The organism is uncultured Agitococcus sp. (assembly GCF_937920075.1).
In the GTDB taxonomy this organism is placed as follows: Bacteria; Pseudomonadota; Gammaproteobacteria; order Pseudomonadales; family Moraxellaceae; genus Agitococcus.
On the sequence record NZ_CALETI010000172.1, the window covers coordinates 1 to 57,671 of the forward strand.

The 57,671-nt window shown below is 41.7% G+C and carries 56 protein-coding genes and 1 tRNA gene (1 of these 57 running past the window's edge); 38 read left to right on the forward strand and 19 right to left on the reverse strand.

Annotated features, from left to right (window positions below):
• From Q0212_RS06305 to nuoN, 15 genes are all read left to right on the forward strand, one after another.
• Nucleotides 1–454: hypothetical protein (locus Q0212_RS06305; RefSeq protein ID WP_297923684.1), on the forward strand; the 454-nt coding region annotated here is incomplete at its 5' end.
• 304 nt (nt 455–758) lie between these two features.
• Nucleotides 759–1,460, forward strand: a complete 702-nt coding sequence (locus Q0212_RS06310) for an START domain-containing protein (RefSeq protein ID WP_297923686.1) — start codon at nt 759–761, stop codon at nt 1,458–1,460.
• A 236-nt stretch (nt 1,461–1,696) separates the two neighbouring features.
• Nucleotides 1,697–2,116: an NADH-quinone oxidoreductase subunit A gene (locus Q0212_RS06315; protein WP_297923688.1), complete on the forward strand. Its 420-nt coding sequence runs from the start codon at nt 1,697–1,699 to the stop codon at nt 2,114–2,116.
• An 11-nt stretch (nt 2,117–2,127) separates the two neighbouring features.
• Nucleotides 2,128–2,799 carry an NADH-quinone oxidoreductase subunit B family protein gene (locus Q0212_RS06320; protein WP_297923691.1) on the forward strand — a complete coding sequence of 224 codons (672 nt, stop codon included), beginning with the start codon at nt 2,128–2,130 and terminating at the stop codon, nt 2,797–2,799.
• A gap of 163 nt (nt 2,800–2,962) precedes the next feature.
• Nucleotides 2,963–4,726, forward strand: coding sequence for an NADH-quinone oxidoreductase subunit C/D (nuoC, locus tag Q0212_RS06325; protein WP_297923693.1), 1,764 nt, complete (start codon nt 2,963–2,965; stop codon nt 4,724–4,726).
• 98 nt (nt 4,727–4,824) lie between these two features.
• The gene (nuoE, locus tag Q0212_RS06330) at nt 4,825–5,334 is read left to right on the forward strand and encodes an NADH-quinone oxidoreductase subunit NuoE (RefSeq protein WP_107864353.1); all 510 of its coding nucleotides are present in this window, start codon (nt 4,825–4,827) and stop codon (nt 5,332–5,334) included.
• Complete coding sequence (nuoF, locus tag Q0212_RS06335) at nt 5,331–6,626, forward strand: NADH-quinone oxidoreductase subunit NuoF (RefSeq protein WP_297923696.1); 1,296 nt, start codon at nt 5,331–5,333, stop codon at nt 6,624–6,626. Before nuoE ends, nuoF begins: the two co-directional genes overlap by 4 nt.
• A gap of 6 nt (nt 6,627–6,632) precedes the next feature.
• Entirely contained in the window at nt 6,633–9,356 is a 2,724-nt protein-coding gene (gene nuoG, locus Q0212_RS06340; RefSeq protein ID WP_297923698.1) for an NADH-quinone oxidoreductase subunit NuoG, read from the forward strand.
• Complete coding sequence (gene nuoH / locus Q0212_RS06345) at nt 9,356–10,357, forward strand: NADH-quinone oxidoreductase subunit NuoH (protein WP_297923700.1); 1,002 nt, start codon at nt 9,356–9,358, stop codon at nt 10,355–10,357. The genes nuoG and nuoH overlap by 1 nt, the downstream gene beginning before the upstream one ends.
• Nucleotides 10,354–10,896: an NADH-quinone oxidoreductase subunit NuoI gene (nuoI, locus tag Q0212_RS06350; protein ID WP_297923702.1), complete on the forward strand. Its 543-nt coding sequence runs from the start codon at nt 10,354–10,356 to the stop codon at nt 10,894–10,896. Before nuoH ends, nuoI begins: the two co-directional genes overlap by 4 nt.
• A 19-nt stretch (nt 10,897–10,915) precedes the next feature.
• Nucleotides 10,916–11,404 (forward strand): NADH-quinone oxidoreductase subunit J, encoded by a 489-nt coding sequence (gene nuoJ / locus Q0212_RS06355; RefSeq protein WP_297923796.1) that lies wholly within the window; start codon nt 10,916–10,918, stop codon nt 11,402–11,404.
• Between the two features lie 55 nt (nt 11,405–11,459).
• Nucleotides 11,460–11,768, forward strand: coding sequence for an NADH-quinone oxidoreductase subunit NuoK (nuoK, locus tag Q0212_RS06360; RefSeq protein WP_297923704.1), 309 nt, complete (start codon nt 11,460–11,462; stop codon nt 11,766–11,768).
• On the forward strand, nt 11,765–13,630 hold the full coding sequence (gene nuoL / locus Q0212_RS06365) for an NADH-quinone oxidoreductase subunit L (RefSeq protein ID WP_297923706.1): 1,866 nt from the start codon (nt 11,765–11,767) through the stop codon (nt 13,628–13,630). Before nuoK ends, nuoL begins: the two co-directional genes overlap by 4 nt.
• 9 nt (nt 13,631–13,639) lie before the next feature.
• Nucleotides 13,640–15,205 (forward strand): NADH-quinone oxidoreductase subunit M, encoded by a 1,566-nt coding sequence (gene nuoM / locus Q0212_RS06370; RefSeq protein ID WP_297923708.1) that lies wholly within the window; start codon nt 13,640–13,642, stop codon nt 15,203–15,205.
• Between the two features lie 7 nt (nt 15,206–15,212).
• Nucleotides 15,213–16,679 carry an NADH-quinone oxidoreductase subunit NuoN gene (nuoN, locus tag Q0212_RS06375; RefSeq protein ID WP_297923710.1) on the forward strand — a complete coding sequence of 489 codons (1,467 nt, stop codon included), beginning with the start codon at nt 15,213–15,215 and terminating at the stop codon, nt 16,677–16,679.
• A gap of 47 nt (nt 16,680–16,726) precedes the next feature.
• On the opposite strand, the gene Q0212_RS06380 is transcribed toward nuoN, so the two are convergent.
• From Q0212_RS06380 to Q0212_RS06395, 4 genes are all read right to left on the reverse strand, one after another.
• Nucleotides 16,727–17,200 (reverse strand): nuclear transport factor 2 family protein, encoded by a 474-nt coding sequence (locus tag Q0212_RS06380; protein ID WP_297923712.1) that lies wholly within the window; start codon nt 17,198–17,200, stop codon nt 16,727–16,729.
• A gap of 122 nt (nt 17,201–17,322) precedes the next feature.
• The gene (locus tag Q0212_RS06385; RefSeq protein ID WP_297923714.1) at nt 17,323–17,967 is read right to left on the reverse strand and encodes a pyridoxamine 5'-phosphate oxidase family protein; all 645 of its coding nucleotides are present in this window, start codon (nt 17,965–17,967) and stop codon (nt 17,323–17,325) included.
• Between the two features lie 72 nt (nt 17,968–18,039).
• Nucleotides 18,040–18,294, reverse strand: coding sequence for a glutaredoxin 3 (gene grxC, locus Q0212_RS06390; RefSeq protein ID WP_297923715.1), 255 nt, complete (start codon nt 18,292–18,294; stop codon nt 18,040–18,042).
• 79 nt (nt 18,295–18,373) lie between these two features.
• Complete coding sequence (locus Q0212_RS06395; protein WP_297923716.1) at nt 18,374–18,913, reverse strand: carboxymuconolactone decarboxylase family protein; 540 nt, start codon at nt 18,911–18,913, stop codon at nt 18,374–18,376.
• Nucleotides 18,914–19,049: 136 nt separating this feature from the next.
• Between Q0212_RS06395 and Q0212_RS06400 the strand changes: the two genes are divergently transcribed.
• Nucleotides 19,050–19,949: a LysR family transcriptional regulator gene (locus tag Q0212_RS06400; RefSeq protein WP_297923718.1), complete on the forward strand. Its 900-nt coding sequence runs from the start codon at nt 19,050–19,052 to the stop codon at nt 19,947–19,949.
• A gap of 271 nt (nt 19,950–20,220) precedes the next feature.
• Nucleotides 20,221–21,249 (forward strand): hypothetical protein, encoded by a 1,029-nt coding sequence (locus tag Q0212_RS06405; protein ID WP_297923720.1) that lies wholly within the window; start codon nt 20,221–20,223, stop codon nt 21,247–21,249.
• A gap of 8 nt (nt 21,250–21,257) precedes the next feature.
• Here Q0212_RS06405 and Q0212_RS06410 read toward each other — a convergent pair whose 3' ends face one another.
• Nucleotides 21,258–22,055, reverse strand: a complete 798-nt coding sequence (locus tag Q0212_RS06410; RefSeq protein WP_297923722.1) for a cobalamin-binding protein — start codon at nt 22,053–22,055, stop codon at nt 21,258–21,260.
• A 225-nt stretch (nt 22,056–22,280) separates the two neighbouring features.
• Here Q0212_RS06410 and Q0212_RS06415 point away from each other — a divergent pair, with 225 nt between their 5' ends.
• The 4 genes from Q0212_RS06415 (at nt 22,281) to Q0212_RS06430 (ending at nt 25,447) form a co-directional block, all read left to right on the forward strand.
• A complete protein-coding gene (locus Q0212_RS06415; protein ID WP_297923724.1) occupies nt 22,281–22,478 on the forward strand; it encodes a PspC domain-containing protein in 198 nt (65 codons plus the stop codon).
• 4 nt (nt 22,479–22,482) lie between these two features.
• On the forward strand, nt 22,483–23,406 hold the full coding sequence (locus Q0212_RS06420; RefSeq protein WP_297923726.1) for a DUF1853 family protein: 924 nt from the start codon (nt 22,483–22,485) through the stop codon (nt 23,404–23,406).
• Between the two features lie 250 nt (nt 23,407–23,656).
• A complete protein-coding gene (locus Q0212_RS06425; protein WP_297923728.1) occupies nt 23,657–24,265 on the forward strand; it encodes a hypothetical protein in 609 nt (202 codons plus the stop codon).
• 18 nt (nt 24,266–24,283) lie between these two features.
• Nucleotides 24,284–25,447: a hypothetical protein gene (locus Q0212_RS06430; RefSeq protein ID WP_297923730.1), complete on the forward strand. Its 1,164-nt coding sequence runs from the start codon at nt 24,284–24,286 to the stop codon at nt 25,445–25,447.
• 33 nt (nt 25,448–25,480) lie between these two features.
• On the opposite strand, the gene hisF is transcribed toward Q0212_RS06430, so the two are convergent.
• From hisF to hisB, 4 genes are all read right to left on the reverse strand, one after another.
• Nucleotides 25,481–26,245, reverse strand: a complete 765-nt coding sequence (hisF, locus tag Q0212_RS06435; RefSeq protein WP_297923798.1) for an imidazole glycerol phosphate synthase subunit HisF — start codon at nt 26,243–26,245, stop codon at nt 25,481–25,483.
• Between the two features lie 52 nt (nt 26,246–26,297).
• Nucleotides 26,298–27,029, reverse strand: a complete 732-nt coding sequence (gene hisA, locus Q0212_RS06440; RefSeq protein WP_297923733.1) for a 1-(5-phosphoribosyl)-5-[(5-phosphoribosylamino)methylideneamino]imidazole-4-carboxamide isomerase — start codon at nt 27,027–27,029, stop codon at nt 26,298–26,300.
• Nucleotides 27,030–27,138: 109 nt separating this feature from the next.
• Complete coding sequence (hisH, locus tag Q0212_RS06445) at nt 27,139–27,771, reverse strand: imidazole glycerol phosphate synthase subunit HisH (protein ID WP_107866025.1); 633 nt, start codon at nt 27,769–27,771, stop codon at nt 27,139–27,141.
• Nucleotides 27,771–28,364, reverse strand: coding sequence for an imidazoleglycerol-phosphate dehydratase HisB (gene hisB, locus Q0212_RS06450; RefSeq protein WP_297923737.1), 594 nt, complete (start codon nt 28,362–28,364; stop codon nt 27,771–27,773). The genes hisH and hisB overlap by 1 nt, the downstream gene beginning before the upstream one ends.
• Nucleotides 28,365–28,579: 215 nt before the next feature.
• Between hisB and Q0212_RS06455 the strand changes: the two genes are divergently transcribed.
• Nucleotides 28,580–28,969: a GNAT family N-acetyltransferase gene (locus Q0212_RS06455; protein WP_297923740.1), complete on the forward strand. Its 390-nt coding sequence runs from the start codon at nt 28,580–28,582 to the stop codon at nt 28,967–28,969.
• Between the two features lie 99 nt (nt 28,970–29,068).
• Nucleotides 29,069–29,144: transfer RNA gene (locus Q0212_RS06460), tRNA-Phe, on the forward strand.
• An 87-nt stretch (nt 29,145–29,231) separates the two neighbouring features.
• Here Q0212_RS06460 and Q0212_RS06465 read toward each other — a convergent pair.
• The gene (locus tag Q0212_RS06465) at nt 29,232–30,119 is read right to left on the reverse strand and encodes a sterol desaturase family protein (protein ID WP_297923742.1); all 888 of its coding nucleotides are present in this window, start codon (nt 30,117–30,119) and stop codon (nt 29,232–29,234) included.
• A gap of 133 nt (nt 30,120–30,252) precedes the next feature.
• On the opposite strand from Q0212_RS06465, the gene Q0212_RS06470 reads away from it, so the two are divergent.
• Complete coding sequence (locus Q0212_RS06470; RefSeq protein ID WP_297923744.1) at nt 30,253–31,260, forward strand: AraC family transcriptional regulator; 1,008 nt, start codon at nt 30,253–30,255, stop codon at nt 31,258–31,260.
• 6 nt (nt 31,261–31,266) lie between these two features.
• Here Q0212_RS06470 and Q0212_RS06475 read toward each other — a convergent pair whose 3' ends face one another.
• Both Q0212_RS06475 and dcm read right to left on the reverse strand, forming a co-directional pair.
• Nucleotides 31,267–31,770 carry a hypothetical protein gene (locus Q0212_RS06475; RefSeq protein ID WP_297923746.1) on the reverse strand — a complete coding sequence of 168 codons (504 nt, stop codon included), beginning with the start codon at nt 31,768–31,770 and terminating at the stop codon, nt 31,267–31,269.
• Nucleotides 31,767–33,032 (reverse strand): DNA (cytosine-5-)-methyltransferase, encoded by a 1,266-nt coding sequence (gene dcm / locus Q0212_RS06480; RefSeq protein ID WP_297923748.1) that lies wholly within the window; start codon nt 33,030–33,032, stop codon nt 31,767–31,769. The genes Q0212_RS06475 and dcm overlap by 4 nt, the downstream gene beginning before the upstream one ends.
• 166 nt (nt 33,033–33,198) lie before the next feature.
• Here dcm and Q0212_RS06485 point away from each other — a divergent pair, with 166 nt between their 5' ends.
• On the forward strand, nt 33,199–33,972 hold the full coding sequence (locus tag Q0212_RS06485; protein ID WP_297923750.1) for an LlaMI family restriction endonuclease: 774 nt from the start codon (nt 33,199–33,201) through the stop codon (nt 33,970–33,972).
• A gap of 77 nt (nt 33,973–34,049) precedes the next feature.
• Here the strand turns inward: Q0212_RS06485 and Q0212_RS06490 are convergent, their stop codons facing one another.
• Nucleotides 34,050–35,588 (reverse strand): sigma 54-interacting transcriptional regulator, encoded by a 1,539-nt coding sequence (locus Q0212_RS06490; RefSeq protein WP_297923752.1) that lies wholly within the window; start codon nt 35,586–35,588, stop codon nt 34,050–34,052.
• A gap of 247 nt (nt 35,589–35,835) precedes the next feature.
• On the opposite strand from Q0212_RS06490, the gene Q0212_RS06495 reads away from it, so the two are divergent.
• The 4 genes from Q0212_RS06495 (at nt 35,836) to Q0212_RS06510 (ending at nt 41,533) form a co-directional block, all read left to right on the forward strand.
• Nucleotides 35,836–37,827, forward strand: coding sequence for a VIT and VWA domain-containing protein (locus Q0212_RS06495; protein ID WP_297923754.1), 1,992 nt, complete (start codon nt 35,836–35,838; stop codon nt 37,825–37,827).
• Between the two features lie 144 nt (nt 37,828–37,971).
• Nucleotides 37,972–38,256: a YiaA/YiaB family inner membrane protein gene (locus Q0212_RS06500; protein ID WP_297923756.1), complete on the forward strand. Its 285-nt coding sequence runs from the start codon at nt 37,972–37,974 to the stop codon at nt 38,254–38,256.
• A gap of 67 nt (nt 38,257–38,323) precedes the next feature.
• Nucleotides 38,324–39,667: a tRNA 5-hydroxyuridine modification protein YegQ gene (gene yegQ / locus Q0212_RS06505; RefSeq protein ID WP_297923758.1), complete on the forward strand. Its 1,344-nt coding sequence runs from the start codon at nt 38,324–38,326 to the stop codon at nt 39,665–39,667.
• Nucleotides 39,668–39,808: 141 nt separating this feature from the next.
• Nucleotides 39,809–41,533, forward strand: coding sequence for a hypothetical protein (locus Q0212_RS06510; RefSeq protein WP_297923760.1), 1,725 nt, complete (start codon nt 39,809–39,811; stop codon nt 41,531–41,533).
• A 7-nt stretch (nt 41,534–41,540) separates the two neighbouring features.
• Here the strand turns inward: Q0212_RS06510 and Q0212_RS06515 are convergent, their stop codons facing one another.
• Complete coding sequence (locus Q0212_RS06515; protein ID WP_297923762.1) at nt 41,541–42,455, reverse strand: LysR family transcriptional regulator; 915 nt, start codon at nt 42,453–42,455, stop codon at nt 41,541–41,543.
• Between the two features lie 90 nt (nt 42,456–42,545).
• On the opposite strand from Q0212_RS06515, the gene Q0212_RS06520 reads away from it, so the two are divergent.
• From Q0212_RS06520 to Q0212_RS06550, 7 genes are read left to right on the forward strand one after another with little or no spacing between them, the layout of a single operon-like run.
• Complete coding sequence (locus Q0212_RS06520; RefSeq protein WP_297923764.1) at nt 42,546–43,775, forward strand: acyl-CoA dehydrogenase family protein; 1,230 nt, start codon at nt 42,546–42,548, stop codon at nt 43,773–43,775.
• Between the two features lie 5 nt (nt 43,776–43,780).
• Entirely contained in the window at nt 43,781–44,851 is a 1,071-nt protein-coding gene (locus Q0212_RS06525) for a phosphotransferase family protein (RefSeq protein ID WP_297923766.1), read from the forward strand.
• Nucleotides 44,852–44,866: 15 nt separating this feature from the next.
• Nucleotides 44,867–45,568 carry a histidine phosphatase family protein gene (locus Q0212_RS06530; protein WP_297923768.1) on the forward strand — a complete coding sequence of 234 codons (702 nt, stop codon included), beginning with the start codon at nt 44,867–44,869 and terminating at the stop codon, nt 45,566–45,568.
• Nucleotides 45,569–45,622: 54 nt separating this feature from the next.
• Nucleotides 45,623–46,393, forward strand: a complete 771-nt coding sequence (locus Q0212_RS06535; protein WP_297923770.1) for an SDR family oxidoreductase — start codon at nt 45,623–45,625, stop codon at nt 46,391–46,393.
• Between the two features lie 2 nt (nt 46,394–46,395).
• A complete protein-coding gene (locus Q0212_RS06540) occupies nt 46,396–47,238 on the forward strand; it encodes an SDR family NAD(P)-dependent oxidoreductase (protein WP_297923773.1) in 843 nt (280 codons plus the stop codon).
• 1 nt (nt 47,239) lies between these two features.
• Nucleotides 47,240–48,040 (forward strand): alpha/beta hydrolase, encoded by an 801-nt coding sequence (locus Q0212_RS06545; RefSeq protein WP_297923775.1) that lies wholly within the window; start codon nt 47,240–47,242, stop codon nt 48,038–48,040.
• A complete protein-coding gene (locus Q0212_RS06550; RefSeq protein ID WP_297923777.1) occupies nt 48,040–49,017 on the forward strand; it encodes an NADPH:quinone oxidoreductase family protein in 978 nt (325 codons plus the stop codon). Before Q0212_RS06545 ends, Q0212_RS06550 begins: the two co-directional genes overlap by 1 nt.
• 56 nt (nt 49,018–49,073) lie before the next feature.
• On the opposite strand, the gene Q0212_RS06555 is transcribed toward Q0212_RS06550, so the two are convergent.
• Entirely contained in the window at nt 49,074–49,319 is a 246-nt protein-coding gene (locus Q0212_RS06555; RefSeq protein ID WP_297923779.1) for a DUF2061 domain-containing protein, read from the reverse strand.
• Between the two features lie 222 nt (nt 49,320–49,541).
• Between Q0212_RS06555 and Q0212_RS06560 the strand changes: the two genes are divergently transcribed.
• Nucleotides 49,542–52,790 carry a CHASE domain-containing protein gene (locus Q0212_RS06560; protein WP_297923781.1) on the forward strand — a complete coding sequence of 1,083 codons (3,249 nt, stop codon included), beginning with the start codon at nt 49,542–49,544 and terminating at the stop codon, nt 52,788–52,790.
• On the opposite strand, the gene ygiD is transcribed toward Q0212_RS06560, so the two are convergent.
• Complete coding sequence (gene ygiD / locus Q0212_RS06565) at nt 52,758–53,537, reverse strand: 4,5-DOPA dioxygenase extradiol (RefSeq protein ID WP_297923783.1); 780 nt, start codon at nt 53,535–53,537, stop codon at nt 52,758–52,760. The genes Q0212_RS06560 and ygiD overlap by 33 nt on opposite strands.
• 242 nt (nt 53,538–53,779) lie before the next feature.
• Between ygiD and Q0212_RS06570 the strand changes: the two genes are divergently transcribed.
• Nucleotides 53,780–56,932 carry a beta-galactosidase gene (locus tag Q0212_RS06570; protein WP_297923785.1) on the forward strand — a complete coding sequence of 1,051 codons (3,153 nt, stop codon included), beginning with the start codon at nt 53,780–53,782 and terminating at the stop codon, nt 56,930–56,932.
• A gap of 40 nt (nt 56,933–56,972) precedes the next feature.
• Here Q0212_RS06570 and Q0212_RS06575 read toward each other — a convergent pair whose 3' ends face one another.
• From Q0212_RS06575 to Q0212_RS06585, 3 genes are all read right to left on the reverse strand, one after another.
• The gene (locus Q0212_RS06575; RefSeq protein WP_297923787.1) at nt 56,973–57,374 is read right to left on the reverse strand and encodes a PIN domain-containing protein; all 402 of its coding nucleotides are present in this window, start codon (nt 57,372–57,374) and stop codon (nt 56,973–56,975) included.
• A complete protein-coding gene (locus Q0212_RS06580) occupies nt 57,374–57,601 on the reverse strand; it encodes a hypothetical protein (RefSeq protein WP_297923789.1) in 228 nt (75 codons plus the stop codon). The genes Q0212_RS06575 and Q0212_RS06580 overlap by 1 nt, the downstream gene beginning before the upstream one ends.
• A 62-nt stretch (nt 57,602–57,663) precedes the next feature.
• Nucleotides 57,664–57,671 carry the final stretch of an NAD(P)-dependent oxidoreductase gene (locus Q0212_RS06585; RefSeq protein ID WP_297923791.1) on the reverse strand. It continues 871 nt past the right edge of the window, so only the last 8 of its 879 coding nucleotides appear in the window; the start codon falls outside the window, past its right edge; it ends in the stop codon at nt 57,664–57,666.

Genomic DNA, 57,671 nt, shown 5'->3' on the forward strand with positions numbered 1-57,671 from the left:
TTCTGGCTATAAAACATGGGGTATTTATTACAGCTCGCTCAATATTCAAGACGATTATAGTGTGACGACAAATTGGGATTTATATAGCAAATGGACAAAAGTTAAAAATCACTTAGCCAATGCCAGCCAAGGCAGTTATGGCACTATTTATATGAATTATTTGAGTGCCTCTGGTGGTTCATTTCCCTATTTTATTGCCTCTGGTAATAGCTCGCCACAAACGGGAGCTCCGTTATTATCAACAGGTTTAACCACCCCAGGTTTTAAATCGTCTTATCCAGACTTTCCGCGTGTCGCTTGTTTTATTGGCATTTGTACCATTGCTTTTGAAGGCACAAATCGTTTGGCGAGTGAACGTTTAGCAGGCACTACTTATGGTCGTGTTGGTATTTTAATGACCGATTTTCCCGGTAAGCAATTAATCCAAAATACCATTAGTCATAACTTTCGCTAATAGTTTGGTCTTTAAATAGATAAAATTAATTGGATAGCCTTTAGAGAAAGATGCTTTTAAACAAATTGAATTTGCAATTTGTTTAAAAGCTATCCATATTTATTAAAGACATAGGACTGACGTGTTTTACCCAAACTAACACATCTTGTGAGCGTGAAACCGTTACTTCGACTATGCTCAATTGAAATGCAAACAAATAGTGATAGTTGTGTAAGTCTTAAGACAATGTTTGCTACAGATTTGTCGAATGATTGATAAATTTTTTAAGGTAAGGACATAGTAAGTACAATCCTAGGCCTTGGTTATGTTTAAGCGTACATTATTATTGGCGAGTTTATTAGCAACAACGACGACTGCATTAGCAGCAGGTGATTTAGACGAATTACGAGACACAGGCGATAAAAAAGAATGGCGTTTATATAAAAGCGATAAACGTCATAATATTCAAGTGTATGTCAAAAATGAAGAAGGTCAGGCTGTTCGTTCTTTTAGAGTAGAAGCAGTACTTGAAGCACCTGTTGAAACCTTAGCACGTATTCAGTTTGATATTGATTCCTTTCCTCGTTGGTATTTTGCCGTCACTGAAGCAAAGTTTTTAAAGAAAATTAGTGATCGGGAATATATCTTTTATATGGTGCACGATGCGCCTGTGGGTACTCCAGATCGTGATGTTATTTTAAAAGTCACCATTGATCCAATCACCAAAAAACAGCCTTATGTGTTGTTAAAATTTGATGCCTTACCCGATTATTTGCCAGCACGTCCGCCTTATGTGCGTATGTTGGCCGAAAACTACACCGTAAAATGGACACCAATTGATAAAAATACCACACGTCTAGAGTCTGAAGGATTTATTCATCCTGGTGGTAATGCACCAAGCTGGGCGGTTAATTTTGTTCAGGGTAAAGGCCCTTATGCTAATATGATGGGCTTAAGAAGAATGTTGTTTCTGCCGCAATATAACGACCCACAAGCACCTTTAATGTTTCCAATACGCAAAGATTAACAATTGTAACTTTGGCCTTGTCCTTGCTGCGGCGTAAGTTGCAGTAGGGAAATCGGTTAAAAACTCTTATCTTCACCATCTAGAACAAATAATCATAACTGTAGTACAATATATGTAATTGTATGTAACAAAGCTTATGGACTTTGTCTCTTTAGGCATAATCCTTGTAGGGTTGCTTTGTAAGTTGAGTTGCTGTCAAATCTATTTCCCCGCTTTGAGTGCTAGGAGTCCCCTGCATGTCCCCTGTTGATGCAATGGCGCATAACTGGTCTTTTGCCATTTATATTTTTGGTATTGTTTTTATTTGCACCTTTATGTTGGCGATTCCCGTTTGGTTAGGGGGAAAAGCTAAAGGTCGTGCCACCAATGAGCCGTTTGAATCAGGTATTGTGCCAGCAGGCGGCGCACGTATTCGTTTTTCTGCCAAATTCTATTTAATTGCCATGTTTTTCGTGATTTTTGATATTGAAGCTCTGTTTTTATATGCATGGGCTGTATCAGTACGAGAAAGTGGTTGGGCCGGATTTATTGAAGCTTTCATTTTTATTTTTGTCTTGTTAGCAGGTTTGGTTTATATCTGGAAGTTGGGCGCATTGGATTGGACTGCCGAAGCACGTCGCCGTAAACAAAAGCCTCGCCAACAAACCTTATCTTGAGGTTTTGACTTATGGATTACACCTTAACGCGCATTGATCCAAACAATCCGCAACAGCGTTATCCTGCACCTAAAGAAATCGTTCGTGATCCTTTAGAAGAGCATGTTCATAAAAATATTTATATGGGCAAACTCGAAGACATGTTGCATGGTGCTGTTAACTGGGGGCGTAAAAACTCCTTATGGCCGTATAACTTCGGTTTGTCGTGCTGTTATGTCGAAATGGCAACTGCCTTTACTGCGCCGCATGACTTAGCCCGTTTTGGTGCAGAAGTTATTCGTGCCTCACCCCGTCAAGCTGACTTAATGGTGGTGGCAGGTACTTGTTTTATCAAGATGGCACCTGTTGTTCAACGTTTATATGAGCAAATGTTAGAGCCAAAATGGGTTATCTCTATGGGTTCTTGTGCTAATTCGGGTGGTATGTACGATATTTATTCTGTGGTACAAGGTGTGGATAAGTTTTTGCCTGTGGATTTATACATTCCCGGTTGTCCACCACGTCCCGAAGCCTTTTTGCAAGGTTTAATGTTATTACAAGAATCGATTGGTAAAGAACGTCGCCCATTAACATGGGTCGGTGGTGATCAAGGCGTTTATCGCCCTGTAATGCCAGCCGAGCGTGACGTTAAACAAGCGGAACGTATCCAAGTCACCAACTTGCGTACTCCAGACCAAGTCTAAATTAAGCGTTTTACGAGTGTTTACCGACGGTTAGGTAGCCAACGATAAGATTTAGTATTGTCTATACTCAAGCTTTAAGCGTGGGTGTGGACAATAAAGGCTAAGTCTCAGAGAGTTGCATGCCAGTAATCATGGAAGCGCTCATCAAGTGATGATTTGATAGATGGCCGAACATACTGCTGATACCCAGTTGCCTGAAGTGGTGCGTGAGTTATACGCCCAATTTGGTGCCGAAACTTTTGTGCTGCAAGCGACTAAAGATGATGTTCCAACCTTATGGGTGGGGCGTGATAAATTAGTCGAAGTCTTGCGTTTTTTGCGTCACGTTTCCCGCCCTTATAGCATGTTATATGACTTAAGTGCGATGGATGAACGCTTACGTCAACATCGTTATGGTTTGCCTGCGGCTGACTTTACCGTGTTCTATCATTTACTCTCTATTGAGCGTAATAGTGATGTGCGGATTAAAGTCGCATTATCTGCTGATAGCTTACATGTACCGTCCGTTATTAACATTTGGCCAAATGCCAACTGGTATGAGCGTGAAGTGTGGGACTTATTTGGTATTGAGTTTGATGGCCACCCTCTGTTAGTGCGTATTATGTTGCCACGTACATGGACAGGTCATCCTTTACGCAAAGATTATCCAGCACGTGCTACCGAATTTGATCCGTTCATGCTCGATGCCGCCAAACAAGATGCTGAGCAAGAAGCCTTACGTTTTAACCCTGAAGAGTGGGGCATGAAACGTGGCACCAAAGATGAGGACTTTATGTTCCTCAACTTAGGTCCTAACCATCCTTCTGCACATGGTGCGTTTCGTATCGTCTTGCAATTAGATGGTGAAGAAATCATTGATTGTGTACCAGATATTGGTTATCACCATCGTGGCGCAGAAAAAATGGCCGAACGCCAATCATGGCATAGTTTTATTCCTTATACCGACCGTATCGACTACCTCGGTGGGGTAATGAACAACTTGCCCTATGTCTTGGCTGTTGAAAAGTTGGCAGGAATTAAAGTGCCTGCACGCGTACAAACCATTCGGGTGATGATGGCGGAATTCTTCCGTATTACCAGTCATTTATTGTTCTTGGGTACATATATTCAAGACGTGGGCGGCATGACCCCCATTTTCTTTATGTTTACCGACCGTATGAAGGCTTACGATGTCATCGAGGCGATTACAGGCGGTCGTATGCACCCTGCATGGTTCCGTATTGGTGGTGTTGCCCACGATTTACCGCAAGGTTGGGACAGATTAGTCCGTGAGTTTGTCGAATGGTTGCCAAAACGTTTGGATGAATACGTCAAAGCCGCGATTAAAAATGGTATTTTGCGTGCCCGTACCATTGGGACTGCCCAATACAACAGCGAACAAGCTATTGCATGGGGTGTGACAGGTGCGGGTTTACGTGCCACAGGTATTGATTACGATTTGCGTAAAGCACGTCCATACTCTGGTTATGAAAACTTTGACTTTGAAGTGCCAATTGCCCATAACGGCGATGCCTACGACCGTTGTTTGGTGCGTATCGAAGAAATGCGTCAAAGTATTCGTATTATCAAGCAGTGTTTAGAAAATATGCCTGCAGGTGATTATAAGGCTGACCATCCGTTAACCTGTCCACCACCCAAAGAAAAAACCTTACAACACATTGAAACCTTGATTACCCACTTCTTGAGTGTATCGTGGGGGCCAGTCATGCCCGCAGGTGAAGCCAGTCAAATGATTGAGGCAACCAAAGGTATCAATAGTTACTACTTAACCAGCGATAACGCCACCATGAGTTATCGTACACGGATTCGTACACCCAGTTTTGCCCATTTACAGCAAATTCCATCGGTGATTAATGGCAGCATGATTCCAGATTTGATTGCTTATTTAGCCAGTATCGACTTTGTGATGGCTGACGTTGACCGTTAAGAGCTGAACTTGCGTATTGCACCCCCCTCAGTCCCCCCTTGTTAAGGGGGGATGCCAAAGGCAGGGGGGTATGTAAGTTCTTAGAGAGGCTTGAAAAAATGATTATTTGTACTAGTCGCCGTCCCAAATTTACTGACGGTTATGTGATGTCCGAACAAGAGCGTCACGATATTGAACATGCGCTAGAGCATTATGAAGACTCGCGTGCGGCGTCTATTGATGCGCTAAAAATTGTGCAAAAGAAGCATGGTTGGGTACCTGACAGTGCCATTTATGCCATTGCCGATATTATTAAAATCCCTGCGGCTGATGTCGATGGCGTTGCCACCTTTTATAACAAGATTTTTCGTAAGCCAGTCGGCAGAAACGTGATTATGGTTTGCGACAGTATCGGTTGTTTTTTAACAGGTTATGAAGATTTAATTGCTGAAATTAAACAACAATTAAACATCGACTATGGCCAAACCACGCCAGATAACCGTTTTACCTTATTACCCATTTGCTGTTTAGGTAACTGTGACAAAGGGCCAACGTTAATGATTAACGAAGACACCCACGGGCCAGTCAGCATCGAACAAGTTTCTTCTTTATTGGAGCAGTACCAATGACAGTGGTTTCTGCCGACACTCGGCCATTAACATGGCGACTCCAGCATGGCGAGGCCATTACCGATATTAAGACCTATGAGTCTTTAGAAGGTTATGCCGCAGTCCACAAAGCCATTAAACAGATGTCGCCACAAGACGTACAAAAACTGGTCAAAGATGCCAATTTACGCGGACGGGGCGGTGCAGGCTTCCCCACAGGCGTAAAGTGGAGCTTGATTCCGATGGGCGAAGACGCAGGGGTAAAATACCTCGTCTGTAACGCCGATGAAATGGAACCGGGTACATTCAAAGACCGCTTATTGATGGAAAAATTGCCCCATCAATTAGTGGAAGCGATGATTGTGGCAGGTTATGCCATTCAAGCAACACGCGCTTATATCTTCTTGCGTGGCGAATATATTTTAGCGGCAGATCGCTTAAATGCGGCCATTGAACAAGCCAAAGCTGCAGGTTACTTAGGTAACAATATTTTAGGCTCGGGTTGGAGTATGGATTTATATGTTCATACAGGTGCAGGGCGTTATATTTGTGGTGAAGAAACCGCATTAATTAACTCTTTAGAAGGCCGTCGTGCTAATCCACGCGCCAAACCACCGTTCCCACAAATTGCTGGGGCATGGGGTAAACCAACGATTGTTAACAACGTTGAGACCTTATGTAACATCGCACCAATCATTATGCGTGGTGCTGAATGGTTTAAAGGTTTGTCTGAAGGCAAAAGTCCCGATGCAGGCACTAAATTATATGGTGTTTCTGGTCGTGCTAAACGTACAGGCGTTTGGGAGTTACCGATTGGCACTACCGCGCGTGAATTGTTAGAAGTGCATGCAGGCGGTATGAAAGATGGCCTTAACCTAAAATGTTGGTTACCCGGTGGCGCATCAACCGACTTTTTAATGCCCGAACATCTCGATTTAGCCATGGATTACGACACCATTATGAAAGCAGGCAGCCGTATGGGGACTGGCTTAATTATGGTGGTTGATGACAAACAAAACATGATTTCGGTATTGCGTAACCTTGAAGAATTCTTTGCACGAGAATCTTGTGGTTGGTGTACACCGTGTCGTGACGGTTTGCCGTGGGGTGTGAAAATCTTACGTGCTTTAGAACGTGGTGAAGGTCATCCAGATGATATTGAGCAGTTAAGCAAACTGACTCGTGATTTGTGGATTGGTAAAACCTTCTGTGCTCACGCACCAGGTGCGATGGAGCCATTAATGAGTGCGCTCAAGTATTTCCGCTCTGAATTTGAACAAGGCATCGCCAAAGATGCCATGATAAATGGGTAAACAGGCATGGCAACGATTCATGTAGATGGCAAACAGTATGATGTTGATGGTGCTGATAACCTGCTTCAAGCCTGTTTGTCTTTAGGTTTAGACATTCCTTATTTTTGTTGGCATCCTGCCTTGGGCAGTGTGGGTGCTTGTCGTCAATGTGCGGTTAAGCAATATGCTAACGCCGAAGATAAACGTGGTCGTTTGGTGATGTCTTGTATGACACCTTCCACCGACAACACCTTTATTTCGATTGATGACGAAGAAGCCAAACAATTCCGCGCCAGTGTCGTGGAATGGTTAATGACCAACCACCCACATGACTGTCCAGTTTGTGAAGAAGGTGGTCACTGTCATTTGCAAGATATGACCGTGATGACAGGTCATGACCGTCGCCGTTATCGCTTCACGAAACGTACGCATCAAAACCAAGATTTAGGCCCGTTCATTAATCATGAAATGAACCGTTGTATCGCCTGTTATCGTTGTGTGCGTTATTACAAAGACTACGCAGGCGGCGAAGACTTGGGCGTTTATAGCGCACATGACAACGTTTACTTTGGTCGTCCTGAAGATGGCGTGTTACAAAGTGAGTTCTCGGGTAACTTAGTTGAAGTTTGCCCAACGGGTGTGTTCACCGATAAAACACACTCTGCACGTTATAACCGTAAGTGGGATATGCAATTCGCACCGAGCGTTTGCCAACAGTGTTCTGTGGGTTGTAACACCAGTCCTGGTGAGCGTTATGGCGAATTACGTCGTATCGAAAACCGTTACAACGGTGCAGTAAACCATTACTTCTTGTGTGACCGTGGTCGTTTTGGTTACGGTTATGTCAACCGTGAAGATCGTCCGCGTCAACCGATGATTCGTCAAGGTGCAAGCTTAGCTGCCACCAGCGTTGATAATGCTTTAGATACCGCCATTGCTCAGTTAAAAGGCAAAAGAGTCTTAGGTATTGGCTCGCCACGCGCCAGCCTCGAAACCAACTTTGCCTTACGTGAGTTGGTTGGTGCTGCCAACTTTGCGACAGGCATGACCGCGGCTGAACAAGCTCGTGTCGCCTTAGTCAGCAAAATTTTGCAAACTGAAGGTGTTGATACGCCATCGTTACGTGCGATTGAAGATAAAGATGCAGTCTTGGTGTTGGGTGAAGATGTCACCCAAACAGCACCACGTATTGCCTTAGCTTTACGTCAAAGCATCAAAAACAAAGCAGAACAATTAGCTGCCCAGCGTAAAACCAGTGATTGGCATCAATTAGCGGTCAAAAACATTGCTCAGCATGAGTTGTCACCGCTGTATATCACCAGTTTAAGCGGCACACGTTTAGATGATGTGGCGCAAGAAACCTGTTTTGCGGCGATTCCTGACCAAGCACGTTTAGGTTTTGCCGTAGCGCATGCGATTGATAGCAATGCACCTGCCGTCCCGAATATGAGCGTTGAAGCCTTAGCTTGGGCGAAAAAGATTGCTGAAGATTTATTAGCAGCTGATCAACCTTTAGTTGTGGCTGGAACATCGGCAGCCAGCGAAGATTTATTGTTAGCAGCCGCTAATATTGTACAAGCATTATTAGTTAAAGGTAAAAAAGCCGCCATTACTTTAGTTGTTCCTGAAGTGAATAGCTTGGGTGTTAGCTTATTGGGTGGCCAAGACTTAGATACAGCGTTGGCGAGCTTAAAAGCAGCTCATTATGATGCAGTCGTGATTGTCGAAAACGATTTATATCGTCGTCTGCCTGCCGGTGTGGTTGATGCGGCATTACAAGCCACCAAACAAGTGATTGTGTTGGATCATCAACAAACCGCAACCACTGACAAAGCACATATCGTCTTGTCGGCAGCTAGTTTTGCTGAGGGCGATGGCACAGTGGTTAACAACGAAGGCCGTGCCCAACGTTTCTTCCAAGTCTATGAAGCCTCTTATTACAAGCCAGAACAGCAAGTCAAAGAAGGCTGGCGTTGGTTGCATGCGGTGCAAACTGGCATTGTTGGCGCAGACATTAACTGGACACAACTAGACGAAGTGATTGATAGCTTAGTGGTGGGTGTACCAAGTTTAGCCGCCATTAAAGACGCTGCACCTGATGCTTCGTTCCGTATTAAAGGCTTAAAACTAGCGCGTGAACCACGTCGTTATAGTGGTCGTACGGCAATGCGTGCCAACATCAGCGTCCATGAACCGCGTCAACCCCAAGACCAAGACAGTGCTTTAGCGTTCTCGATGGAAGGCTACGTTGGCACACAAAACGCAGGCGCGTTGACCGCGTTTGCGTGGGCACCAGGTTGGAACTCTCCACAAGCATGGAACAAATTCCAAGATGAAGTGGGTGGCCATTTACGTTCAGGTGATGCGGGTGTACGTTTGTTTGATAACGTGCCACGTCAAGCGGGCGGTTATGCCAAAAACATTCCTGCTGCGTTTACCCCTGCTGCCGATAAATTCTTAGTGCAACCGATTCATCATATTTTTGGTAGCGATGAATTATCCGCACGTGCACCAGTCATGGAAAGCCGACTTCCACAAGCTTATGTGTCTTTAGCCACCGCCGATGCTCAACGTTTGCGTGTTGCCGATCATCAAACGGTTATTGTTGGTTTAAACATGAAATTGCTTAAATTAACCGCACGTATTGATGAAGCCCAAGCCGAAGGTACGATTGGTTTACCGATCGGTTTAGCGGGTGTGCCTGTGGTTCAAGGTAATGAATGGGTGACAGTAACAGGGGAGGGCGCATAATGTTTGATTGGCTTACGCCCGAAATCGTAGCGACCTTGGTCGCTGTTGCACAAGCCGTGGTGATTTTGCTTGCCACGGTTATTTTAGCAGCTTTATTAAGTTTTATTGAGCGTCGTTTATTGGCTTGGTGGCAAGACCGTTATGGCCCAAACCGTGTTGGCCCTTATGGTATGTTCCAAATTGCTGCCGACATGCTCAAAATGTTCTTCAAAGAGGACTGGACACCGCCCTTTGCGGATAAGTTAACCTTTAGATTAGCACCAGCGATTGCCATGGGAACCGTGTTGTTGTCGATGGCGGTTGTACCGATTACACCCACATGGGGGGTAATTGATTTAAACATTGGTTTGTTATTCTTCTTTGGTATGGCAGGCTTAGCGGTTTATTCCGTGATGTTTGCGGCATGGTCATCTAATAACAAATACTCGTTATTAGGTGGTTTACGTGCTGCCGCACAAACCTTGAGTTATGAAGTGTTTATGGGCTTAGCCTTAATGGGTGTTGTTGCCCAAGCTGGCTCGTTTAATATGCGTGAAATTGTTGAAGCCCAACAAGGTATGTGGAACATTATTCCGCAGTTCTTGGGCTTTTGTACCTTCTTAGTCGCAGGTATTGCGGTGACTCACCGTCATCCATTTGACCAACCCGAAGCCGAACAAGAATTGGCTGACGGTTATCATATTGAATACTCTGGTATGAAATGGGGTATGTTCTTCGTGGGTGAATATGTGGCGGTAGTTGTGGTTTCAGCCATGTTAACGACCTTGTTTTTGGGTGGTTGGTTGCCATTATTTTCCTTCTTAGATTTTATTCCACCATTTCTTTGGTTTGCTGGTAAAACTGCCTTTTTCATCATGTTATTTGTGTTAGTCCGTGGCTCGTTGATGCGTCCGCGTTATGACCAAGTGATGAAATTTAGTTGGTTATTTTGTTTGCCCGTCACGTTACTCAATCTTTTAGTAACCGCCGCCGTGATTTTGACATGGGGTTCAGCAGCATGAATTTAATTTCTATTATCAAAGGCGCAGGGACACAAGTCCGCAGTATGCTTATGGTATTTAGTCATGGCTTTCGTAAGCGTGACACCATTCAATACCCAGAAGAAAAAGTCTATTTACCACCACGTTATCGTGGTCGTATCGTCTTAACCCGCGATCCTGATGGTGAAGAGCGTTGTGTGGCCTGTAACCTGTGTGCGGTTGCTTGTCCTGTAGGTTGTATTTCCTTACAGAAAACAGAAACCGCCGATGGTCGTTGGTATCCAGAGTTTTTCCGTATTAACTTCTCACGCTGTATTTTTTGTGGCATGTGTGAAGAAGCTTGCCCAACCACCGCGATTCAATTAACACCAGACTTTGAAATGGCTGAATTTAATCGTCAAGATTTAGTGTATGAAAAAGAACACTTATTAATTTCGGGTGGCGGTAAAAATCCAGACTATAACTTCTATCGTGTCTCAGGTATGGCGGTTGCGGGTAAAGCCAAAGGCGAAGCCCAAAACGAATCAGCTCCTGTTGACGTTAAAAGCTTGTTGCCATAAGCCGAGGTTAAAAATGGAAATGATACTTTTTTATCTCGTTGCTGCCATTGCCGTATTTAGTACGGTGCGTGTGATTAGCAACAGCAACCCAATTCATGCGTTATTAAACTTAGTTGTGTCTTTATTAGCCGTGGCCATGATTTTCTTTATGTTGGGTGCACCATTTGCGGGAGCGCTCGAAATCATTGTTTATGCAGGCGCAATTATGGTGTTGTTTGTGTTTGTGGTGATGATGCTCAATTTGGGACAACACACAGTTAACCAAGAAAAGCAATGGATGAGTCCACAAGCGTGGTTTGGTGCAAGTGCTTTAGCAGGTATTTTATTAGCCGAAATGGTGTATTTGTTAAGTCAAAGCCATGACCATCAAACAGGGTATCAAATGGTTGATGCCAAAGCAGTCGGGGTGTCGTTATTTGGCCCTTATCTGTTGGTGGTCGAATTAGCCTCATTATTATTATTAGGGGCTTTAGTGGCAGCTTACCATTTAGGCAAACACGAAGATTAATTAACGATTTCAAATTAAATGGCGCAGTGCGCCTAGGCAAAAAGGCGGTACAGGTATGATAGCAATACCCATGGAGCACGGTTTGGCACTCGCGGCCACGCTCTTTGTACTGGGGTTAGTTGGCGTGATTGTGCGCCGTAATATCCTCTTTATGTTGATGTGTTTAGAAGTGATGATGAATGCAGCAGCCTTAGCGTTTGTTGTTGCAGGTAGTCGTTGGGCACAACCTGATGGCCAAGTCATGTTTATCTTAATTTTAACCTTAGCTGCTGCCGAAGCTGCCATTGGCTTGGCCATTGTGTTGCAGTTTTATCGTCGCCATCATTCGCTCGATATTGATGTGGCAAGTGAGATGCGCGGATGAACTTACTTTATTTAACCTTTGTTTTCCCCTTAGTGGGATTTTTGTTGTTAGCCTCATTCCGCCAACGTTTGTCTGAAAACGTCGCGGCAGTGATTGGTGTTGGCTCGATGGGCTTATCCGCTTTGACAGCTTTATATGTGGGCATGGACTTCTTACAAAACGTGCCACAAGGCGGCTCTTATGTGCAAACCTTGTGGACATGGATGCAAATTGGCGACTTTAACGCCAGTTTTGGTTTGCATTTAGACGGTTTGTCCTTAACCATGTTGGGTGTAGTAACGGGTGTTGGCTTTTTCATTCACTTATTTGCCTCATGGTATATGCGTGGTGAAAATGGCTTTGAGCGTTTCTTCTCTTATATGAACCTATTTGTTGCCAGTATGTTGTTATTGGTGTTAGGTGACAACTTAGTGCTGTTGTACCTAGGTTGGGAAGGGGTAGGCGTTTGTAGTTATTTATTAATTGGTTTCTACTATTTTGACAAAGCCAATGGCGAAGCAGCGATTAAAGCATTCACCGTCACGCGTGTGGGTGATGTGTTTATGGCCATTGGTTTATTTATTTTATTTAAAGAACTAGGCACTTTAGACATTCAGCAAATCGTTAAATTAGCACCAACCCATTGGCAAGCTAATGACCCGATGTTGGTCTTTGCTACCTTAATGTTATTAGGTGGTGCGGTGGGTAAATCAGCGCAATTACCGTTACAAACATGGTTGGCGGATGCGATGGCTGGCCCAACACCTGTTTCTGCATTGATCCACGCAGCAACAATGGTTACCGCTGGTGTGTATTTAATTGCACGTACTCATGGTTTGTTCTTAATGACTCCAGAAGTTTTGCACTTAGTGGGTGTGGTGGGTGCAGTCACCTTAGTATTAGCAGGCTTCTCCGCTTTAGTGCAAACCGACATCAAACGTGTGTTGGCTTATTCAACCATGAGCCAAATTGGTTATATGTTCTTAGCTTTGGGTGTGGGTGCATGGCATGCGGCAATTTTCCACTTAATGACTCATGCCTTCTTTAAAGCTTTATTGTTCTTATCCGCAGGTGCGGTAATTATTGCTTGTCACCATGAGCAAAACATTTTCAAAATGGGCGGTTTGTACAAAAAGATTCCTTTTGTCTATGCCTGTTTCTTGATTGGTGGCGGTGCATTGGCAGCGTTCCCATTCATCACTGTAGGCTTTTATAGTAAAGATGCGATTTTGTTACAAGCCTACGCCAGTGGTAATACCGATTTATTTTGGGCAGGTTTAGTCGGTGCTTTGTTTACCTCTATTTATACCTTCCGCTTAATTTATATTGTGTTCCACGGCAAAGAAAATGGTCATGCCCATGAAATTCATGGCGTTTCTTACTGGTTACCTTTAGGGGTGTTATTAGTGTTATCTACTGGCGTAGGTGCATTTATTCACCAACCTTTAGAAGGTGTATTGCCAGCCTTTGCCAGTCCAATTAGCGAAGAAACCAAACATTTTGTTGAAATCTTAGCCATTGGTACAGGTTTAGTAGGCTTGGCGATTGGTGCTGCGTTATTTATGGGTGAACGTCGTGTTCCAACTGCTTTAGCAAATAGTGCAGTGGGTAATGCCTTGTCTCGTTTGTGGATGAATGGTTGGGGTTTTGACTGGTTATATAACTGGTTATTCATTAAGCCTTATTTATTGATTGCCCATTTAAATCGTCATGACGGTATTGATAAAGCCATTGGTTTGATTCCCCGTCTTGCCCGTTTAGGACATAGTGCCGTCAGCACATCCGAAAATGGCCGTTTACGTTGGTACACAGCCAGTGTATTGCTTGGTGCAGTTTTAGTGCTAGGCATGGTGTTGTATCTACAATTAAATCTAAGAGGCTAAGTCAAGACCATGATTCTTTCAGCACTGATTTTAATCCCCTTTATTGGTGGTTTCTTGTGTTGGGTCGGCGAAAAGCTTGGCCTCGGTGTTCCACGCTGGATTGCCTTGATTAGTATGGCAGCCGTGTTGGGTTTAGGTTGTCAGTTGTGGATGCAGGGTGATTACTCTTTAGCAAATGCAACTGTTGGAACAGCGCCTCATTGGCAATTAGAAGAGCGTTATACATGGATTCCTCACTTAGGTGTGAGTATCCATTTGGCTTTAGATGGCTTGTCTTTGCTCATGGTCATGTTAACAGGCTTATTGGGTATTATGGCCATTGGCTGTTCTTGGACAGAAATTCAACGTCATGTTGGCTTCTTCCACCTTAACTTATTATGGAGTTTGGGTGGTGTTATTGGCGTATTCATTTCTTTAGACATGTTCTTATTCTTCTTCTTTTGGGAGATGATGTTAGTTCCTGTTTATTTCTTAATTGCCTTATGGGGGCATGCAGGCTCTGATGGTAAAAGCCGTATTTATGCAGCTAATAAGTTCTTTATTTTTACCCAAGCTGGCGGCTTGATTATGTTGGTGGGTATTTTGGCTTTAGTGTTAGTCAATTACCAAGCAACAGGCGTATTAAGTTTTGATTACGATGCCTTATTAGGTGCACATCAATACATGTCACCTAATTTAGAAATGGCCTTAATGTTAACGTTCTTTGTCGCTTTTGCCGTTAAGTTACCGATTGTGCCAGTTCACTCTTGGTTGCCAGATGCCCATGCCCAAGCCCCTACCGCAGGTAGTGTTGACTTAGCAGGTATTTTGTTAAAAACAGCGGCTTATGGTTTATTGCGTTTTGGTTTGCCATTCTTCCCGAATGCCTCTGCTGAATTTACGCCAATCGCCATGTGGTTGGGTATTTTTGGCGTGTTTTATGGTGCATTCTTGGCTTTTGCCCAAACCGATATTAAACGTTTAATTGCTTATACCAGTATTTCCCACATGGGTTTTGTGTTGATTGGTATCTACTCTGGTAACTTATTAACCTTACAAGGTTTAGTGATTCAGATGTTGGCACATGGTATTTGTGCAGGTGGTTTGTTTATTTTATCTGGCCAATTGTATGAGCGTATCCACACCCGTGACTTGCGTGAAATGGGTGGTTTGTGGGGACGTTTTAGCTATTTACCTGCGTTATTAATGGTATTTGCCGCCGCTTTATTAGGGATTCCTGGTACAGCAAACTTTATTGGTGAATTCTTGATTTTGTTGGGTGCATTTAAGGTTGTGCCGTTAATCACCATTATTGCCACTGCTAGTTTAATTTTGGCAGGTGTTTACTCCTTAATTATGATCCACCGTGCCTTATTTGGTCAGGCAAAATCTGACGAAAAATTGCCTGATTTATCAGGTCGTGAATTGGCATTAGTGGTCAGTTTAGTGGGTATCTTGGTGTTTTTAGGTTTATATCCACAACCTGTATTAAATGTTTCGCAAGCATCAATGGCACGAATTGAGCAAATTTATGCTCCAAAAGCCATCACTGTGCCTGCTGTAATCAATACCCCAGCACCCACATTGGCTCCCTGAGGTTATTATGAATCTGACTTTTGAGACTTTTTTACCTCTGTTGCCAGTTGGCATTTTGGGTGCAACAACGGTTGTGGTGATGTTGGCAATTGCCTTCTTGCGTCATCATTGGTGGAATGCAACGATCACAGTGGTGGGTTTAAACCTTGCCTTGGCTTCAGTGATTGCTTTAGTTTGGCAAGGTACAGCACCAACAGCCATTACGCCATTATTGGTCGTTGATAATTTTGCTTATTTTTATATGGCTTTGATTTTGGTGGCAGCATTGGCTTGTTCCACCTTAACCCATGCTTTTATTGATAGTTACAAAAACAACCGTGAAGAAATGTATTTGTTGTTGTTGATTGCAACCGCAGGTGCTTTGGTATTGGTTTGTAGTCGGCACATGGCTTCGTTCTTTATTGGTTTAGAGTTAATGTCTGTGCCTGTCTATGGCATGGTGGCTTATACTCATCATCGTAGTCGCTCCTTAGAAAGTGGCATCAAATACATGGTGTTATCCGCAACAGCTTCTGCTTTTATGTTGTTTGGTATGGCGTTAATTTATGCCCAAACAGGCACATTAGCCTTCTCAGGTGTCAGCGAACAATTAGGCGGTGGTGCACCCATCGGCCATTTAGCCACTTTTGGCGTTGGCATGATTGTGATTGCGATTTGTTTTAAATTGTCTTTAGCACCGTTCCATTTATGGACACCCGATGTTTATCAAGGCTCACCAGCACCTGTTGGTGCGTTTTTAGCTACCATTGGTAAAGTGTCTGTATTTGCGGTGTTGGTTCGCTTTTTAGTTGAAACACCGTTTGAATTTACCTTGCCATTACGCGAAGTGTTTAGCGTAATTGCCGTTTTATCCATTTTATTGGGTAACTTATTGGCATTAATGCAAACTAACTTAAAGCGTTTATTGGGTTATTCCTCAATTGCCCACTTAGGTTACTTATTGGTGGCTTTAGCGTCTGGTGGCGGTACAGCGTTAGAAACGGTACATGTTTACTTGTTAACTTACGTGTTAACCTCTTTAGGTGCTTTCGGTGTGGTGACTTTAATGTCACAAGGTAAAGACGACGAAGATGCTGACAGCTTACATCACTATCGTGGTTTATTTTGGCGTCGTCCTTATTTAACCGCAGTGATGACAGTGATGATGTTGTCTTTAGCAGGTATTCCGTTAACGGCAGGCTTTATTGCTAAGTTTTATGTGATGTTAACTGGTGTGAATACTGGCAACTGGTGGTTGTTAGGCGTGGTGATTTTAGGTAGTGCGATTGGCTTGTATTATTATTTACGCGTCATGGTCACCCTTTATATGGCTGCTTCTGGTATGCCTAAACATGATGCGGCTAACGATTGGGGACAACGTACTGGCGGTATTATGGTATTAGGTGTTGCTGGTTTAGTGTTATTGTTAGGTATGTATCCACAACCAGCTATCGAAGTTATTAGAATGGCTAAGTTGTTGATTTTACCGCACTGATTAGCAGAGTAATCTAAAAGCCTTGTCGAAAGACAAGGCTTTTTTGTTTAAAGATTTAAATCACTTAAACTAGGATGATCGTCAGGACGACGGCCTAATGGCCAAAAGAATAAACGCTCGGACGCTTTAATGGGCAAATCATTAATGCTAGCAAAACGACGCTGCATTAAGCCTTGTTCATTAAATTCCCAATTTTCATTGCCATAAGAGCGATACCACTGACCACTATCATCATGCCATTCATAGGCAAAACGTACCGCAATACGATTGCCATCAAATGCCCATAATTCTTTAATTAAGCGATATTCCAGTTCACGCGCCCATTTTCGGGTTAAAAACTCAATAATTTGTGGTCGACCACGCGGAAATTCAGCACGGTTACGCCATTGACTATCTTCGGTATACACCAAAGACACACGTTGAGGATCACGACTATTCCAACCATCTTCAGCCATCCGTACTTTTTGGATGGCTGTTTCACGGGTAAAAGGAGGAACAGGTGGACGAATTTCGTTAGTCATTATCGTATTCCTTTTTAGGACTTACGCGGTTATCGCTTATTTGCTCGCATTTAAATCGTTTTTAACGATTTTATGCTCACAAAACGCGCTAATTTCGGGGAAATGCGTCAGTCCTATTTTGTTTAAGGTTTAAATAGTTCAGCACCACCAGAGTGTAATGCGCGCTGCTGGTTTTGTAACTGCACTTTGAGTTGTGCAATCTGTTGATGTAAGTCCGCTAATTGTTCAGTAAGCTCATCTTCACTATAACGGGGCGTAATATGTTTTGGACAATTCCAGTCCCATGCCTCAACACGAATTAAAATACCACGTTCAACAGGTGCGCGGTAATCAGGCATCTCTAATTGTGCTAATAATTCTGGATGATCATCAGCATGAATAATCTGTGTCGTTCCCCAAAGTTTTAAGCGACGTTTATTGGGGTAATCCATTAAAAATAAGGAAATTTTATTATTGGCAGTAAGGTTGCCAACACTTAGGTATTGCCGATTTCCAGAAAGATCGGCATAACCCAAGGTACGACTGTCTAAGGCTTTTAAAAAGCCACGTGCACCACCACGATGTTGCACATACGGCCAACCTTCTTCGTTAACGGTTGCCTGATAAAAGCTATTACGTTCGGCAATAAAAGCCATTTCACGGGCAGTGAGTTCGTTACGAGGCTCAGTCGCCAGTTCAAAGCCTTGGTTTGCCTCACGACTGCCGTAACGTGTTTGTGCCGATTTAACGGCTGGAGTAAAAGTTAATTCAGCAAAAGCACGGGGCATGATAGTTCTCCAAACCAAGGGGTGAACGCGGTTAGTTTAGGACTTGAATATTTCGGTGAAATGCCTAAGTCCTTACTTGTTAATCAGTTTTAGCAATTCGCCACTCTGTTCACAAGCAACTAAATCATTAAAGCCACCAATATGAACATCGCCAACAAAAATTTGCGGTACAGTACGACGGCCACTACGTGTAATCATAGACTCTAATTGAGTATCTGATTGATCAACACGGATTTTTTCAACCGTTGCACCAACCCGTTTTAATAAATTCTCGGCTTGCACACACCAAGGGCAAGTACCTGTACTATAGACGGTGACAGCAGTCATGATGGTTCTCCTCAGAGTTAAAAATGGACTTACGCATTTCGCTGAAATAAGTGATAACTGCGTAAGTCCTAAAAAATGGTTAGATAGTTAAAGCGACTTTTGGAAAGTCAATGTCAACACGGCTGGCTTTACCAATTAAGTTGGTTAAGAAGTTAAGACCAACGTGGGTAATCACTTCAACGATATCACTATCGCTATAGCCTGCTTGACGCATCGCTTGGATTTCACCTGTAGTGACTTCGCCTTTGTGTTCAATCAACGCACGGGCAAATTGCACAGCAACAGCAGCTTTTGCGTCTTGGCTGCCACCTGCACGATTTGCGGCCATTTCTTCATTGTCTAAGCCAGTTTTGCGGCCAATGGCGGTGTGTGCAGAAACACAATATTCACAAGTGTTTTGTTGAGCAATCGCTAAGGCAATACGCTCACGCGTGGCGGCATCTAAACTGCCTTCATTAGCGATACTGTGGAAGCCTAAAAAAGCACGCAATGCCGCAGGCGAATTAGCAAAAATTTTTAAGAAGTTTGGCACCATGCCTAGTTTCTGTTGGATGGCATCAAACAATGCTAATTGTTCTTGGTTAGCAGTTGCGTTAGTGACAGTGTTAATACGGCTCATGATTTTTTCCTCGGTTAGGTTTGTTGGTGTGGCTATAGTGATATAGTTTGTTTTTTTAAAGAATCCTTGTTTTAGGTAATTATTTATTGCCTAAAATGGAATAATGATGGTATTAAAGATAAAAAAGGGGAAATATATGGATCGTTTAGACTTAATGACGATTTTTGTCGCTGTTGCTGAAGCCGAAAGTTTTTCGGGTGGAGCAAGACGTTTGGCGATGTCACCACCTGCCGTCACCAGAGCCATCTCAGCTTTAGAAAGTCGGTTGGCGGTTAAATTATTAGATAGAACAACACGTTATGTTCGAGTAACCGAATTAGGTCAACGCTATTTGGATGATGCTCGGCGTATTATTGCCGAAGTTGATGAAGCTGAAGATGCCTTGGTTGGCATTAATGGCACGCCCAAAGGGCAATTAACCCTAACTGCGCCAGTCTTATTTGGCAAAATGTTTGTCATGCCTGTGGTTGTTGAATATTTACAACGTTATCCCAGCATGGATGTCAGTGCCTTGTTTTTAGATCGTGTGGTTAACATGATGGAAGAAGGGGTAGATGTGGGCATTCGGGTTGGTGAATTACCGGATTCCAGTTTAAAGGCGGTGCGTGTCGGGCAAATCCGTCGGGTGTTATGTGCCTCACCACAATATTTGGCGGAATATGGTGTGCCTAATCATCCTCATGATTTGCAACAGCATCGAATTGTTGCGGCAACGGGGGTGACACCCAGTGTGGAATGGAAATTTTGGCAAGAGCAACAAGCTTTGTCGGTACGTTTGCGACCACGTTTAACGGTAACCACCAATGATGGTGCGATTGAATCTGCCTTAGCAGGCTTTGGGGTGACACGCTTAATGTCGTATCAAATTGCGCACTTTGTCGAGAGTGGTCAATTACAGATTTTATTGCCCGATTTTGAGTCAGCACCCTTACCGATCCATGTTTTGCATCGTGAAGGTCGGCATAAATCGGCGCGTGTGCGTAGTTTTGTCGATTTAGTCGTTGAACGTTTGCGCCAAGAAAAAGCCTTGAGTTAATTAATGCCAGTCAGTTAATAGGAAGCTTTCTCTTAAAACTTACCCTTCGACTTCGCTCAGGGGGCATTGCTTTGTTTGTTGAGCGGTGGTCACTGAGCGCAGTCGAAGTGAGTCGAAACAAGCAATAACCGAGTAAGTCCCATTAATCACATTAAAATTATTGCAAAAATAACAATTATGATTTGCTTTTTATAGGTATTCTCGTTAATTAAAGAAATAATCACAATAGCACTCATCAAATATTATTTATCTTCATCAAAAGGGTAAAACCATGAGTGCTGTTGTTGCTTTATCGTCATGGCCAATTAACGCTGAAACACCAATGGCTAATGCGCCAAGTATTGAATTGCCTAATGGTTATATTGGCATTCCTCAGCACTATTTACGTTATCAACAAACCCTAAGATCTGTGCGTGCTTTACTCGCTGATATTCAGTTTGACGATAAAACCTTGTTGTTTGCAGGGCAAGACCATAATGGTTTGTATATGCAAGTGGGCATGATTGGCCGTGAAAATTATGAGCGTGGCGATCAACAGCGCCCACACAAATTGGTTTATGGTCGTAAATGGCGTATTGACCGTGACACGCCAACCTCCGAAGTCATTCAAACGGCATTTTTGGCGATTAGCAAAGCCTATGAGCATGAAGTACGAGAATTATTAACCGTAAAAGATGCTTGGCAAGCAAAGGTTAGTGCGCCATTTAGCTGTCATCAAGATTTGCCTTTATTGACAGAAAATGCTGATTTGGTTGCAGCAGAAGAGCAACCTCGTTTGCAAACTTTGGCCGATATTGAGCAATTATTGGCAGGTGTAAAGTTTGCTCAGCATGACATTGACGTGGTGAGTTTTCATGCTCAACAGCCATTTAGTTATTTAGTGGTACGTTTGGGCAATGCACCTTTGGCTCGTCAGCAAGAAGGGGATTTAGCCCATTTTAATCAACAATTGGTGTCAGTGACCTTGCAGGAGAATACCGTTTCTGAGGTGTTGTTTGCTTTGTTAGATAGCTTTTTGCACATTAATCAACGTTGGGTTGAGGAGACTTTTGCTTATCAAGGTTTTGCGCGTTTTAGTCGTAGCCTTGATCCACGTCAAATTGCGGCGGTGTCTGTTGCGACTCGTCCTTATCGTCGTGATGCAACGAATGAACATTTTAGCCGTGGTTTCCGTCAGGCCAATTATGATGTTGATCGTTCACGTGTGCCAAGCTTGGGAACGGGTTTTTTAGCCAAGCGTAATCGTGAGGTTATTCAAGCTTATCAAGGCTTATTGGGACATATGCCTGATGGGTTGTAAGCTAAATATTAGTATTTTCTATACCAACCCTCAACAATTTCCACCAATTGTGCCAAACCATCGGTTAACGCCGCAGGGCCGGGTTGCAAAATATCTGCCGATTTAATTTCAAAAATTTGTTGGTTTTGTACCGCTGGCAAATGTTGCCAGCCTTCGCGTGCAGCCACTTGTTCGGGTCTAAATTTTCGCCCACACCAAGAGCCAATAATAATATCGGGGTGTTTAGCAATGACCTGTTGATGGTCAGCCACAATCCGATTTTTTGCTAAAGACTGCCGAGCGTGTTCAGGAAAAGCATACTGCCCACCTGCAATTTCAATTAACTCAGCCACCCATTGAATACTGGTAATAATGGGGTCGTACCACTCTTCAAAATACACAACGGGTTTAACGGTTCGTTGGCTATGTTGTTGTTTTAATTGCTCAATATATGCCAGACGCTCATTAACCCATGCCAACGCTGCTTGTTGTTGGCCAACCATTGCCCCTAATTGCACACACATCGCCAAAATTTCGTTCACTGAGCGTTGATTAAAAATATAAACGTTCACCCCTTGTTTAATCAATTCAGCCGCAATATCGGCTTGCAAGTCCGAAAACCCCAATACCAAATCGGGTTTAAGTGCCAAAATTTTGTCAATTTTGGCCGAGGTAAATGCTGAGACTTTGGGCTTTTCTTTGCGTGCTTGTGGTGGACGGACGGTAAACCCCGAAATACCCACAATGCGATGTTGTTGGCCTAATAAATACAAAAGTTCAGTAGTTTCTTCGGTTAAACAGACAATACGTTGGGGGAAAAAGTCCATAAAGATATTGCTCTAAAAATTGTGGTATAACTATAAAAAGAAATTTTAACTTAGGACTTACGTAGTTATCGCTTATTTACTCACATTTACCCCCCTGCCTTCGGCATCCCCCCTTATTAAGGGCGGACTGAGGGGGGTACAAAACACGCTTGTTTAGACTTTGCTCAACACAAGCTTTCTGTGAAATGCGTAAGTCCTGAACTGTTGTATTTGAGAGTAAAAACAATGGCTAATAAAAAATTTGTCCGTTCCCGTGAACATAATATCATTGCTGGAGTGATGGGAGGTATAGCCGATTATTTAGGATGGAGTCCCTTTAAAGTACGCTTAGCCTTTGTGATTATTTCATCAGTCAGTGCAGCCGTACCAGGTATTTTAATTTATATCATTTTGTGGTTTTTAATGCCTTTAGCGGAGGAGTAAACGCTTGAATTTGCCTTATTACCATCCACACGTGCGCAATTTAGCATGGATCTTAGCCGCACCTAGTTTATTAAAATTTTTACCTGAATTTAATCAGCCCTTAACTGTGTTGGATGATCAATTTTGGCAGCAACAATATCAGGCGTATTTACCACGTTTGCAGCAACTCGAAGACAATCCCCTCATTTTAGAACAGTTTTTGGCGGAGCATAATAATCATCGTTTAGGTTATTACTTTGAGTATTTGTTATTGTTTTGGTTGCAAGATAATCAATATCACTGTTTTGAGTTAATTAAGCATCGAGCAACGCTGTTTAAAGGAAAAATCACGATTGGTGAGTTAGATTATTTGCTTAGAAACAAAATAACAGGCGAGATTGAACATTGGGAAGTGGCCATTAAATTTTATTTAGGTTATCCACCACTCACTGATGCCTATCATTGGTTAGGAGCAAACGATAACGACTCTTTAGGACGAAAATTGCATCATTTGGCGACTAAACAATTTTTGGCCGATCAATATCAGGACTACAAAATTAATAAACGTTGTTTGCTAGTTAAAGGACGATTATTTTATCCTTCAACCGCTAAAAATCTCTTAGCACGCGCGCACAGTCCAACGGTTTCTTGTTTATCACCCAATCATTTACAAGGTAATTGGATCATGTATCAGGACTTTATTAACAGCCCCGAAGCTGCTCAATTGCACTGGCGGCATGTGGCCAAAGATGAGTGGTTGGCCGATCAACAGCCCTTTAAACAATTGCCATTGGCAAATTCCCAACATTTACCGCCATTACCAACGGCACGTGCAGAATTATTTTTAGGGTTTAATGCTAAATTAGAAGAACAAGCGCGTTGTTTTGTGTGTGGCGTGCCAAGAGCTATTCACTTGTTGGCTTCGACTCACTTCGGCTGCGCTCAGTGACCACCGCTCAGCCAACGTAACGATGTACCCTGAGCGCAGTCGAAGGGTTATGTTTCAGCGGTTTTCTGACAAACTAGCATGACTTGCCATAACAACAATTTTTGTTGGTGACTCCTACATAATAAGTATATTTTTATCTAATTGAGATATTGTATTTTTTATAATATATTGATTTTAAAAGTATTAAAAATTGGCATGGTATCTGTAATGGTTAAGTTGAGTTTATAACATCAACAACAAGGACATTACCATGTTTAAGTATTCTTCAAAAATCATCATCACTCTTTTAACTTGTAGCTTGTTTACGGCTTGTAGTTCCACTCCCACCAACAAAAGTTTGGTCAAAGAGCAGTTAAGCATCGAAAAACAACGTCGAAATGCCGCACAAGACCTTGCCGAGCAAACCTTAGATACCATGCCTTCATGGGCGATGACTGCGCCACGTCCTGATAATACGGGCGTATATGCGGTGGGTGTGGCCGAAAGTGATAAAGTGCAAATTGCGATTAAAAAAGCCCAACTTCAAGCACAGTACGGTTTGGCAAAAATTTTTAATCAAGAGTTGGCAGGTAGCGAACAAATGATGCAACAAGATGCGGGTGCAGGGTCAAGTAGTAGTTATCAGAGTTTGATTCAGTCTTTAGTGAATTATGTACCCGTTGTTGGTTTTGAAGTGGTAAAACAAGAAGTTAAAGCCGTCAATGGAGAGTTTCAGGCTTATACCCTGTTAAAACTACCTTATGCAGAGTTTAATAAAGCCTTACAAAGCCAAAAACAACAAGCACAAAATACCGATATGAAACAAGCATTTGCTGACTTGGAGCGTCGTTTACAACAACATCAATTACAAAAAAAATAACCCTAGATTGAGGTTAAAATGATGAAGCTGTGTTTGTATCTTGGCATGAGCTGTTATTTATTAACTTGTGCATCATCGGTGTGGGCATGGAATAAAGACTATCAAACCGAATATGTATTGGGTGATAGCGATAGTCGATTAACCGCCAAACAACAGGCTTTAAAGCAAATTCAATTACAAGCCATGCAAGAGGCAGGCACGTATATACAAGGTCAAACACAATTGCTTAATGACAAGTTGGATGAAAAAATCAACCAAGTCAGTGCGGCAATTGTTAAATTACAGGTATTAACCGAGCACTTTGAGTTAACCGCAACAGGACAGCAAAAGTTGCGGTTAATGGCTCGTGCTAATGTTGATGAGTCCGTATTACAACAGCGAGTTCAAGCCTTGCAACAGGAGACTAATCAGGCAAAACAACAACAACCAATTTTAACGGCGATTCAACAAGAGCAACAAAAGCTAATGTTGGATAATCAATTATTACGTCGACAGCTACAGGTATTAAGTCAACAAGGGCAATTACCCGCAAATATTTCGCCCATACCAACCGAACAAAAAGACTTATCTTTATGGTTAATGGCTTTACAAGCTCAATGGCAACAAACAGCTCTCACTAGCAAATTGTTGACAAATGCCGATGGCACAAACCAAATAAAGATTGATTGGCGTTTGAGTTTAAAAGCAGATACGCCATTAGCACAATTATGCCAACGCTGGACATGTCAGTTAGGGTATGCCTATAAAGCTAATCTGGATGATGCTTGGGTAACACCTTTACATCAGCAATTATTTCGGCCTTTTAGTCGAATTGTACATATTGATGATAAATATATTAGTCATTGGCAAATTTTAACGGTTCAGGCTTATCCACCTCAACCTTTGACTGAGCAAGAACTAGCTTTTATTCAACAATATCAAGTTCAAGTATATAAAAATATAGGACAAAAAATTTTAACAATTCCTTTAGTCAAATATGATGCTGCTCAAGGCACATTGGTGATTCGTATGCAAGGTATGGTGATGAGTGATAACCTAATCACCTATGATCCGCAGTCAAGACAAGGAAATTTATTGTGTGCGGTTAAGTTGCCTAAACAATGCAGTGCATTAGAGATAGAGTCTTTGGGTAAAGATAATGGTCAGATGTCGGTTGCTAAAAGAGTGATTGATTCATATTAGTAGCGAAGTTTAGTTAACTTCGCTCTTTCGGGTTTAAATCTCTCTCATCACAATCCCTTGCTCACGCAAAAACGCTTTTGCTTGAGGCACGGTGTATTCGCCAAAGTGGAAAATACTGGCAGCTAACACCGCATCAGCACGCCCTTGCAAAATACCATCGGCCAAATGCTGCAAATTACCCACACCACCTGATGCAATGACTGGTACATTGACGGCATCACTCACTGCACGTACAACGCCTAAGTCATAGCCATTTTTAGTGCCATCAGCATCCATACTGGTTAATAAAATTTCACCCGCCCCATAGTTGGCCATTTTTACCGCCCATTCAACAGCATTAATGCCTGTCGGTTTACGGCCACCGTGGGTAAAAATTTCCCAACGGCCATCGGCAACTTTTTTGGCATCAATGGCAACCACAATACATTGTGAGCCAAAACGCTCAGCCGCTTCACGGACAAAATCAGGGTTAGTCACTGCTGCGGAGTTAATACTGACCTTATCAGCACCTGCATTGAGTAAATTACGAATATCTTCCAACTTGCGAATGCCACCACCCACTGTTAACGGCACAAACACTTCGGAAGCCATGCGTTCAACGGTTTTTAAGGTCGTGTCACGGCCTTCATGGCTGGCGGTAATATCCAAAAAGGTAATTTCGTCTGCACCTTGTTGGTCATAGCGTTTGGCCACTTCAACAGGGTCACCAGCATCACGAATATCTAAAAACTGGACACCTTTGACCACACGGCCTTTATCAACATCTAAACAAGGAATAATACGTTTGGCGAGAGTCATAAGCATACCTACTCCCTCTCCCTATGGGAGAGGGCTGGGGAGAGGGTTAAAGTTATTCAGCATCCGCTAATTGTTGGGCTTCAGCAACGTTAATCGTACCTTCATAAATAGCACGACCTGTAATTGCACCAATTACGCCATCATGCGCAACGGTTTTTAAGCGGCGAATATCATCTAAGTTAGTCACCCCACCTGATGCAATGACAGGTAAACCACTGGCGCGTGCTAAAGCCGCAGTTGCTTGTACGTTAACACCTTGCATCATGCCGTCACGAGCAATATCGGTGTAAACAATGGCACTAACACCCGCTTGAGCAAAGTTTTTAGCGAGGTCTTCTGCTTTTACTTGAGAAACTTCAGCCCAACCATCCGTTGCCACCCAACCATCTTTGGCATCAATGCCAACAATGATACGACCATGAAACTCACGACAAGCATCAACAACAAATTGAGGCTCTTTAACGGCTTTAGTGCCAATAATGACCCACGTAACACCCGCTTTAATATAAGATTCAATCGTTTCTAATGAGCGAATACCCCCACCAATTTGAATTGGCAGCGCAGGATGTTTTTTAGCAATGGCTTTCACCACTTCGCTGTGAATAGGCGTGCCTGCAAAAGCACCATTTAAATCAACGAGGTGCAAACGACGTGCGCCTTGTTCTACCCAATGTGTGGCCATGCCAACAGGATCATCGGAAAACACGGTGTTATCTTCCATACGGCCTTGTTGTAAACGTACACACTTACCATCTTTAAGGTCAATTGCAGGGATAATTAACATAAAATTCTCAATTTAATGTTGGCGGTGGTTAATGGCTTCGACTCCGCTCAGCCAACTTCGTTCCCTGAGCGGAGTCGAATAAGGGCGTTCTCTGAGCGGAGTCGAAGAGCTAAACACGCCATTCAACAAAGTTTTTTAACAACTGTAAGCCCATTTTTTGGCTTTTTTCAGGGTGAAACTGTACGGCAAATAAGTTGTCGTGGCTAATGGCAGTGGTAAAGTCCAAACCATAATGACTACGGCCAGCAATTAATTGGCTATCAGCAACGTCGACATAAAAACTATGAACAAAGTAAAAACGGCTGTTTTGGGGAATATCTCGCCATAACGCATGATCAATAGTATGGTTTACTTCATTCCAACCCATGTGTGGCACTTTTAAGCGTTGGCCATTTTCAACCAAATCATTGCCAAAAAATTTAACCTTACCGTTAAACATTGCCAAACAATCAACACCGCCATTTTCTTCGGAGTGTTCCATTAAGGCTTGCATACCCACACAAATGGCTAACACTGGTTTTTGGCTGGCTGCTTCACGTACCTCAGCATCAACACCAACCGCTTTCATGCCTGCCATACAATCACGCATTGCGCCCACACCCGGAAACACCACACGGTCAGCCGCACGCACTAAAGCAGGGTCATGGGTAATAATGACTTTACTTGCGCCAACGTGTTCTAAGGCTTTGGCGACAGAGTGCAAATTACCCATGCCATAATCTAAAACAGCCACCGTGGTCATTATAAGCTACCTTTGGTTGAGGGCATTTGACCAGCCATACGTGGGTCTAACTCAGCAGCCATACGCAAAGCGCGGGCAAAGGCTTTAAAAATACTTTCAATTTGGTGATGAGTGTTGCGACCACGAATGTTATCGACATGAATGCCAATGTTTGCGTGATTGACAAAGCCTTGAAAAAATTCATAAAACAAATCAACGTCAAAGCCACCCACACTGGCGCGGGTAAATTCGACATTAAAGTCAAGGTGTGGACGGCCTGCAATGTCAATCACAACACGCGATAAGGCTTCATCTAAAGGTACATAAGCATGACCGACACGACGAATACCTTTTTTGTCGCCAATCGCTTTGGCAAAGGCTTGCCCAAGGGTAATGCCACAATCTTCGGCACTGTGATGATCATCAATGTCAGTATCACCCTGACAAGTTATGTTAATATCAATTAGCCCGTGACGAACAATTTGATCTAACATATGGTCTAAAAAGGGCATACCTGTGTTAAGTTGGCCTTGACCTGTACCATCAAGATTGATACTTGCGGTAATTTGGGTTTCTTTGGTATTACGAACCACTTCAGCTTGGCGCGCTGTCATCTTATTTGCCTTTGCTAAAATAACAAACACTAATTATAACGTGCTTAGGCGAATGATGTTAGTTTTTTGAGTGGTGTGATTAACACATTTTACTGAAGGCTTGTATTGAGTAAAGTCGCGGTGTTTTCCCTTCGACTACGCTCAGGGAGCATAGTCGCGTTGGTTGAGCGAAGTCGAAACCAAACGCATAAGTTCTAAAAAAGAGAGTTAAAAATATGCCAGTGATAGTCAGTGCAGAACAACAGTTAAGTCCTGAGTTAAGTCAACATTTAGCAAAGTTATATGATAGTAGTCCTGAATTTAGCAATGGCGAAGCAGCGATTGCTAAAGCAAATGAGGTCTTAGCCAATCAAGGTTTGGTATATATTGGCTGGTTTAATAATCGACCTGTTGCATCAATGATGGCTAGCGGTGCAGCAAATAACCGCTTATTGCATAATATTGTTGTCCATCCTGCGAATCGTGGGCGTGGTATTGCTGATCGTTTAATGGCCGAAACCTGTCGTTTGGAACGAGAAAAAGGCGCAACACATTTTGTTGCAGGATGCACCGCGATTGCACGTTTATTGCGTATTGATGCAGCACGCTTGCAAAAAGAAAAATAATTAGCTTGTTTAATAAGCAAATAACGCTTATTTTTTAGTAAGTTGACAAAAAGCCTTGACGATAGTCGGGCTTTGCGTTTTAATACGCGCCTCTGTCGTGGCCAGGTAGCTCAGTCGGTAGAGCAGAGGACTGAAAATCCTTGTGTCGCCGGTTCGATTCCGGCCCAGGCCACCATGAATTCAAAAAAAGCCTTGCAGCAATGCAAGGCTTTTTTATTGCCTAGAGAAAAATAAAAACCCGCATAGAGCGGGTTGATTGTGGTTAGTTGGCTAATGGTTTGTGTTTATTGTTTTCAGTGGAGACTTTATCACTTTTCCAACCCGGCCCTTTCACAAACACTCGAAAGTCATAACCACTCGCTTTAAAATCTTTGAACATATCAGCCCATTCATGCACTTGTAAGAAAAATGGATTAAGTGAATGAGGTTGGCGTTCAGTTAAGCCATAAGTAATGTTGCCTGCTTTTTCTTCGGGAACAAAAGTACCAAACAATTTATCCCAAATAATCAATACGCCACCAAAGTTAGTATCAATTTGTGCTGGTTGACTGCCATGATGGACACGATGATGAGATGGTGTATTTAAAATAAAACCAAACTTGTCTAATGGGCTGCGCGTTTCGGTGTGTAAAAAGAATTGATAAGCTAAGTTTAATTCAATGGCAATCGTCACCCAGTTTTTATCAAAACCGACTAAAGCCACAGGAACCCACCAAAATAACCATGCGCCATTAAATACCATGGTAAAGTTTTGGCGTAGAGCGGTTGAATAATTCATCCGTTCAGCCGAATGATGAGTGACGTGTGACGTCCAAAACCAACGTACTTTGTGCATCATAAAATGACATAAATAAAAGCTGGCATCGACCACCAAAAAAATCAAAATAAGGCTAAAAATGCCATGCACAGGTTTATATTGAAAACCAAATTGATATACCCAATCAAAAAACACCCGAATAAATAAAGCAACAGCAATACCATCCACAATTTTGTAGTTAGCACCCATCACCATATTGGTAATCGTTTCTTTAAACGAGTACATTTCAGGACGGCCTTTTTTGTGCCAATAGTATGCTTCAGCAGCAATGACACTAATAAATAATCCACCAAACAAGACGATAAACATTAAGGCATGAACAACATCAGACATGACTTGAACCCTCTAAGCTTTATTATTTGGCACTTTAGTGCCACTTGATGAGGTGTATTTTGCCGTTTGTTTGTTATACTGTATTGACAGTATTCGCCATGTTTTTAACAGTAATCGCCAATAAGAGGGCTGTATGCAAGGTATTTATGTCGCTAGTGATTTGGCCAATTTATTACGTGCCTATTTAGATAAATATCAGATTGATGCGCCCAGTATTCGTCATCAATTAGCCGCATGGCCGCCTCATGCCCAAATGCCCATGAAAGTATGGTGGCAATTGTTAGAGGAAATGCAAACGTTATTACACGAGCCAGCTTTAGGGGTAAAAATTGGCCAATGTGTGCAACCACAACATACGGGTGTATTGGCGTATTTGATTATGCACTGTGCAACCTTGGGTGAGGCTTTGTTGCATTTTCAACGTTTTCAAAAGCTATTGCACAATATGTCAGACGTATTATTAACCAGTCATCAGCAAGCCCTAAAATTGAGTTGGGATTTGAGTTTAGGCGCATCAACCCAATTGTCTGATGAAGTGTTTATGAGTGGTTTAATTACTTTTGTTAAGCAGATGGTGCAAGGCATGGGGCTGCAACCTGTGGCTTTACATTTTATGCATCCTGCGCCTTGTGATCCTCAGTTATATCAAGAGTTGATTGGCTGTCCTGTATTTTTTAATGCCAAACAGGTGTCGATTGATATTCCACTCGAAGCATTGAATTTAACGATTAATAGCCAAAATCCTTATTTGTTAGAACTGTTGGCTAAACAAGCTGAGGCATTAATTGACCAATCTGCTCATGATGATTTGTTATTAGAAACGATACGCCGTTTTTGTGCTGAGCGATTACATCAACATGTGCCTACTTTGGATGAAGTAGCAAGCACCTTAAATTTATCAACACGCACTTTGCATCGGCGTTTGGCAGACAGAGGCTTAAATTTTCATCATTTATTAGCCGAAACCCGTTTTCGTTTGGCTAAACATTATTTGTCTGACCCCCGTTTACAGCTCAATCAAATTGCTTTGTTATTGGGCTATTCCGAGCAAAGTGCGTTTACCCGCGCATTTAGTGCATGGGCAGGCATTTCACCCCAACGTTTTAGAACTAGGTCTCCCTTTGGGAGAGGGTTGGGGTGAGAAAAGTTATTTCACATGACTAGGCAATGGGGGTGGGCTGTGACTAGATTTGGGTTTTGGTGGACGTGCTTTGAGTTGTAAGGCTTGAACCAAGGTTTTTTGGATATCTTCACAACGTTTAACGTCAGTATCCAAACTTTGATACAACATGCCTTGGGTATCTTCTAACACCACATGACATAAATCATATTTAGGGTTAGGGGTAACAGCATCGACATATTTTAATTGGTGTGCTTGAAAAGTTTGTTGATAAACATCAGGCACAGCTAAGGTAATGGTGACTTGTTGGCCTTGTAAGCTGAGTTGATAAAACATAGTGCTTAAATTAAAGGTGCTAAATGTTGCTGTTGCGGTTAATAACAACACCGCTAAAGCAACCATAATCCATTTAGAAATGCCAAAAACTTTATAAACCAATAAACACACTAAGAGTGTTAAGAGCGTACTAATTGCCAAAATGGGATAAATAGATTGGGCAATTTGTTCAGCACTACCAAAAATAAACATCATGGGGATTCTCTTAATAGCTGAGCAGTATTGATAGCAGTTAACAATTGATGAGCCACAGCCCGAATCACAGGCACAGTCACAGAGTTACCAAATTGTTTATAAGCTTGAACATCTGAAACAGCATCAACAATATAGTTTTCGGGAAAACCTTGTAATCGAGCACATTCACGAGGTGTTAATTTGCGTGGACGTTTATTAAGCTCAGTTTGATCAATTAGAATTTCACTACCATCTTTATAATAGCGTGCGCTTAATGTATTGGTATGTGTGCTATTTGCATTAAATAAAGAATAGCCAAAACCATTACCTTTATTCAAATGCTCAGATTTACGACGAACATGACCTGCCCAGAGTTTTTCAGAAATTGTATATTTTTCATCAATATACTGAGAGTCTTCAAGAATGTCGCCAACACGTGTTGGCACACAAGGGGGGGTTGGCCAATTAAATACCTTGGTAAAATCTATAGATTCGCCAAAATAATCACGATTAAAACCCACAATAAAAATACGTTCTCGATTTTGCGGAATACCAAAATCTGCGGCACGTAATACTTTATAAAAAACTTGATAATTTAAACGATGACTTAATGCGGCACGTGCATCATCAGACATTGGAATATCTAAAGGTAGCTCTTGAACATTGCGTCCTTCGAGAATATCTAAAATGGTGGCTAAAGTACGGCCTTTTTCATGGCCTTGTAATTGTTTAACATTTTCGAGCATAAAGGCTTTTGGGCGTTTTTGAGCAAGAATACGTTGAATTTCAAAGAACATTGTACCCCGAGTGTCACTAAAGCCGCGTTTTAAGCCTGCTTGCGAAAAAGCTTGGCAAGGGAAGCCCCCTAGCAAAATATCATGGTCAGGAATATCTGTGGCAGCAATTTGGGTAATGTCGCCAGCAGGCAGCTCGCCAAAATTAGCAGCATAGGTTTTCTGAGCAAATTTGTCCCATTCAGACGAGAAAACACATAAGCCACCTTGTTGTTGATATGGCAAACGAATACCGCCAATTCCTGCGAATAAGTCAATAAAACGAAAAGCAGGTGGATGCTTATGTGATTGTTTAAAGGGGACGTGTGTTTTTAGATCACAGATGAGCTGCCATTTACTTGTTGAGGGGTGATGTTCGCCACGTTCCCAACCGCTCACGGTTCGTTCACCATTATCTTTTAAGCCAAGAAGATGAGCAAACTCTAATTGTGTCATGCCTAATTCTTCTCTTTTATCTCTGATATTTTTAGCAAAATCTTGAGTTAACACAATTACCTAACCTTTAAGTTATCTAGCTTTTTACCCTGATATTTTCGGCTTTTTAGATAGTTAAAGTCAATCATAAAATTGTTGCGATTATTAAAATATTATTCTTTTCAATGAGTTAAATAATTTAATATTAATGACCCAATGGATTTTTATGAGAAAAATAGATATGAACCATCAGATGACTGTAGAAGAAATAAAGGCAGAAATTTTAAGACGTTTTAATGATAAAGTGAGACATAAAAAACCTGATATTGCCAAGGAGGTAAATGCTCGACATGACGGCAAACAAGGTCATTGGTTAGAGCAACAAATGGGGCTTAAAGCCAATCGCAGTAATGATCCTGATATGTATGGTTTCGAAATGAAAAACCATACTCGTGGTAAAACGACCTTTGGTGATTGGTCAGCAGATTATTATATTTTTAAAGATGCAAATTATGGTATTTCTCGTGATTCATTTTTACAAATTTTTGGTAAACCAAACCAAGATAAAAAAGGGCGTTGTTCTTGGTCTGGTGAGCCTGCACCTAAAATTCAGGGGTTTAATAGTTTCGGTCAGCGTTTAGTGATTGATAATGAAAATAATATTTTAGCGGTATATTGCTTTAGTCAAGATCAACGACCTCACAAAAGACAAGTTGTTCCACCTAATTTGCAAAAAGAAAATTTGATTTTAGCTCAATGGCATTATCAATCCATTAAAACAAAGTTAGAAAATAAATTTAATCAATTAGGATGGTTTAAATGTACTCAAAATGCAGAGGGTATTTATGATGGATTGGTCTTTGGTCGGCCTATCAATTTTGACAATTGGTTAGCATGTGTGCAAACAGGTGAAGTATTTTTTGATAGTGGCATGTATCAAGGCAATAGTCGGAATTATTCACAATGGCGGGCAAATAATACGTTTTGGGATAGTTTAATTGTTAGCCGTCATTAATTAATCTAAAGCCTCGATGTGAGCATTCTCCTTCAAGTTATACGTTGAGTCTAACTTGAAGGAAGTCTTTTGTGATATTAGCAGCTTTTTAACCTTTCCAAAAATGCCATATCCATACGGCTTTTAACAGTACGCCAATTGGTATTTAAACGTTGAGCAGCGGCTTCATAATTCTGCGTTTGTGCATACACCAAGGCATAATAACGACCAATCACCGCATCATGGTCTAAGTTACCAGCCATTATCTCATTGGCAAATTGCTGTTTACAATCTTTGATATTGCCACCACGAGCAGGATAATACGCACCATGAATCAAAATACTACGCACACATTGCTCTAACTCACGCATATTCCCTGCCCACGTATAGTTGGGTAAGTGTTGTCTAATCCAGTCATGTGCTTCTTTGGCCACTTCATTGGCAATATCGGTATTGACAATTTTAGCGGTGACTAAGGTAATTAAATGATGTAATTCATCAGTATTATCAGCCAGTTGTGTGGCTAAAGAGGGTGTACGAATAATATCCGAACACAAACGATAATATAAATCGGCTCTAAAATGGCCTTGTTCAATCGCTGCGCCTAAATCGCGATGCGTTGCCGAAATAATCTTGCCATAAAACTCACGACTTTGATTATCACCGACCCGTTGAAAACGGCGGTTTTGTAACACTCTTAACAATTTTACTTGGACTTCGGCAGGTAACTCACCAATTTCATCCAAAAACACACTTTGACTATGTTGAGCCGTTTCTAAATAACCTGCTCGGTCACTGGTTGCACCGGTAAATGAGCCTTTTTTGTGGCCAAACAACTCACTTTCTAACAGTGTTAACGGTAAAGCGGCTAAATGCACCGCTTGAAAATCTTGCCAATAATCCCCCTCAAAACGTTGGCTCTTGCCATCAAAGGGAATATAACGTGCCAAACCAATCGCCGAGGCAACCAATTCTTTGCCTGTACCCGATTCACCCAAAATGAGCGTCGATACTTCGTGCATACGGCTATACAACGAACGATGATAACGGCGAATATCATAACCAAAAATTGATTGCCAAACTGACATGCGTAAGGCTGCGGCAGCCCGAGATGTGCCTAAAATTGCTCTAAAAATAAAATGAAAGGCTCGGCGAATTTGAAAAAACAACGCGAACATATGGTCTAGTTGATATTGTGGCAATGCTGCCAATGGTGTATCGGCAAAAATCGACTGCCAATCGACAACAAACCGTTTATAAAACGGCATAATCACTTTGCTTAAATGCTCAGAAGTTACCGCCTGAATAAATGCACTCTCATAACGATAATACAAAGCATATAAGGCCAACTCACCATAGATTTGCCATTCTTCATCCGTGGGCTGATAACGTTGTTTTAGACGATGTTGGCCAATGGCTAATAATTCTTCAGCCGCTTGCGCCAGTTTGGCCAAGTTTGGGCTAAAACCTTGATGTGTTGGAGTAATTACCCACACATGAAACGCAGGTGTGTAGTCTGTTCCTAAAATTTGTTTTTCTAAAGCAATCCGTTCTTCACCAAAAGGGTTAGTAAAACCTAAATTGCCTAAAGCTTTGGCTTTATGTAGTTGAGCAGGGCTAAAGAGTGTATTTGTCATCTAAAAAAAACTCAATTTGACTTCGACTACGCTCAGTCCACACAAGTGTACTCTGAGCGTAGTCGAAGAGCTTATCCTACAAAATATGTTTATTGTTCTTGCAAAATATGTATATCAGTTTTAATGGCTTTGGCAAATGAAAAGTTGTGATAAATGTATCTAAATGATTTTTATAAATAAAATTATAAAAAAGGGGTTGGCATAGATTTGGCTTTATGAATAACAACTTTATAAGGAGCAAATAACAATGCGAGCTTTATTGCAAAAAACAATTTTAGGTGTTGCCATTAGTACCAGTGTCAGTGTTAGTCAAAGCACATGGGCAGCAGGTATGTTGCAAGTGGCAGGTGATAAAAACCAAGCGATTCGAATTATTGACCACGATGTGGCAGTGACCATTAATAATGGTTTTGCCAAAGTCGAAGTGACCCAACGTTTTGCAAACCCTAATAGTGATACGGTTGAAGCGGTTTATAACTTTCCTTTGCCTAAAAGTGCTAGCTTGTCAGAGATGTCCATTCTGTCAGGTGAAACACGTTTAAACGGCGAGGTTTTACCCAAAAAGCAAGCCGAAACCATTTATGAAGAGCAAAAAAGCCAAGGCAAAGAAGCAGGCTTAGCCAAGCAAAACAGCTACAAAAGTTTAGATTTTAAAGTTTATCCCTTAATGCCAAAACAAGATATCACTGTACGTTTTGTCTATTATCAACCAGTTGTTTTAGATACAGGTGTGGGACGTTTTGTTTATCCATTGTCTGAAGGCGGCACAGACGAAGCAGGCCAACAATTTTGGGCTAAAAATGAACAAGTAGATAATTCTTTCTCGATAGATATTAATGTCAAAAGTGCATGGCCGATTGACAGTGTGCGTGCGCCAAACCTTGAGAAAATAGCAAAGATCAGTCATAAAAATGCCTATCAATGGCAACTTAAAGCCGAACAAATGGGCAAAAGTCTGAATCAAGATGTGGTGTTTTATTACCGTTTGGCCGACAACCTTGCAGGACGTGTTGAGGTGATTCCCTATAAAGCGGCTAAAGATAAAGAAGGCACTTTTATGTTGGTGGTCACACCGGGGGTGGATTTAAAACCCTTAAATGCAGGTGCAGATTACACCTTTGTTTTGGACGTGTCAGGCAGTATGGACACCAAACTGGCGACTTTAATTAAAGGTATTGAACAAACCCTGGGCAAAATGACGGGTAATGATCGTTTTAGAGTGGTTGCTTTTAATGATACCGCACAACAAGTGATTCCGATGACTTTGGCCACACCAGACAATGTGCAACAAGCGATTGAGCAATTAAAAAACTTACGCAGTAATGGCGGCACTAATTTATATGCGGCTGTGCGCGAAGGTTTAAACCAACTTGATGCAGACCGTGTTAATAACATGATTTTGGTGACTGATGGCGTGACCAATCAGGGCTTGCTTGAACCCAAAGCTTTTGCTGATTTGGTGAAACAATATGACTTGCGTATTTTTGCCTTTGTCATGGGTAACAATGCTAATTGGCCATTAGTCCGCTTAATTGCGGATGCTTCAGGTGGTTTTTATGCAGGTGTGTCTAATGATGATGACATCGTTGGTCAAGTGTTATTAGCCAAAAGTAAAGTGACCAGTGAGGCTTTGCATCATGTCGATTTAACAATGGATGGCGTAGCCACTTATGACATGGTGGGTAATTTAGGTAAAAAAATCTATCGTGGCCAGCAAGTTGTCATGTTTGGTCATTATCAACAAGCAGGCAAAGTAAAGTTAGATTTAGCAGCCAGTTTAAGTGGTCAAGACAAAACCTATAGCACCGAATTTAATCTGCCCGAAGTCGCAACGGCCAACCCTGAACTAGAGAGGTTGTGGGCATTAGCCAAAGTGGAAGATGTACAAAAACTGTCGATGTTGGGTGTTATTCCCGAAGAAAAAGCCCAAAAAGCGGTGCAAGATTTGGGGGTGAAATATCAAATTGTCACCGAAGAAACGAGCATGGTGGTGCTTAAAGATGATGCTTTTGCCAGTCGTGGAATTACTCGTCAAAATCAACAACGTATTGCAGTTGAACAACAAGCACAAAGTGTAGCCGCCCAACAAGCACCGCAAAATTATCGTGTTGATAACAGTCAACCAACGTTTAATCGACCTGCACATAGTTTAAGCCGTGGTGGTGGTGGGGCAGCCAATCCATTGATGTTGTTAGTATTAGGTTTGTTGGCGATGTTTTCGTTCAAACGTCGTCGTTAAAAACAGCAAAATATGTATGTAAGATAAACATTATTTGTATGTTTTGTTTGGTGTTTATCTTGCATATTATTGAATTAAATATAAAAAATAGTTGGCATATATTTGGCTATATCTAAGATAACAATAATCAACGAGGTGTTTATCATGTACAACGATCAAGGTATTCAACAGGATTCAGGTTCTTGGGTATTTTTTGTTAAAGCCTGTTTTGTCTGTGCGATTGGGGCTTTAGGTGGTGGTATTTTTATGATGCCTGCCGATATGTGGATTAAAGGTTATTTGTTGATGGGGATGTTGTTTACTGTTGGCTCAACATTCACTTTAGCAAAAACCTTGCGTGACCAACACGAAGCGCAAAAACTGATTCATAAAATCAGCAATGCAAAAACCGAGAAAATGTTGAAAGAGTTGGAAATGAGTGGTGGATAAATAAAAACTATCCCTCAAAATTTGTAGGGGTTAAAATAGCCAAAATTTTTGTAGAGAATTTTTAGCTATGACCCCCGAATTATTGTTACCTGCGGGTAGCCTTGACAAAATGCGTACTGCTTATGACTTTGGTGCCGATGCCGTATATGCAGGCTTACCCCGTTACTCTTTACGTGCGCGCAACAACGAATTTCGTTTAGAACAATTAGCCCAAGGCATTAATGAAGCCCATCAACGTGGCAAACAGTTTTATGTTACCGCCAATATTTTGCCGCATAACGACAAAGTACGCAGTTTTGTGCGCCAATTGCAACCTGTCGTTGATATGAAGCCTGATGCCTTTATTATGGCTGACCCAGGTTTGATTATGTTGGCACGCGAAGCATGGCCAGACGTGAATATTCATTTATCTGTACAAGCTAACACCGTTAACTATGCAGCGGTTAAGTTTTGGCAAAGTGTCGGTGTTAAACGCATTATTTTATCGCGTGAATTATCCTTAGATGAAATTGCCGAAATTCGTCAACAATGCCCAGATATGGAATTAGAAGTGTTTGTCCACGGTGCATTATGTATTGCTTATTCGGGACGCTGTTTGTTGTCAGGCTATTTTAATCGTCGTGACCCCAATCAAGGCACTTGCACCAATGCTTGTCGTTGGAATTATAAAATGCACGATGCCGAAGAAAATGATTCGGGTGATATTGTTAAATTACAAGGCTTTGATTTTAATAAAGAGTTAGAAGAAGCGAATAATAACTTTTCAGCTTGTGGTGGCACAGAGCGTCACCCAGAAGCGGATAAAATTTATTTAATTGAAGAAGCGAGCCGTGAAGGCGAATTAATGCCGATTATGGAAGATGAACACGGCACTTATATTATGAACTCCAAAGATTTGCGTGCCATTGAATATGTGGACAAATTGGCCAAGATTGGTGTCAACTCCTTAAAAGTCGAAGGCCGAACCAAGTCCTTGTATTATGTAGCAAGAACCGCACAAAGCTATCGTCGAGCCATTGATGATGCAGTCGCAGGTAAACCGTTTAATCCTGAGTTGTTATTAGAATTAGAAGGTTTATCAAACCGTGGTTATACCGCAGGTTTCTTGCAGCGTCATGCTTCTCAAGACACACAAAACTATATTACAGGTAATTCTGAAGCCAAGCGTAGTCAGTTTGTTGGCCAAGTCTTATCGGTAGAAGAAGGTTGGGGCGTGGTTGAAGTGAAAAATCACTTTGAATTACAAGACCGTTTAGAAATTATCCATCCTCAAGGCAATTTGCAAATTACCTTAGAAAAAATGGTAAACACTAAAGGCGAAGCGATACAAGTGGCTGCAGGCAGTGGCTTAACAGTTAAAATTCCTTTAGATGCCAGTTATCAAGGTGCACTCTTAGCAAGGTTGTTTTAAACGCATTCTATCGCTAAATTTGAGCATTTCGTCGTTAAACTTTGAGGAGTTTTGATGAAATGCTTAAACTATCTTATAAAAAGTGTGATATAACACACAAAAATTATAACGATATAGGGCCGTGTTGTAGATATTACAGTGATGAATATGACCTATGAATTTGATGCCAAATTACCTATACGTGATCGGCAGAATCTAACGTTAGTAAGACACACGAAGCAGCAAATGCAATTGTGGGTACAGCGTTTGCCTGTTAATCCTTTAGAGTGTGGCAAAGAATTGTATCAAGTGTTAACGGAGCTAACGACCTTAAATATAGAAGCTGAATTACGTTTGGAGTTGCTCAGTGTTTTACAAATGCCTGTTTATACACTGATTGCTGCATTAGAAAAGTTTTATTTACAGCAGCCTTTATTATTAGCCATTCAAGGAAAACGCACTTTAGCCTTAGCTCAAACTTTACGTCAAAACTTAGCCATAAACTACAAAATTATTGCGGTTGAAACCACTGAAAAACTTAAAGGCAAAATGGGCTTTTTAGATTTTGGACGTAAAGCAGGACAAAGTTTAGCCGCGACAGCCATTCAACATTATATTTTACAAGCGCAACGTATTTTATTAGACAAATATCGTCAATATGAATTAGCCCCTGTTAGTCTTTGGTATGATATTCATAACTTGGCACGTTTAGCCGAATTGCACGGTTTATTAGATCAAACAGTGTTAAAAACCGCATATGAAACATCTAATTACACAGTTAGACAAGCGTATTTGGCCACTATTCTTTTGGCATCAAGTCAAGTCAATAAATTACGAGCTAATGAATTAGACTTGGTTTATCAATACAGTTTATTTTGGTCACAATATTTGCGTATTGATAATAATACAGCAGGTAGTTTGTTGGTGTGTAATAGAGATGATCAATCACCGTTATATCATCATCGTGCAGTAACAGCTTATGATAGCTGGTATATTCATGCCTCTAATTTTGCCGATTATTTGCGTCAAGATTTGAGTCAAACAACCATTAAATTGCCACCTCATTTACAACGACATTTACTTGCAACATGGTCTTCTGCAAAAGATCGTATGTTTGTTCGTCGTCCAATTAATAAAGCGATTTTGCTAAGTGTGGGTATGTCGGCTGCACATTATTATGTCAGTGGCCAAGTACAGTTTAAGACTGTGGCTCAAGGTGAAGAAAAAATACAAGAAATTGAGCAGCCAAAACATTTATTTGGTTTAGAAGAGGACAAAGTTCCAGAAGAACCTATTGATGCGTGGCAAATTTGTTATGGTTCGGTAGCAGGTATTGATGAAGAAGAAAAAGAATTACCGAAAGTACCAACCATGACCTATATGCCTTACCGAGTTAAGGCAGTGAATCGCTCACCAGGTGGATTAAAATTGGTGTGGACGGAACCGCCTCCTTCATCATTACGTGTGGGAGAGGTTATTGGGATTAGTGAAGATCGAGACAAGGGTTGGGGCGTTGGCGTATTACACTGGATTCAACAAAAATCTGACAAAACTATTGAGATTGGCATTGAGTTGTTAGCAGCACAGCCTAATGCTTGTGGTGTGTGTTTATTAAAAAATAATAAACCTGCTAGCGACTATATGCGTGGTTTTTTAATTCCTGAAATGCCTTCTGTAGAGAAACCAGCCACGTTAATGACGCTTAATGCAGGTTTAACGGTAGGTAGTATAGTTCGTGTTAGTCAATATGGCAAAACGGTGGATATTCAATTAACAAAATTGGTGCTATCTACCCAAAGTTTAAGCCAGTTTGAATTTGAGCCTATTCATAAAACAGATGATGGTTTTGACCCAATGGCATCTCTGTGGCGTAAATTAGAAGTTTAAATTGATGCTAATTGGTATATTGTTGAAATAGTTGTTTTAACACTTCTCGTAACCAACGATGGGCAGGGTCTTTGTTAGCACTGCGATGCCAATATAAGTGCATATCCAATATTGGACTTTTGAGCGGAAAATCAAACAGTTGATTGCCAAATTGTGCATTTGCTAAACGGGCATATTGCTCGGGCATGGTTAATAATAAATCGGTTTCACTTACCACGCGACACGCGGCAAAATAATGTTGGCAACGTAAACGAATGTCTCTTTTATAGCCAGCTTTATTTAATTCTACGTCTTCTAATGCCCAACCTTTACGTCGTGTTGATACCATAATATGACGTTGTGCTAAATAATTGTCTAAATTTAAGCCTGAAGCTAATGCAGGGTGTTGTTGACGAGCAACCACAACCAATTGGTCACTGACCACAGGTAAATGTTCAATGCTATCACTGACGGCATAAGGAATTTCTAAGGCAAAATCAATATTTCCTGCCGTTAATTCACTCTCTAAATCTTGTCGGTCTAAACGCACACTCGATAAACAAATATGCGGCGCGTGCTGTTGTAGGTGTTGTAATAACGGCGGCAGAATCGACGCTTCTAACACATCTCGTAAGCCTAAATAAAAATGTCGTTCGCTCTGTAATGGTTCAAATAAGGGTTCTTGGTTAATGCTTTGCTCAAAGCTTTGTAAAGCCTGTTGAATGGGTACAATCAATTGGCGAGTGTAGGGTGTAGGAATCATCTGTGTGCCTTGCCGCACAAATAAGGGGTCTTTGAGGAGTTCACGTAAACGCGCCAAGGCATGACTGACCGCAGGTTGAGTTAAATGCAGTTTTTGACTGGCACGGGTAATATTGCCTTCACGATAGATAGCATCTAAGACGATAAATAAATTCAAATCCACCCGACTAATATGCAGCATATTGATAGTTGTCCATGCAAACTATTCATTTGCTAGATGATAGAACGCGGTCTAAGCTCAATGCAAATTTATTGCACAGAGAACAAAATCATGGATTTTTCTTATTCTGCCAAAGCCCAAGATTATCTGGCACGTTTGCAACAGTTTATGCGTGACGAAGTTTATCCTGCCGAAGCGGCCTATTTTCAAAGTTTAAGTCATAGCCCAAATCATCAACATTGGCGGCAGCCTGAAGTGATGGAGCAATTAAAAGTCAAAGCGAAGGCCGCAGGCTTGTGGAATTTGTTTTTGCCTGATGAAGAGTATGGCGCAGGTTTAAGTAATAGTGATTATGCACCTTTAGCCGAAATGATGGGTACGTCTTTTATTGCATCCGAAGTATTTAACTGTAATGCACCCGATACAGGCAATATGGAAGTCTTGGTTAAATATGGTTCTGAACAGCAAAAACAACAATGGTTATTGCCCTTATTACGCGGTGAGATTCGTTCGGCATTTTGTATGACTGAACCTGATGTTGCCTCAAGTGATGCCACCAATATGCAAGCTACCGCGATTATTGACGGTGATGAAGTGGTGATTAATGGCCGCAAGTGGTGGAGTACAGGTATTGGTCATCCCAACTGCAAAATTTTGATTTTTATGGGCTTAACCGACCCGACAGCCGAAAAACATCGTCAACATTCAATGGTATTAGTGCCGATTGATGCTCAAGGCGTCAAAGTAGAAAGAATGTTGCCTGTTTTTTCCAGTTTTGATGAGCCGTCAGGACATGGTGAGGTGTCCTTTACTAATGTGCGTGTGCCGATTAGTAACATTATTGCAGGGGCAGGACGTGGTTTTGAAATTGCACAAGGGCGTTTAGGGCCAGGCCGTATTCATCATTGTATGCGTGCGATTGGCGCGTCTGAACGTGCTTTAACATTGTTGTGTCAACGTGCGGGAACACGGGTGGCTTTTGGTAAGCCTATCGCTAAATTAGGCGCAAATCCAGATATTGTGGCTAACTGTCGCATGGCGATTGAGCAAGCACGATTATTAACGTTAAAAGCAGCATGGATGATGGATACCGTGGGTGTAAAAGGGGCAATGAGTGAAATTTCTCAAATTAAAGTGGTTGCGCCCAATGTTGCCCAACAAGTAACGGACGCGGCAATTCAAATTCATGGTGGTGCAGGCTTGTCCGATGATTTCCCCTTGGCGGCATTATATGCTTATGCACGAGTATTGCGTTTAGCGGATGGGCCTGATGAAGTACATAGAGCCTTGATTGCCAAATTAGAATATAAAAAGCAAATCGCTAAATTGGCAGGAGCATAACTAGTATGGACAATCTTTTAGACAAAGCAGGTTCGGTGCGTCAGGGTGAAGAGTTAGATATTACCCGTATTGACCAATTTTTAAAAAGTCAGTTGCCGTCTTTACAAGGTGAACCACGTTTAGAACAGTTTGCAGGTGGCGCGTCAAATTTAACCTATTTGTTAGCGTATGCCGATCGTGACTTGATCTTGCGTCGTCCACCGTTTGGCCATAAAGCTAAGTCGGCACATGATATGTTGCGTGAAGCACAAATTATGACTGCACTAAAACCTGTCTATCCTTATGTGCCAAGCGTATTGGCGAGTAGCCATGCAGATGAGGTGATGGATGTCGATTTTTATGTCATGGAACGGATTAAAGGCATTATTCCTCGGCAAAACTTGCCCAAATCACTCAATTTAAACCCTGAGCAAACTCGCCAGTTGTGCATTAATGTCATTGATAAAATGATTGAATTGCATCAAGTGGATTATCGTGCAGCAGGTTTAAGTCATTTGGGGAAAGGTGAGGGCTATGTCAAACGACAAATTGATGGTTGGACAGACCGTTATGAAAAAGCACGCACGCCCGATGTGGGGAGTTTTGCGGACGTGATGGCATGGTTAAAAGCCAAAATGCCCAGTCAAGATGTGGCTACTTGTTTGATTCATAATGATTTTCGTTTTGATAATGTCGTGCTAAATCCTGATAATCCTTTAGAAGTGATTGGTGTGTTAGATTGGGAAATGGCAACACTGGGCGACCCATTAATGGATTTAGGTAACACGTTGGCTTATTGGGTGCAAGCGGATGATGATGGGGTGATGCAAATGATGCGTCGTCAGCCCACCCATTTGGCAGGTATGTTAACGCGCCAAGAAGTGATTGATTATTATGGCCAAAAAACAGGTTATAAAGTCGATAATTTTGATTTTTATAGTATTTATGGCTTGTTCCGTTTAGCGGTGATTGCCCAACAAATTTATTATCGTTTTTATCATGGCCAAAGCAAAAATGCCCAATTTGCCATGTTTGGTCAAATGGTCAATTATCTTGAGCAACGTTGTTTAGGTTTAATCGTAAACTCTAAATTATAAGTTTTGAGGTAAAAAATGGCGGCAATTTATTTGGTGCGACATGGTCAAGCCAGTTTTGGCGCGGCGGATTACGACCAATTATCGGCGCGTGGTGAGCAACAAGCCCAGCTCCTTGGTCAATGGTTAAAAGATTGTCATTTACCTGTTGAAAAAGTCTATTTAGGGCAGGCAAAACGGCATTTACAAACCGCACAACATTGTTTGGCAATGACTGATAATTTATCAGCAAATGCTTGGCAAAGCTTAACGGGTTTTAATGAGTTTGACCATGTTGAGATTTTAAATCGTTATCGTCCTGATTTGGCCGAACATAGCACAATGGCACAGTTTTTAGCGGCCAGTCCACAGCCGCGTAAAGCTTTTCAAGCCTTGTTTAGTGCGGCAGTTGACCGTTGGTTAAGTGGCGAATATGACCATGATTACCAACAAACATGGTCAGCATTTCAACAGGCAACTTGGCAAGCCTTAGCACAAGTGCGTGCTGAAGCAGCGAATGCACGTCATATTTGGGTGTTTACGTCGGGCGGCACAATTACCGCGATTGTGCAGCAGTTATTGGCCTTAGACCCTAAACAAGCCTTTGCTATTAATTGGAATTTGGTCAATACGGGTGTGACTAAGCTGTTGTTTAGTGGCGAACGAATTAGCCTTAGCTATCTCAATAGTCATGGCCATTTAGAACAACAGCATCAAGCAGAATTGATAACTTATCGTTAAATCCTCACCCCAACCCTCTCCCAAAGGGGAGGGAGTTAAAGTCGAGTATAAAAAATGACAATAGCAAATACCTTTGATTTATCTGGAAAAATAGCCCTAGTGACAGGCGCAAGTCGTGGCATTGGCCAAGCGATTGCTGAGTTATTAGCCCAACATGGCGCACATGTGATTATTTCGAGCCGTAAAGCCGAAAGTTGTCAGATGGTGGTTGATAATATTATTAATGCAGGTGGCTCAGCCGAAGCAATGGCTTGTCATATTGGTGAGATGGCACAAATCGAAGCCATTTTTGCCCAAATTGAGGCTAAACATGGTCGTTTAGATATTCTGGTCAATAATGCTGCAACCAATCCGCATTTTGGTTCGATTGTCGATACCGATATTAATGCTTTTCAAAAAACCGTTGATGTGAATATTCGTGGTTACTTTTTTATGTCCTCATATGGCGCAAAATTGATGGCGAAAAACGGTGGCGGCGCGATTGTTAATGTGGCTTCGGTAAATGGTGTTATTCCGGGTTTATTTCAGGGCATTTATTCGATTACCAAAGCCGCTGTGATGTCGATGACCCAAGCCTTTGCCAAAGAATGTGCGGGCATGGGCGTGCGTGTTAATGCTTTATTACCGGGTTTTACCGATACCAAATTTGCCTCAGCTTTGGTGAAAAATGAGCAAATTGTTAAGTCAGTGTTACAACATGTACCGATGAATCGTATTGCTCAGCCGAATGAAATGGCAGGTGCGGTATTGTATTTAGTATCACCTGCGGCCAGTTATACAACGGGTGTGTGTTTAAATGTTGATGGTGGATATTTGTTGGGCTAAAAATGAAAAATCTAAAAAACAAAGTTGCAGTGATTACAGGTGCAGCCGAAGGCATTGGCAAAGCCATTGCTCAACAAGCGGCACAACACGGCATGAAGCTCGCTTTAGCCGATATTAATAGCCAAAAATTACAAACAACCGTCGATGAGTTTGTTGCACAAGGGGTCGAGGTATTTAGCCAAGCGTTTGATGTGGCTAATCATCAACAGGTTGATGCCTTTGCCAATGCGGTATTTGCCCATTTTGGTAACGTTCATCTGTTAGTCAATAATGCAGGGGTGGCGATTTCTCGGCCTGTTTGGGAAACCACGCCTGAAGATTGGCAGTGGGTGATGGGGGTTAATTTTTATGGGGTAACCAATGGTTTAAGAGCTTTTATTCCCCGAATGTTAGCCAACAATGAAGAAGGGCATATTGTTAATACAGCATCAGTTGCAGGCATGTTATCGTTGCCATGTACTGCCGCTTATAATGCCAGTAAACATGCGGTGGTGACGGTTTCTGAGGGTTTGTTTTTTGATTTACAACTGCGTCAAGCTAAGTTAAAAGTCTCGGTATTGTGTCCTGCATGGGTCAAAACAGGCATTGCCGAAGCAGAGCGTAATCGCACTGTTGGCCAAAGCATTGATTTTAGTCAAGCCGACCAAGTTAATCGTTTTACCGCAGGTATGGTGCAACAAGCAGTGGCGAAAGGTATTCCTGTCGAAAAAGTGGCTAATGATGTCTTTACGGCGATTCAAGAAGAACGCTTTTATATCTTTACCCATGCCAAAATTAAATCATCCATACAACTACGCATGGAAGATATTTTACAAGAGCGTAATCCAACTTTAGTGAGTTTGTGACATGCCTTATTTAACGGTAAATGGTGCAAATATTTATTACGAAGAGCATGGCCAAGGTGCGCAAACCATTGTTTTTGCGCATGGTTTGTTGTGGAGTGGTCAAATGTATGAGGCACAAGTTGCCTTCTTTAAACAGCATTATCGTTGTATTACCTTTGATTTTAGAGCACAAGGCCGTTCCCAAGCGACCGACAGTGGTTATGACATGGACACACTTGCTGCTGATGCTTTGGCTTTGATTAAACAATTGGTTGGCAAACCTGTGCATTTTGTTGGTTTGTCGATGGGCGGTTTTGTCGGTATGCGTTTGGCCATTCATCATCGGGAATGGTTGTTGTCTTTAAGTTTGCTCGAAACTTCCGCCGACCCAGAACCTAAGCAAAATTTATTAAAATATAAAGTCTTACCCAAAATTGCCCGTTGGTTGGGGATGGCCGTGGTTGCGCCACAAGCGATGCACATCATGTTTGGTCAAACCTTTTTAACTGACCCTCATCGTGCTGAACAACGCGCCGAAATGCGTCGGCGTTTGTTGCAAAACGACCGAATCAATATTGGCAAAGCCATTAATGGTGTGTTTAGTCGACAAGGGGTTTATCAATATTTACCTTCAATTACGACACCCACTTTGATTGTTGTCGGTGATGAAGATATTGCCACCATTCCTGCCAAATCACGACGCATGCACGCCGCAATTAAACACAGTCAATTGGTGGTGATTCCACAAGCAGGGCATACCTCAACCGTTGAAACACCTGATGCAGTCAATGCAGCCTTAGAAAAGTTTATAAAGGTAACATAATGAAAGCAATCCTCTGTAAAACTCATGGCCTTCCCGAAACACTTGTTTTAGAAGATATTCCTTCACCACAAGCAGGTGCAAAACAAGTCGTCATTAGCGTCAAAGCCTGTGGTGTTAATTTTCCTGATACCTTAATTATTCAAAATAAATACCAATTTAAACCCGAATTGCCCTTTTCACCAGGTGGTGAAGTGGCGGGTGTGGTTAAAGAAGTTGGCGAAGGTGTTAAACACCTAAAAGTCGGAGATACCGTCATTGCCATGACCGGCTGGGGTGGCTTTGCCGAAGAAGTTGTCACTGATGGCTCACGGGTGTTTCCTGTGCCACCCGTCTTTGATTTCAAAACAGCAGCAACTTTTGCTTATGTCTTTGGCACGTCCTATCACGCTTTGAAAGACCGTGCTCAGTTGCAAGCAGGTGAAACCGTATTGGTCTTGGGGGCAGCAGGTGGAGTGGGTTTAGCTGCGGTGCAACTCGCCAAAGTCATGGGGGCAAAAGTGATTGCTGCCGCCTCAACGGCTGAAAAATTAGCGGTTTGCCAACAATATGGTGCAGATGCTGTGGTGAATTACACCGAAGCTAACTGGCGTGAACAAATCAAAACCTTAACTGACGGTAAAGGAGTGGATGTGGTTTACGATGCGGTGGGTGGCGATTATGCCGAACCCGCCTTGCGTTCAATGGCATGGCGTGGTCGTTATTTAGTGGTTGGCTTTGCTGCGGGCGATATTCCCAAAGTGCCACTAAATTTAGCTTTACTCAAAGGTTGTGCAATTGTTGGTGTGTTTTGGGGAGAGTTTGCGGTTCGGCAAAAACAAGATAATCAAGCCAATATGATGCAGTTGTTTGCATGGCTGATGCAGGGGCAATTAAAACCGCATATTTCGGCAGAATATCCCTTGGCGCAAGCCGCTCAAGCCTTGAATGACTTAATGCAGCGTAAAGTAACAGGTAAAGCGGTATTAGTCATGGAGTAAAGTAATCATCGACTCCGTGCTTTGCATGGAGTCGACATGATAACTAAGATGCTAAGCTAAGCATGAACAACCGTTGGTACGGCAATGGTTGTTTGCTCTTTACGCGCCCATGCCCGTTCATGAAAGAAAAAAGCCACCGCTTGCACACTAGGCTCCAACATACTCAAGGTTAACGCCATCCAAATATTGCCTGTTACCATAAAAGCAACTGCCGCAGCGACAGTAATGTGCATCACATAGTAACTAAACGTCTTTTTTAAGGTATAACGATTGGTGCTAATAAATTGTTTAATGTGAGCCATGATCGTATCCTCTAGGTTATGCTTTCATAGACTCCATCTTAGAGAGAAAATATGATTGTGTAAAACTATTAGTTTTTATTGATTTAATAGTTTTTATATATTGATGTCATGTTTTAAAAGTTCTACAAACTCTATTTTGACAGTCGGACAATTTACGGCTAATAATATATTTATATTAAATTTCAATCTATTGGTAATTGTTTTCTAGGGATATAGGAATTTATGGATAAACCATCCACCTCATTGTTACGTACTATTATCGCTCATCCCTTATTTGGTAATTTACTTTTAGCCTGTCTTTATTTTTTAACGGGGCATATTGGTTTAGCGTTAGCCGCTGCGCCTAATTTTGCAACGGCTGTTTGGCCTGCATCGGGCATTGCTTTAGCATGGGTATTGATGTTTGGTTGGCGTTTTGCGATTGGTGTTGTATTGGGGTCTTTTGTGGTATCTAGCTTAGAGACTGCCAAAGCCTTAGAGTTGAGCGTCTTTGAAATTAACCATTTGATTCCCCTTGCAATTGCTTGTGGTGCAGCCGCACAAGCGGTGTTAGGCGCATGGTTAATTAAACGTTATGCAAATTATCCTAATCCTTTGGATACGCCACTCAATGTTTTTAAGTTATTACTGTTGGGTGGAGTGATTGCTACTTTATTGAATGCAACATGGAGTGTATCAGTCTTATATTTTAGTAAAGCAATTAGCCAAGATTTTGTTTTACAAAGTTGGTTTGTATGGTGGGTTGGTGACAGTATTGGTGTATTGGTATTTGCCCCCATGTTATTGGCCTTAGGTTCAGACAGTCCTTTTTTTAACAAAACAAGGGCAGTGTTAGTAGCTTTTGTTTCGGTAACCACCTTTGCATTAGCTGCATTAATTTTTTTATTAGCTGTACAGTTAGAACATAAAGATCGATTAGCAGAGTTTAAGGCACATACTCAACAATTGATGCAGCAATTACAACAACGCCTACAAGAATATGAAAGTTTTGCTCTATTTGCGCAAGGTTTTTTTGCAGGGAGTGAATTTGTCTCTCAAGAGGAGTTTTATCGTTTTTCTAAATCATGGCTGCAAAAACATAATGAGGTACAAGCGGTTGAATGGGCTCCTAAAGTATTATTATCACAGCGTAGTCAATGGGAAAAACAGCAGTCAGAACTCTTAAAGCAAGCTGTCTTGATTACCGAGCGTGGTGGTACACAACGTGATGCTGTGTTAATGACAGCTCGTGAGCGTGAATTGTATTTCCCTATTTTGTATATTGAGCCTTGGCAAAAAAATCAACAAATGTTGGGGTATGACACTCAAAGTAATGAAGGCAGCGCTGACCTACTCAAGCATATTATGTCAACTGAATTACCGTTGTTATCGTCACCGCTAAAATTAATTCAAAGTCCAACTAAAGAATCAGGTGTTTTATTGTATGTGCCAATTTTTCAACCAGATGTTGCACGTAATATTAATAGCTTAAAAGGCGTTTTAATTTTAGTGTTAAAAAATGAAATGGTTTTGGCTAAAGTACATCAAGAGCTAATTGGCAAATCCTTTTTATTATTAGTGAGAGACCAGCACAGCAAACAAAGCATTTATGGCATTGAACCGAGCGCGGCAGAATTAAAAAAAGTCAGCTCCTTACAAATGTATTATCAAGGTAGAGTCTCTTTTGGTCAACGATTATGGATAGTAGATATTTGGCCTTCGGGTCAAAAATTGGCTAGCTATCAATCATGGGTCACATGGTTAGTATTAGTTGTTGGTTTATTAAGTACTAGCTTAGCGGTGAGTTATACTTTAATTAGCACGGGCTATCGTCAATCTTTAGAAAAAGCGGTTAAACGACAAACAGATACCTTAGTCAGACAAAATCAACAGTTAGAACTTGCACGTCAGGATGCAGATAAAGCCAATGCCGCTAAAAGTCTGTTTTTGGCCAATATGAGCCACGAGATTAGAACACCAATGAGTGGTGTGTTGGGCATGACCGAATTATTGCGTGATACCTCTTTAAATATGCAGCAACAACAATATTTGCAAGTGATTTATGCCTCTGGCAAAGCCATGCTCAGTATTATTAATGATATTTTGGATTATTCTAAAATTGAAGCAGGCAAAATGGAGGTTGAGCAAATAGATGTTGATCTTGGTGAAGTATTACTAGAGTGTTCTTCTATTTTTTATTTAGTTGCCGAACAAAAAGGCATTGATTTTATTGTGAGTGTCGAAGCCAATACACCTACCTTAGTACAAACCGATCCCACTCGTTTAAAACAAATTTTGTTAAATTTGTTAAGCAATGCTTTTAAATTTACCACCAATGGTCAAGTGTCCTTGCGTATTTATCAGCGACATAGTCAAGATTCGTGGTTATACATTGAGGTAGCCGATACGGGCATTGGTATTTCTGCTGAGCAAAAGCACAGCTTATTTGATGCCTTTCAACAAGCCAATTTAAGCACCACGAGGCAGTTTGGTGGGACAGGACTAGGCTTGAGTATTAGCAAACAATTAGCAGAGTTATTACATGGTCAAATTGTTGTCGAAAGTGAGTTAGCCAAAGGTTCTCGTTTTATTGTGGCATTGCCTTATGTGATGGCAACAGAGCAATTTAAAGAGCAGCATCGTCAAGCTTCATCATTATTAAAAGGTTTAAGAGTCTTATTGGTGGATGATAATAATGACTTTGGCCGTCACATTGTTCAGCAAGCAGAATTATGGGGCATACACATTGATATTATTCACGATGGTGAATATGCCTTGTTATTGTTAAAACGAGCGGTGCAAGGGCAAAGGCCATATCATGTGGTTATTTTTAATGTCCAACAAAGTACCATTAGCATTGAAACTTTAGCCGAGCAAATCAAACAAAGTCCAGAACTGCAATCGTTAAAGCGTATTTTGGTATCTCGTGTGGCAACACAACCTACGGCACAACAACTAGCAGATTTGGCAATAGATGCAGTGATGCAAAAACCACACTCCTTTATGCCAATGCGTGATGCTATTTTAAGTGTTATTCCTGTCGAGCAAATAGATCAGCGTTATGGCGCATTAAGTCCAACACAATCGTCAATTTTAGCTAAAAAGCATATTTTGTTAGCAGAAGATTACATGGTCAATCAGATGGTGATTGTCGCCATGTTGCAAAAAATGCACATCACAGTTGATGTGGTGAGTAATGGTAAAGAGGCTTTAACCGCTTATCGCCAACAGCCACAGGCCTATGCCTTGATTTTGATGGATTGCGAAATGCCTGAACAAGATGGTTATGTCACCACACAATTGATTCGACAATTTGAGCAGCAGCAGCAACTAAAAGCAATTCCTATTGTGGCATTAACCGCTTATGTTAAAGCTGAGCAGTATAAGCATTGTTTAGAGGTAGGCATGAACGATTTTTTAAGTAAGCCTCTAACCGCTCAAACATTAAAGGCTTGTTTATTAAAAAATATTGGCGTAGATAAAACTGCGTAATGCAATGCTGCCATATTCATAACCCTCATCTAGCCAAGATAAAACATCATTATCTTGGCTAACCCCTGCAACATACAATAACGGCCAATAATGGTCTTCACTGGGAATAGCCAAACGGGCAATTTGGCTCATCTGTTGCCGTGTTTGTGTTAAAAAAGCCAAATCGTGTTGTTCAATAGCCGCTTTTATTTGCATATCAAAACTAATCGCCCAATCAGCACCTTGTTCCCGTTGCTGCCAGTCTAAAAGCCCTAAATTATGTACCACGTTGCCACTTCCAATAATCATTACCCCTTGATGACGTAAGTCTTGTAGTTTTTTAGCAAATTCAAGGTGTTGTTGACGAGTAAATTGGGTATTCAAACTCAATTGCACCACAGGTACATCCGCTTGTGGAAAAAGATGTTTTAGTACTGTCCATGTGCCGTGGTCAAGACCTGCTTGTGAGTCAGCAACAATACCAATATTCATCGCTAATAACTGTTGAACCAAACTTTGATCGGTTTTAGCAGCATATTGCACCTCATACAATGCTTGGGGAAAACCATAAAAATCAAATATCTGCTTAGGTTGAATAGCACTGGTGATGCGTACACCTTGTGTCAGCCAATGTGCCGAAATCATCAAAATGGCTCTTGGTTTAGCAAGTTGTTGACCACAATGTTTTAGATGTTGGGTAAAACGATTATCAAGCACGACATTTTCTGGCGAACCATGTCCCAAAAATAAAGCAGGGCTAAGAGTCATATTGATTACTCCATATAAATAAATCCAGTGTAATGAGTTAATTATCTATAGAGTAGCCATAAAACAGATAACAGGGTGTTGCCCAAAAGTGCGAATTAACACGGAATAATAAATATACAAATTTATATACAAGTGTATGTTTTTAAAGTCTTAACTTTTTGCGCCAGTTTTTTAACTTTCGACGCATTTTCACTAATCATTGTCAGAAATTATCAATCAATGCCTTATGTTGAAACGTAAGATTGTCCTACAATTTAACCGTGTTGATGTTTAAGGGCAAAATGATGAAAAAAACTTACTTAAGCGCAGCGATTGCGATTACCATGCTCAGTGCGAGTGGGGCTTATGCCAATTTGGCCAATGGATTGCCTTATGATGTCAGTATGGATGCCAATGGTTTTATGATTGATGGTCAGTATCGTTTGTTGCGTGGCGGCACGGTGCAATGGTTTCGGATTCCAAGCAGTGAATGGCGTGACCGTTTAGAGCGTTTTAAGGCCGCAGGTTTTAACACGGTAGATTTATATGTGGCGTGGAACAGTGTAGAGCCACGTGAAGGGCAATTTAATTTTAGTAGCCCTAATTTGCGTCAATTTATTTTGTTGTGTAAAGAGTTAGGTTTGTATGTTTATTTACGACCAGGCCCTTATATTACCAATGAAATGGATGGTGGCGGTGTGCCTGCATGGTTAATGGCTAAGTCCACCAAAAAAGACATTGCGGCGGATGGCAAACCTAATTTACGTACCCATGACCCTGATTATTTAAACTATGTGGGTAAATATTTACGCCGTGTGAATGCCGAAGTGCGTGATTTGTTTGCCGATCGTGGCGGGCCAATTATTTTATATTCGGTAGAAAATGAATATAACTGGTTTCAACCTTTTCACGAGGCTGACAAATTATTTGGTTATGAAGGTGGGCCAGAACGTGGTTTGTGGCAAAGCTTTAATCCCAATGCTTATTTTACCGCCTTGCGTGACATTGTCCGTAACGATGGCATTACTATTCCCATTACCACTTGCCCTGGTGATGGCAAAGCTTCAGCGACAGGCGATGTGTCTGGTGTTGTGCCTATGCCCAATATTTATAATGGTTTAGGCGGTGATTATCCCGAAAAAACGGCTGTTGACCTGTTAACCGATATGCACAGCAGTAATCATGGTGGTGTGTATGCCAATATGCCCAGTGGTACTACCGAAACCGACCGTGACCCAGTCAAAATCAAACGCTTATTATTAGGCGGTTTAGATGGCACATTGGCCTTTAATGCGGTGGGTATGATGACCCCTGGTTATCGTAATGCTATTGTGTTAAATACTCGCAGTGTTGATAACGCCTTTGATTTTAGTTCGATTAACAACATCATGAATGGTTTTGTCTCGCCACAAGTGGGCTATTTTCATGGGGTTGTTGATTATTATGGGCCTGTGTCGCCGTCTGGTTTATTGCGTCCATCATTCCATGCTTTCCGCCGTGATAACTTATTTTTTGATGCAGTAGAGCCGTATTTTGCCAGTGCAGGTACAGCACAAAAAACAGGTTTAAGTATGAGTAATACGGAGTTGGGTGCGCGTGAACCCAACAATGTTAAGGTCAATTATTGGCTACAAGGCACTCAAGGTGTGCAATTTGTTGGTTTGGTAAATCAATCAGGTTTTGCGCAAAATATTCCTGTCAATGGCATTAGCTTAAACGGCCAAACTTTACCTAAGTATGTGCCAATGACTGTACCAACCAATCCAGAAGCAGGTGTCGCTTCTAAAGACTATGCGATGATTTTGGTCAAAGATTTACCGTTAAGCAATGGTGCAGGCAAAGTTGCATGGACAAGCAGTGAGTTATTAACGTCACGCAGTTATAACGGTGATGCTTTAGTGATTGTGCATGGTGTGGCCAATAATCAAGGTGAATTGGTGTTAGAAGGTTTGGGCAATGCTACCGTTATCACCCGTGATAATGGAATTAACATTGCCGAACAAAATGCTAATCGTTTAGCCTTAACCTATAGCCACTATCCACATTTAGAATTAGTGGTGCGTAGTGAAGCGGGTAAAACGGTGCGTGTGTTAGTGACAACTACCGAAGAAGCAGGCCGTTTTTGGTTTCCACGCATTAATAATCAAGATTATGTGGTGGCAGGTTTAGAACTGTTAAAAGAAACTGGTGTATCCTCAGTGTACAACTTACAGTTGGCAGCGGAATATGACGTTAAAAATCGCCCCCTGTTTGTTATGTCACCACGTCGGATGCAGTTACGCAATTTAGTGGTGAATAGTGCGTGGAATAGTCAAACTCAAAGTGCAACGTTTACCAAGCCACAAAGTATTCCTAACTTAGCACCATTACCGAGTTTAATGGCAGGTAAAGTAGCCAGCGATATGGGCGAAGCAAAATTGGATTATGATGACAGTACATGGATGAAGTGGACAGGTCAGCCACAACCCTTAGAAAGTAAAGGCATTTATACAGGTCATGCTTGGTATCGTACCGAGTTAGATTTTGACCATGCGCCATATTGGTGGGAAGACTGTTCCTTATATATTGAACATGCCAGTGATATTGTTGGGATTTATGTCAACGGCACGTATTTAAGCACCAAGTTACCAGTAGGTACGGAGTTAGATTCTGACTCTTGGAATGCTAAATATCAGTTTCCGTCATTACGTCCTTACTTAAAACAAGGTAAAAATGTGGTGGCTTTCCGTGTTGAATCATGGGGACACGGTAGCTTTATGTTCCCACGTGGCACATTAGCTGCAACCAACATGAAAATTCCAAGTTTGGGTTTTGACAGTGTCAAAGGCTTGTGGGGAACAGCACGTTTAGGCGGTACTAATTTAACGAATTGGTCGTTACGTGCTGATTTAAATGGTGAACGTACGGGTTTAATGAGTAACAGTTATAGTGATAGTGCATGGCAAGCTGCAAGCTTACCAATGAATTTAGCCAAAGGCGAGGTGCGTTGGTATCGTGCCAAGTTTGATGCTAGCCAATTACCCAATACCAGCAATTTACACGCGCCTTTATCCTTACGTTTTGCGGGTCAACGTGTTAAAGCAACAGTTTGGTTAAATGGTCAGTTAATTGGTCGTTGGTTAAGTGGTGATGGTTGGATTGATAATGGCTTTTGGGGGCGTGCGATTCGTGATATGTGGATGAATACTAACCCTGATTATTTCCCCATTAGCACGACAGGCTTAAACCCAGCAGGTACAGCCAATGTGTTAGCAGTTGCCTTTGAAGATGTCTCGGATGGTGGCGAAAGCGCAGGACAAGTAGGTGAAGTATCTTTGGCCTATAGCCCAGAAATCAGAGCCGATATTAATGGTCAGTCGATGTTGGTCAATCAACCACGCGGTAAAACGCTGTTGAATGTGGACTTTTTAGAGTAATTTACGCTAACTAAAAAAGGCTTGGGTAAACAAGCCTTTTTTATTCAAACCAATTTACAACTTGCAAACCTTGCACTCTTTCAAACTCACGTACATTACGTGTCACTAATTGGCCATTTACCGATAAAGCAGAGGCGGCAATTAATACATCATGTGCGCCTATTGGTAAACCTGTTTTTTCTAAATCGACACGAATCTGAGCGGCTAATTCAGCGACTTTTTCATTCACATCAATAATAGATAAAAATTGCAAAAACTTGCTTAAGGCTTTGAGTCGTGGCAAGGCGGCCTCATGTGGTAAACGCAAAATCCCATATTTGAGTTCATAAACAACAATAGCGGGGACAGCAATTTGTTGCAAAGGTGTTGCCTGTAATTGTTGCACTACACAAGGCTCATTTCTAAAATAATAGCTAATGGTATTGGTATCTAAAACTAACATTAAAAGCCTACTCTGGGTGTATCTTCTGCGTGTTGTAACTTATTTTCTCGTAAAGGAAAATCTGCAAAAGACCCTGCTAGGTTTTTAAGTTCTTTTGGCCATTCTTGACGAGCGTGTTTTTTAATTAATTCGGCTATCCATTTGCTATTAGATAAGCCTGCTGCTTGTGCTGATTGGCGTAATAATTGTTCAGCTTCGTCATCCAAATATAAAGTAATTTGAGACATAAAAACCTCTTATAAATTATATTAGCTATTATAGTGTAGCAAAGATATAGGATCAATTTTATTTAAAGAT

Coding starts and splice junctions, on each gene's coding strand:
- Q0212_RS06310 (WP_297923686.1), top strand. CDS start 759: ATGTTTAAGCGTACATTATTATTGGCGAGTTTATTAGCAACAACGACG.
- Q0212_RS06315 (WP_297923688.1), top strand. CDS start 1,697: ATGTCCCCTGTTGATGCAATGGCGCATAACTGGTCTTTTGCCATTTAT.
- Q0212_RS06320 (WP_297923691.1), top strand. CDS start 2,128: ATGGATTACACCTTAACGCGCATTGATCCAAACAATCCGCAACAGCGT.
- nuoC (WP_297923693.1), top strand. CDS start 2,963: ATGGCCGAACATACTGCTGATACCCAGTTGCCTGAAGTGGTGCGTGAG.
- nuoE (WP_107864353.1), top strand. CDS start 4,825: ATGATTATTTGTACTAGTCGCCGTCCCAAATTTACTGACGGTTATGTG.
- nuoF (WP_297923696.1), top strand. CDS start 5,331: ATGACAGTGGTTTCTGCCGACACTCGGCCATTAACATGGCGACTCCAG.
- nuoG (WP_297923698.1), top strand. CDS start 6,633: ATGGCAACGATTCATGTAGATGGCAAACAGTATGATGTTGATGGTGCT.
- nuoH (WP_297923700.1), top strand. CDS start 9,356: ATGTTTGATTGGCTTACGCCCGAAATCGTAGCGACCTTGGTCGCTGTT.
- nuoI (WP_297923702.1), top strand. CDS start 10,354: ATGAATTTAATTTCTATTATCAAAGGCGCAGGGACACAAGTCCGCAGT.
- nuoJ (WP_297923796.1), top strand. CDS start 10,916: ATGATACTTTTTTATCTCGTTGCTGCCATTGCCGTATTTAGTACGGTG.
- nuoK (WP_297923704.1), top strand. CDS start 11,460: ATGATAGCAATACCCATGGAGCACGGTTTGGCACTCGCGGCCACGCTC.
- nuoL (WP_297923706.1), top strand. CDS start 11,765: ATGAACTTACTTTATTTAACCTTTGTTTTCCCCTTAGTGGGATTTTTG.
- nuoM (WP_297923708.1), top strand. CDS start 13,640: ATGATTCTTTCAGCACTGATTTTAATCCCCTTTATTGGTGGTTTCTTG.
- nuoN (WP_297923710.1), top strand. CDS start 15,213: ATGAATCTGACTTTTGAGACTTTTTTACCTCTGTTGCCAGTTGGCATT.
- Q0212_RS06380 (WP_297923712.1), bottom strand. CDS start 17,200: ATGACTAACGAAATTCGTCCACCTGTTCCTCCTTTTACCCGTGAAACA.
- Q0212_RS06385 (WP_297923714.1), bottom strand. CDS start 17,967: ATGCCCCGTGCTTTTGCTGAATTAACTTTTACTCCAGCCGTTAAATCG.
- grxC (WP_297923715.1), bottom strand. CDS start 18,294: ATGACTGCTGTCACCGTCTATAGTACAGGTACTTGCCCTTGGTGTGTG.
- Q0212_RS06395 (WP_297923716.1), bottom strand. CDS start 18,913: ATGAGCCGTATTAACACTGTCACTAACGCAACTGCTAACCAAGAACAA.
- Q0212_RS06400 (WP_297923718.1), top strand. CDS start 19,050: ATGGATCGTTTAGACTTAATGACGATTTTTGTCGCTGTTGCTGAAGCC.
- Q0212_RS06405 (WP_297923720.1), top strand. CDS start 20,221: ATGAGTGCTGTTGTTGCTTTATCGTCATGGCCAATTAACGCTGAAACA.
- Q0212_RS06410 (WP_297923722.1), bottom strand. CDS start 22,055: ATGGACTTTTTCCCCCAACGTATTGTCTGTTTAACCGAAGAAACTACT.
- Q0212_RS06415 (WP_297923724.1), top strand. CDS start 22,281: ATGGCTAATAAAAAATTTGTCCGTTCCCGTGAACATAATATCATTGCT.
- Q0212_RS06425 (WP_297923728.1), top strand. CDS start 23,657: ATGTTTAAGTATTCTTCAAAAATCATCATCACTCTTTTAACTTGTAGC.
- Q0212_RS06430 (WP_297923730.1), top strand. CDS start 24,284: ATGATGAAGCTGTGTTTGTATCTTGGCATGAGCTGTTATTTATTAACT.
- hisF (WP_297923798.1), bottom strand. CDS start 26,245: ATGACTCTCGCCAAACGTATTATTCCTTGTTTAGATGTTGATAAAGGC.
- hisA (WP_297923733.1), bottom strand. CDS start 27,029: ATGTTAATTATCCCTGCAATTGACCTTAAAGATGGTAAGTGTGTACGT.
- hisH (WP_107866025.1), bottom strand. CDS start 27,771: ATGACCACGGTGGCTGTTTTAGATTATGGCATGGGTAATTTGCACTCT.
- hisB (WP_297923737.1), bottom strand. CDS start 28,364: ATGACAGCGCGCCAAGCTGAAGTGGTTCGTAATACCAAAGAAACCCAA.
- Q0212_RS06455 (WP_297923740.1), top strand. CDS start 28,580: ATGCCAGTGATAGTCAGTGCAGAACAACAGTTAAGTCCTGAGTTAAGT.
- Q0212_RS06465 (WP_297923742.1), bottom strand. CDS start 30,119: ATGTCTGATGTTGTTCATGCCTTAATGTTTATCGTCTTGTTTGGTGGA.
- Q0212_RS06470 (WP_297923744.1), top strand. CDS start 30,253: ATGCAAGGTATTTATGTCGCTAGTGATTTGGCCAATTTATTACGTGCC.
- Q0212_RS06475 (WP_297923746.1), bottom strand. CDS start 31,770: ATGATGTTTATTTTTGGTAGTGCTGAACAAATTGCCCAATCTATTTAT.
- Q0212_RS06485 (WP_297923750.1), top strand. CDS start 33,199: ATGAACCATCAGATGACTGTAGAAGAAATAAAGGCAGAAATTTTAAGA.
- Q0212_RS06490 (WP_297923752.1), bottom strand. CDS start 35,588: ATGACAAATACACTCTTTAGCCCTGCTCAACTACATAAAGCCAAAGCT.
- Q0212_RS06495 (WP_297923754.1), top strand. CDS start 35,836: ATGCGAGCTTTATTGCAAAAAACAATTTTAGGTGTTGCCATTAGTACC.
- Q0212_RS06500 (WP_297923756.1), top strand. CDS start 37,972: ATGTACAACGATCAAGGTATTCAACAGGATTCAGGTTCTTGGGTATTT.
- yegQ (WP_297923758.1), top strand. CDS start 38,324: ATGACCCCCGAATTATTGTTACCTGCGGGTAGCCTTGACAAAATGCGT.
- Q0212_RS06510 (WP_297923760.1), top strand. CDS start 39,809: ATGAATATGACCTATGAATTTGATGCCAAATTACCTATACGTGATCGG.
- Q0212_RS06515 (WP_297923762.1), bottom strand. CDS start 42,455: ATGCTGCATATTAGTCGGGTGGATTTGAATTTATTTATCGTCTTAGAT.
- Q0212_RS06520 (WP_297923764.1), top strand. CDS start 42,546: ATGGATTTTTCTTATTCTGCCAAAGCCCAAGATTATCTGGCACGTTTG.
- Q0212_RS06525 (WP_297923766.1), top strand. CDS start 43,781: ATGGACAATCTTTTAGACAAAGCAGGTTCGGTGCGTCAGGGTGAAGAG.
- Q0212_RS06530 (WP_297923768.1), top strand. CDS start 44,867: ATGGCGGCAATTTATTTGGTGCGACATGGTCAAGCCAGTTTTGGCGCG.
- Q0212_RS06535 (WP_297923770.1), top strand. CDS start 45,623: ATGACAATAGCAAATACCTTTGATTTATCTGGAAAAATAGCCCTAGTG.
- Q0212_RS06540 (WP_297923773.1), top strand. CDS start 46,396: ATGAAAAATCTAAAAAACAAAGTTGCAGTGATTACAGGTGCAGCCGAA.
- Q0212_RS06545 (WP_297923775.1), top strand. CDS start 47,240: ATGCCTTATTTAACGGTAAATGGTGCAAATATTTATTACGAAGAGCAT.
- Q0212_RS06550 (WP_297923777.1), top strand. CDS start 48,040: ATGAAAGCAATCCTCTGTAAAACTCATGGCCTTCCCGAAACACTTGTT.
- Q0212_RS06555 (WP_297923779.1), bottom strand. CDS start 49,319: ATGGCTCACATTAAACAATTTATTAGCACCAATCGTTATACCTTAAAA.
- Q0212_RS06560 (WP_297923781.1), top strand. CDS start 49,542: ATGGATAAACCATCCACCTCATTGTTACGTACTATTATCGCTCATCCC.
- ygiD (WP_297923783.1), bottom strand. CDS start 53,537: ATGACTCTTAGCCCTGCTTTATTTTTGGGACATGGTTCGCCAGAAAAT.
- Q0212_RS06575 (WP_297923787.1), bottom strand. CDS start 57,374: ATGTTAGTTTTAGATACCAATACCATTAGCTATTATTTTAGAAATGAG.
- Q0212_RS06580 (WP_297923789.1), bottom strand. CDS start 57,601: ATGTCTCAAATTACTTTATATTTGGATGACGAAGCTGAACAATTATTA.